The following is a 55,036-nucleotide window of genomic DNA, read 5'->3' on the forward strand; positions in this document are numbered from 1 at the left end:
GACGACGCCGATCCGGTGCAGCTGTCGATGATCACGGTCAATCCGCCGACCGCGCGCCTGCTGCTGTCGGAATTCGTCGACCTGGAGCCGGGCGAGTGGGTGATCCAGAACGCGGCCAATTCCGCGGTCGGCGGCTATCTGGTGCAACTGGCCGCCTTGCGCGGACTGAAGACGCTCAACGTGGTGCGCCGCGAGTCGGCGCGCGAGGACGTGCTCGCGCTCGGCGCCGACGCGGTGCTGGTCGACGGCGACGATCTGGCCAAGCGCGTGCGCGAGGCGACCAGCGGCGCGAAGATCCGGCTCGGCGTGGACGCGGTCGGCGGTCTGGCGACCGAGCGTCTGGCGCAATGCCTGGGCGAAGGCGGAGTGGTGGTCAATTACGGCGCCATGAGCGGCGAGCCCTGCGCCATGTCGCCGGCGTCGCTGGTGTTCCGCGATGTGGCCCTGCGCGGGTTCTGGCTGGCGCGCTGGTACCGCAACGCGCCGTCGGAGCAACGGGCGGCCTTGTTCGGCGAGCTGGCCGGCTTGATCGCGCAGGGCAAGTTGCATGCGCGGGTGCAGGCGACGTACGGGATCGATCAGATCAAGCAAGCGGTCGCGGCCGCCGCTGCCGGCGAGCGAGCCGGGAAGATCGTGCTGATCCCGAACGCCGGCGCCTAGAGGCAACCTCGGCTGGGGCCAAGCGCATCGCCGCCGGCCTCTCTCGGCCGCCGGATCTCCTCCGCTTAGCCATGGGGTAGGAGCGGCGTAAGCCGCGACCGCGAACTCCGCCCGCCCAGCGGAGGTTTCGCTCCGCCTCAGCCTTCTGGCCTCTGCGTTCTGTGGGAGCGGCGTGAGCCGCGATAGCGAACTCCGCGTGCCGGCGGCGGTTTCGCTCCGCCTCTATCTTCTGCTTTCTGTGGGAGCGGCGTAAGCCGCGATCGCGAATTCCGCCGCTTCTGCGATGGTTTCGTTACTCAAGCCCGAAGGCTTCCGCCCGCTGCGCCTGCAGGCCCCTTTCCCTGGCTGACCCAAGGGTCCGCCCGAGTCGAGGTTTTGCTCCCGCTCAGCCTTCGGTTCAGCCCGACGGCGGCCGAGCCCCCGCCCCCAAGGCCCATTTCCGCTCCGGACTGAGCCGCTTGATCGCATATTCCGCGCGCAAGGCCGCCGATCGGTCCGGGTATTCGAAGCTGACCAGGAGCCGCAGCGGCGGATGCGAGCGGGTGTAGCGGGCGCCTTTGCCGGCCGTGTGCTGGGCGTAACGGCGCGCCACATCGACCGCGACCCCGGTGTAGAGGCTGCCGTCGCGGCATTCGATCAGGTAGACGTGCCAGGCGGCCATGCCGATAGGGTAGCGGCGATGGCGCCGGCGCTGCGAATCTGAATGACGATCACAACCATACGCCAGCGAACGTCATTGCTAGGACATCAGCCGACGCCGACAATGGGGCTTCATCTGGAGAATCCCGCTTGAGCGCCGCAGACGATACGCAAGCTTCCGTACCCAACCTGCGCCAGCTGTGCGCGCGCTTCGCCAAGCCGCACCTGGGACGAGCGGTCTGGCAACTGATCAACACCCTGATTCCTTTCGCCGCGATCTGGACCTTGATGGCCTGGAGCGTGGTCGCGCAGTGGGGCTACGGCTGGACGCTGCTGCTGTCGCTGCCCGCGGCAGGCCTGTACGTGCGCATCTTCATCATCCAGCACGATTGCGGACACGGTTCGTTCTTCGCCAGCAGCCGCGCCAACGACATCGTCGGCCGCTGCCTGGGCCTGGTGACCCTGTTCCCTTACGGCTACTGGAAGAAGACCCACGCCGTCCACCACGGCACCTCGGGCAACCTCGACCGCCGCGAGATGGGCGACATCGAGACCCTGACCGTCGCCGAGTACCGCGCGCGTTCCTGGCTCGGCCGCATGAGCTACCGTTTCTACCGCAGCACGCCGGTACTGCTGGGCATCGGCCCGATGTACCAGTTCGTGCTCAAGCACCGCTTCCCGTTCGACCTGCCCTTCACCTGGAAGAAGGAATGGGCGAGCGTGCTGCTCAATAACCTCATGCTGATCGTCGCCTTCGTCGCGATGGGCTTTACGATCGGCTGGCACACCGTGCTGATGGTGCATCTGCCGATCGTGCTGCTGGCCGGCGCGATGGGCGTGTGGCTGTTCTACGTCCAGCACACCTTCGAAGACGCTTACTGGACGCGCAAGGACGATTGGAACTCGCATGAGGCCGCGATCGCCGGCAGCTCGTTCTACGACCTGCCGCGGGTGATGCATTGGTTCACCGGCAACATCGGTTACCACCACATCCACCATCTCGCCAGCCGCATCCCGAACTACCGTCTGCGCGAGGCTTACGAGTCCAGCCCGCTGCTGCAGGCCGCGCCCAAGCTGACCCTGTGGTCCAGCCTCAAGTGCGCGCGACTGAAGCTGTGGGACGAAGACCTCAAGCGCATGGTCGGTTTTCCGAAGCGCGCGCGCGCCTGATCCGCGCCGCAGCAATGCGGGGCAGGGCGTTGCGGTTTGCATCGTCCTGCCCGGCTTGGCGAGCGGTGGTGTAGCGCCGCCGCCTGGGCCTAGAGGCCCTGTACATCCCCGACTTAGCGCCATGGCCGCTCCCGGCGGCCTACTCACGCTGCGATCCCTGGTCCGCCCAGCCGCGGCCTCGCCTGCCCCTAACGCCGGCGTTCGACCCTCCCATCCTCATCCTGCCCCGCGTCGCCCGACGAACGGCGCTTGACTTCGTCCGGCATTGATTTAGCATTTTAGTTAAATAAGCAAATGACTAAACCATAGAGGCGGACGACCATGATCAACGAACAACTGCTGACCCAGCTCAGCCTGTTGGCCTACCTGGCCATCTCCATCGCCATGACCATCTGGGTGGCCCGGACCCTGTCGCGCAACGGCGAGGTGTTCCTGGTGATGTGCTTCGGCCAGAACGAAATCCTGGCCAAATCGACCAATCACCTGCTCGTGGTCGGCTTCTACCTCATCAACGTCGGCTTCATCGCGGTCCGCCTGGACGGCTGGAGCGCCGACGCCCTGATCAGCAACCCGATCGCCCATATCGGCAGCAAGATCGGCGTCTCGGTGCTGATGCTCGGCGCCATGCACTTCTTCAACATGATGATGATCTCGCGCTACGGCCGGGTGGTCTCGGGCTGGATGAAGGACCTGCGCTACGAGCAGGAAATCGCCGCCGCGGCCGGCCACGGCGCGCCGCCGCCGCTGCCGGCGCATCTGCGCTGAGGCCGCCTTGCGACGCCGCAAGACGCCGCAGCGCCGGGCCGCGACGGGTTCATGCAACCCCCCCCGCGGCTCGCCTGCCTACGGATTCCGGTCGCCGCGCGCGGCCGGTTTCGCCCGCGCTCATACCGGCGCGACGCGGAGGGCTATGATGTTCTCGCGCGGCGCGATACCTGCACCCTGGCCCTCGCGGGCCGTCGTCGTTCCGATCACGTAAGCCCAGCCATGAGCGCTCAGTTATGAAACAGGACAAGATCTTCGAAGCGCTGGCGTCCACGCCGCGGCGGCAGATTCTGGCCTATCTGTCCGAGCAGGAACTGCCGGCCGGCGACATCGCCGCGCGTTTCAACATGAGCGCACCCGCGGTCTCCCGCCATTTGTCGGTGCTGGTCAACGCCGGCCTGATCGACAGCGAGCGGCGCGGGCAGTTCGTGGTCTACAAGCTGGTGCCCGACAACCTGGTCAACACCCTGACCCAGTTCGCGTTCGAGATCTGCCCGGTCGGCGGTCCGCTCAAGCGCGAAAGCCGGCGCGCGAAAAAAGCGGCCGGTTGAGCCGGCCGCGGGGGAAAGCGCCGCGATCGCATCGGCGCGTATTGCCTTCGATCCAACTCTGAGTGCCTGCCGCGCCTTCGCGCGGCTCAGTCGCGCTCGAAGCGCGCGATCTCGTCGGCCAGGGCCTGGGCGCGACGCAGGCTGCGGCCGGTGACGCTGTCTTCCATCGCTTTGGCCAGGCGCGGGCGGCTGGGCTGGCGCGACCAGCGGTGGAACCACCAGGTCGCGAGCAGGCCGGCGACACCGACCGCGGCGCCGATCGCGAACACCGACGGCGCGTTGAGGTACAGGTCCGCGCCGAACAGGATCATGAAGACCGCCGCCATGACCGGCATCCAGATCAGCCACCAGGCCAGGCCCACGACCATGCCGGTGCGCACGTAGAACTTGCGCAAGCGCGCCAAGCGCTTCTGGATATCCAGCACCGGCGCCGAGTAGTCCACCGCTGCGATCATCGCCTGCACCATGCCGCCGCAGGCGATCAGGGCCACGCCGTAGACGTGCACGATCAGGCCGCATACCAACAGGTGCGGGACATCGTGGTGGCTGGTCCACAGCTCGACGCCGAACAGCAGCATCGCGAGGCCGAACAGCATCTGCAGGGCCTGGCCGAGGACCAGCGGCCACAGACCGGACTTCAGGCGCCTGCCGCGTTCCTCGCGGAAGCGCAGCAGGTCCATGGCGTGCTGGCGCTCGAGCTTGCGGTCGAGGTCCTGCCAGGCTTGTTTGAGATCGTCGAGTTCCATCGTGAGTGCGCCCATCGTGTCGTGTGCCGCGGGGTGGGAAGAGTTCGCGCGCGCCGTGGTCAGCCCGGCAGTTCGCTGCGGATGCGTTGTTTGAGCCGGCTAATCTTGGTGGCGACATTGGTTTCGCTGATGCCGAGCACATCCGCGATCTCGCGGTAGCTGCGGTCTTCCAGGTACAGCAGCAACAAGGCGCGATTGAGCGGTTCGAGCTGGCCGATGAAGCGGTGCAGATCGCGCACGCGTTGCGCGGCTTCGTGGTCGCCGGCGCGTTCGTCGGGCAGTTCGTGCAGGTCCTGGTCCAGCGGCACGGCGTTGCGTCGGCGCGGACCGTCGCTACGCACGAACGAGATCGCCACGTTCAGCGCGATCCGGTACATCCAGGTCGAGAACGACCGCGCCGGGTCGTAGCTCGGGTACGCGCGCCACAGCTGGGTCGCGATCTCCTGGGTCAGGTCGGCGCGATCGTCGGGGTGCCGGCAATAGGTGTTGCCGACCTTGAAGACGATCTTGCGATGCGCCTCCAGCAGCTCGCCGAAGCGTTGCCGCGCGTTGTCCATGCCGACCGTCCCCTCCAACCTCAACCGTTCCATGCCGATGCCGCCGGTTCCGCCTTAGTCCAACACATGATTCGCGGCGCAGGGGGAAACATCACAGCCGGTTTGGGCAACGCAGCGGGGGGGCGGGCGGCCGGACGTCGGGGGCGCGGCCGGCCGGTGGCGGGCCTCGGCGCGGCGTCGGTAGAACGACAGCAGGGTCTCGCTCTGGCCGCCCAGCAGCCAGCGTCCCAGCGGCGCGGCGTACCAGTCGAAGGCGGTGCTGACGCGGTAGTCCAGGGTCATCGCCAGCTCGGTGCCGCCGGCGCGCGGGGTCAGGGTGTAGGCGGTGTCGAGCAGTTCGAAGTACTCGCCGCCGATGCGCACGTGGTCGTCGAGGGCGCCGGCCGGCACCGAATCTTCATCGAAGTGGTAGCGCCAGTTCACGTAGCGCTGCGGCCTCCAGTCGGTCGACATCTGCTGGAAGTGGATGCCCTTGCCCATGCGCACCTCGCGCACCAGTCCGGTCGGCGTCTGCCGCACGATCCCGGCCAGCGGCTTGGGCACGCCGATGCGGTAGGTCCAGGCGGCATCGACTTCGTCCGGGCGGATCGCGTCGGCGGTCATCAGCTGGCGCCAGACTTCCGCGGGCGGCGCGGCGATCAGGATGCGGCGCTCGATGCGTTCGACCCGGCCTTCGGGGTGCGGGTTCTCGATCGCCCCCAATACCAGCGGCAGCAGCATGAAGCCGTACAGCGTCTGGCGCGGGCGCTTCAGATAGCGGTAGATCGCGCCCATCAGCAAGCCGCCGAAACTGCCGATGACGACGAACACCGGCAGCGCCAAGAACACGCAGATCGCGCCCTCCAGGCTGGTGAGCAAGGTGCCGGCGACGAAGATCAGGTTCGCCATCGCGCCGACGCCCGCATAGGTGCCCCAACTGCGGCGCACGTGACGTTCGGCTACGTAGACGGCGACCATGCCGACCAGCAGCGGCGCCAGCAGAACGAACGACAGCATCATGGTTTCGTAGCGGCCGTCGAGCCGGCCGTCGAACACCAGTCGCAAGGTGATGCCGGCGACCAGTCCCGCCAGCAATGGCCACAACCAGGTTCGGCGCGCAGGTGCGGTAGCTGGCGATCGAGGGGCGGGCGCGCTCACGACAGCACCCGCGCGCGCAGGCCTTGGCAGAACGCGCAGGGTGCCGGCTCAGGTTCCGGCAAGCGCTGCAGTTCGGGTCGTCGCGGGAGGTCTGCGGGTTCGCGCAATCGACTCGCCCATCCGATCCGCTCCAGCGCGCGCAGCGTCCACCAGCCCGGATCCCATTCGCCCGGATATAGCCCCAGCCGCGCCGAGCCCGGAAACGCGTGGTGGTTGTTGTGCCAGCTCTCGCCCATGGTCAGCAGCGAAGCGAAGCGCACGTTGCGCCCCTGCACTGCGGCGCCGCGTACTTCGTGATGCATGCCGCCGTGGTTGTGGGCGAAGTAGCCGACCAGCCAATGCCCGAACACGCCCGCCGTCACGCGTGCGCACACGCCCCAGAACACCCAGCCCCAACCGCCGATAGCGAAGAACAGCAGTGCCCAGGGCAGGTGCTGGGCCATCCAGCTGCGTTGCAGGAAGCGATAGACGCGGTCGTCGGCGATGCGCGCTTCGATCGCGATCGGCGGCGGATCGGCCAGCCGCAGTTCGCAGTGCAACTGCCACCAGGCGTCGACCAGGAACGGCTGGCGATGGGCGAGGTAGTCGTGGCAATCGGGCAGGCGCTGGGCGTAGTCGCGCAGGTCGTGGCTGCGGACCAAACCGAGCGGACCGGCCAGGCCGACCTGCACGCCGCAGTAGACCAGCAGGTACTCCAGCCACTTGGGGCAGTCGAAACTGTCGTGGATCAGCTTGCGGTGCATGCCCAGCGAATGCCCCAGCAGCAACACGGTCGCGGTGCCGAGTACGAACACCAGCAGCGCGCCCCAGCTGAAGGTCAGCGCTCCACCCACGACCGCGCCCGCGGCCATCGCCGTGAACCACAGGGAGCGCACCGGTTCCCAGACCACGTGGCCTTCGCTGACGGCGCGCACCGCGGCGGCGGCATCGGGCTGGGCGCGCACGCGGTGCGAGTTCAGGCTGTCGGGCAGTGCATGCATGGCGGACTCCGGCTAAGCCTTTGGCGGCTCCGCACCGAGGTTCGATGCGGGCTTGATTTCATGATTTAACTAATTTGCTAAATATTTATTTCCAGCCGATGCCGTTGTCAAGCGGCCGCCGACGGGCGGCGGCGCGGCCGTGCGGTCCGTTGCGCGAGCTCGCTAAGCCCGCTTCGGCGGTCCGGAGCGTTCCGAGGCCAGATCCGGCGCGACCCAGGCGTCCACGCCCCAGGATCGGGCCAGCGATGCGCGACAGGCGGCCGCAAGCTCCAGTGCGCGATGACGCAGTTCCGAGCGATCCTCGGGCATGTACTGCAGCGCCTGCCCGAACTGGACCATCTTGGCTTCGACCTCGCGGTTCTCCACCAGCGCCAGTTCGCCCCAGTACAACTCCCAGAAGCGGGCGACGGCGTCGGCGCCGTCGTGCGCGGATGCGATGCGCGCACACACCCGCGCCGCCTCGGCGTACAGCTCCAGCTGCTTCTCCAGGAAGGGCCGGGTCGCCTCGATGCGCCGCGCCTCCGCCAGCCGCTCGCCTTCCTGGCTCTGCGCCTGCAATTGATCGCGCCGCGCGGTGCGCCAGGTCCACAGGCCCCAACAGAAAGTGGCGGTCGCGCCGACTATCGTGATCAGGAACCTCAGGGTTTCAGCATCCATGCCTTGCGCTCCGGTGCTCAGTCGACGAAGTCGTACAGACGGTAGATCCAGGACAGCTCGTAGAGGATGGCCGCGACCACGAACACGCGGTGGAACCGCTCCGAGCGCGTGCGCATCGCGATCAGGCACATCAGCACGAAGGCGAGGTTGCGCAAGGGGTACTCGGGGCCGCGGCTGTGGAAATACACGCTGCCCTTGATCGCGGTGTCGATGAAGTCGATCAGATAGCTCAGCGCCATGATCCCGAAGAACCATTTGCGCCGGGACTGGAAATAATCCTGCCAGCCGCTGTAGTCGCCGATGTCGTCGGGGAACAGCAGGGTGCACAGCAGGAACAGCACCACCACGTAGAAGATCAGGAAGGCGTAGGCGGTGATGGTCCAGGCTTGGACGTGGATCAGGCGGAACTCCCACCACCAGAAATGGATGAGCGCGATGAACATCGACACCGCCCAGCCCAGGTGCACCCAATAGATGCGGTCCCGGCCGGGGTGCTGGACGAAGCGCGCCATGCCCTTGAGCAGGGTGGTGATCGCCAGGCCCAGGATGATGCCGAGCAGCACCCGGATGTGGAGGAATTGCGGTTCCATGCACGCGCTCCGTCTAGCGTCCGATCTGGCCGCGGCGGCCGTCCCTGGGCCGCGCCTGCGTGGGCAGCATACGGCGCGGCGGGCCCGCGCGGCGACGTTGGAGCGCAGGCTCGGGCCAATGCTGCGATCATGGCGCATGAGCCAGACCAACGATTTCGCCTCCCTCCCGCTATCGCCCGCCCTGTTGCAGGGCGTGGCCGCGCTCGGCTACGAGCGCATGACCCCCATCCAGGCCCAGGGCCTGCCGGCCCTGCTGGAAGGCCGCGACCTGATCGCGCAGGCCCCGACCGGCAGCGGCAAGACCGCCGCATTCGGCTTGGGCCTGCTGCATCGGCTGGACCCGGCCGACGGCCGGACCCAGGCCCTGGTGCTGTGCCCGACCCGCGAACTGGCCGATCAGGTCGGGCGTCAGCTGCGCAAGCTCGCCTTCGCGATTCCCAATCTGAAGATCTCGGTACTCTGCGGCGGCATGCCGCTGGGGCCGCAGCTGGCCTCGCTGGAGCATGCCCCGCACGTCGTGGTCGGCACGCCCGGGCGCCTGCAGGAACTGGTGCGCAAGCAGGCGCTGCGCCTGGACGCGGTCTCGGTGCTGGTGCTGGACGAGGCCGACCGCATGCTCGACATGGGCTTCGAGGAGCCGATCCGCGAACTGGTCGGCAAGACCCCGCGCAAGCGCCAGACCCTGTTGTTCTCGGCCACCTTCCCGGACGCGATCCGCACCCTGGCCGCGAAGATGATGCGCGAGCCGGTTGAGGTCACGGTCGAGGGCGCCGCCGATCAGCCCGCGGTCGAACAACATTTCTACGAAGTCGAGCCGGCCAAGAAGACGCCGCTGCTGGCCGCGCTGCTGCTGGAGTTCCGCCCCGACTCCTGCGTGGTGTTCTGCAACATGCGCCGCGACACCGAGGAAGTGGTCGGCTCGCTGAGCCACTACGGCTTCACCGCGCTGGCCCTGCATGGCGACATGGAGCAGCGCGACCGCGACGAAGTGCTGGTGCGCTTCGCCAACCGCAGCTGCAACGTGCTGGTCGCCAGCGACGTCGCCGCGCGCGGCCTGGACGTGCACGAGCTGTCGGCGGTGGTGAACTATGAGCTGCCGACCGATCCGGACGTCTATATCCATCGCATCGGCCGCACCGGTCGCGCCGGCCGCGGCGGCGTCGCGCTGAGCCTGTGCAGCCCGCGCGAAGTCGCGCGCGCCCAACCGATCGAGGAGCGCCAGGGCCGGCCGCTGCGCTGGGAACGCGCCGCGCCGCTGGCCGGCAAGGCCAGCAACGTGCCGGTCGCGCCGATGACGACCCTGCGCATCGACGCCGGCCGCACCGACAAACTGCGTCCCGGCGACGTGCTCGGCGCCCTCACCGGCGATGCCGGACTCAAGGCCGACCAGGTCGGCAAGATCGACGTGTTCCCGACCCGCTCCTACGTCGCGGTCGCGCGCGCGCAGGCCGCACAGGCGCTGGCGCGTCTGCGCGAAGGCAAGATCAAGGGGCGCAAGTTCCGCGTGCACAGGCTGTAAGCGGCTCGGGCCGGCGGGCTGCGCGCGTTGCGCGTGGTTGCGCCGGTGGCCGCGCTACGGCCGCCGCGGCGCCGCTTTCGATGAGCCTGGGCGGGCCATTGCCCACTTGCGCCGATCGGTCCCTGTACCCGGCCAAGCGCGAGGGACGCGACCGCGTGGTCGCGTCTGGGGAATGGGCCGCGCTTACTTGCCGTTGGCGCTGAAGCTGCCCGGACCGAGCAGGGCCAGGGCCACGCCCGAGACCAGGAACATGGCCTGCAACTCCAAGGCCCATCCTCCCTGGTCGTTGAGATTGTTGAGCTGGCCCAGGTGGACCAGGATGATCGCGAACAGCATGTTGATCGCGATCAGCGCGCCGCCGACGCGCGCATGCCAGCCGATGATCAGCAGGATCGGCGCCAACACCTCGCCCAGCAGCACGCCATAGCCCAGGAAACCCGGCAGGCCATGCGACTCGACCAGCCCGACGATGCCGCCCATACCGCCTTTGAGCTTGGCGATGCCGTGCAGCAGGATCAGCGCGCCCAGGACGATGCGCATGAACAGTCGGGCGAGGTCCTGTTGGGTGTTCGGGTTCATCGGGGTTCCTGGCTGGGTTGGGGCGCTTGGACGAACCGCAGGATAAATCGACCCGGGTGGTCGTGTCTGCCGGGGAGGGCCCGCGGCATCGATGTTCCGTTTTCAAGAATAGGCTTCCCTTGCGTCAAATCTTTCCGAATCGCCTGGGCTTGTCGGCCAGGCCGACTATGCCTACGACTGAAGAGAACTTGGTATTGGCATGAGACCGTCGCCCTGTCGTGATGTTTATAGAGATGCAGCCATCGCCCTCGGGCCCTGAAGGAAGCGCTCAATTGACTGCCCTAGGAGGGCATGCCCACAATCTGTACTGCGCCCAATTTGCGGCGTCACATCGCAGTTGGGCAGTCGCGTTATGCCGTTCTATCGTTTTGAAATCCGATCCCCGCTGCCCGCAGCAACGGTTGCAGATCGGCTTCGCTCAATGGTTGGGCCGCCGCTCACTTTTCGCCAAGCGTTGGAGCGCGCTTTTGGTTCCGACCGCAGGGGATACCCGCCATTCATTGGTTCGATCAATGGCTTGTCTTTCCATATGCGCAGGGACATCCCCTATCGGAATTCGTTTTTGCCGAGAATAGTGGGAAAAATAATTCCTCTCGCCCATGGCTCCACTACGCGAGTCACACTGTTCATGCACCCATTGACCATTGTGTTCATGGCGATTTGGTTATTCCTGGTCGCTATGACGGCTGTAGACGGGCCTCGGCCATTTTTGAGTCCGCAAGGGCGGCTCATACCCTCCGGAATGTTCGTATTCGGTCTTGCGTTACCCCTCGTAGGATTTATTCCAGAGGTTATCAAGGCAAGGCGGCTGCTTTGGAGCGGCATTGCAAAGAGTGATGCTTGATAATTCATTCAAGCCGAAGCCGCTTCGCGGCTCGGCTTAATTCAGGCGTTAGGCCTCATGACGACAGATCGGTCGATTGAATTGCTTCAAAAGCACTCACACCTGCTTTCACCTGACAAACAGGCCGTGGCTCGCTACATTTGTGACAATTGGCCGCTAGAGCGGAGGCTGCCAAAAGGTGTCGCGGAGCATGCAAGCCGAGCATATGGGCGATCGGTAACTAGCCTTTCGGACGCTCAAGCTATTGCTCGTGATCAGTTCTTGGAGGCTGCCGGCCTTGTGCACTTATCGGGCAAGGTTGAGGCCTAACAATTCATTCAAGCCGAAACCGCTTCGCGGCTCGGCTTAATTCAGGCGTTAGGTGCCGCAACATGGGCCGCACAGTCGGTGAAGGCAAAAGCGAGCAAAAGGTCATTGACGACATTGCCCAGTACGGGTGGCACTGCGTCAACATCATGGCCGAGGGTGAGCACGTCGAGTATTCCTTTACTGTCGGCCTGTTCCAAAGCTACGGACACCCCGAGCTCATCATCTTCGGCTTGCCTTCTAACGTCTCGCACCAGATTTTGGCTATCGCCGCTGATGCCGCAAAAGCCAGGTCACCGCTTGATCTGGCACGGCCAACCGATGCTCTACTCAACAACTATTCTTGCTGCTTTGTCGAGGTTCCGTTCTCTGAGTACCGCGATCACGTTGGCTACGCTCGCTGGTACTACCAAGGCGACAACTTCCCGCTCTACCAGATTGTTTGGCCCTCTCGTTCTGGCCTGTTTCCCTGGCATCATCAGGCCACTGCGGAGTTTCGTGATGCCCAGCCGGTGCTCGGACAGGCTGCGGGCGGCACCTAACAATTCATTCAAGTCGAAACCGCTTCGCGGCTCGGTTTGATTCAGGCGTTATGCGGCGTGGAGAGTTTCAAGGTGACCGAAGTAGCGATGACCAGTGCCCCAACTCCACTCGAGCTCGATCTACTGGCCCATTTCCATGCGCGATACAGTCAACTGGGCTTCCCTCCACCTGAGGCAATACGCTTCAAATCGAGGCAGACCTCGAGTGCCGGCCGCTTCACCTACTTCGAACATGAGGGTTGCGTCCAGCTAGCGGATGGCCAACTTGGCCTAGGATTCTTCAGCCAGTTCGACATGGCCGGGATTGAAGCTGGGGCCTCGTTTTGGGTTCAATTGGCGCACGGCAAGGTGCTGTATTTAGAGATCATCGTAAACGGCGAAGAAGAGTGGGACGGGTCTGAGTCAAATTGGGTCGTTCTTGATCCCGATAGTGGAGATCGCCCCAAGAAGTGACGGGCAGGACACAAGCAGTTGCGGTCCGGCGCCGCCTAACAATTCATTCAAGCCGAAGCCGCTTCGCGGCTCGGCTTAACTCAGGCGTTAGCGCTCATGGTGAAGTTGTTCCGCTTTTCGATCTTCTTAGCCGTCGCGTTAGTCGCGATCGCGGCCATCCAGCCTTTTGGGCGCCCATTGAGCATAGATCTTCCGCTCGGCGGCCCTCCTCCGGCTTGGGTGTTAGGCATTCTCGCCATGATCATCGCGGCTGTCGCCGGCCTTCCAGCTGCACTCGGGCTAATGAGACTCCGCAAGTGGGGCCGCCCTCTTGGAGTCTGCTCGGCCATTGTCTCCGTCCTAGGCATCACGCTCGCGTTCGGGTCGCCGATCGCTTCGGCGGCTGGCCCCGTAGTTGGAGCGACCGTCGTCGCAAGCGTTCTGGCTTGGTCATTCAGTGTCGGCCTAGCATTCCACCCGTCCATCGCCGTCCGCTTCCGGTCTTGAGCGCTAACAATTCATTCAAGCCGAAGCCGCTTCGCGGCTCGGCTTAACTCAGGCGTTAGGCCACTCACAAAATGTCTCGCAATCTGCAAGTTCTTTTTTTCGGCCTCGCGCTAGCTCTCAACGTTGAGCCAGCACTTGCCCACGGCGACATGTCGGTTTTTCTTGTTCCCGCGGGCTGGGTCCTTCTCAGCGTAGTGTTCCTGCTTTTCCTTCACAGATGGCCAAATTGGCGCCACAAACTGATTCTGGCCACCTGCTTCTTCGGCGGTATGGTCGTAGATATGCTCGCGACCTCCCACGTTCCCTACGCAGCTAACCGTTATTGGCTTGTACCAACGTCGCTAGCACTACCGGTCTTAGCATGGGCGGTCGGCGCTTGGCTCCTCAGGCGCCGATTCCGCTAGAGTGGCCTAACAATTCATTCAAGCCGAAACCGCTTCGCGGCTCGGCTTAATTCAGGCGTTAGGCAGAGTGTTCAGATCTGTAATGACCGTCCGAAAAATCACAGCAGAAGAGGCTGCCGTCGTGGAGCGTGCACTTTCCGTGGCGGCAACTGACGGCTCCTCTCATGCCCTGGCTTCGTCAGTTCATTCTCTTCAGGTCGTCGGCCGCTGTGACTGCGGATGCGCATCAATTGATTTCTGTATGCCTGCAGGGGGCCAGATTGCCCGCATAGTTGCTGACGCAGTGGCCAAAGCCCCTAACGGCGAGGATTTGGGTTTAATCGTTTGGGCGCTTGACGGTCAGCTTTCTGGGCTAGAGGTGTATAGCTACTCAGATAGTCCAGCGCCGTTGCCGGTGGTACCGTCCATTTCAGGCTATGGCAGCACGGGTAACTCAGATGCTGCCTAACAATTCATTCAAGCCGAAGCCGCTTCGCGGCTCGGCTTAATTCAGGTGTTAGGCACTATGGAAGCAATTACGCACGCCTTTCAATCGATCAGTTGCTTGATCGAGGTCTTCAGTCTCCTGATCGCGGTGGCAGGGTTCTACATCGCCTTCCGAGGGTACAAGGCGGCCGGAGCAATGATTGGAGTGGGTTCTGGACTTCATGCTCTCGGATATTTCTTGCTTATGCATGGCAGCCCGCAAACTCAGCTCACCCCGATCAAGTCCTTTGTGATTAGCGCCATGCATCCCGGCCTTCTCCTGCTCACCGTCGGTGTTTGTTACTTGGCACTCACGCTTCAAAGGAGGCGGGGCGGTACCTAGCCTATACGTATGTCAACGATCCGGAAGAGATGGCAAGCAAGGTCAGGCGTTAGAGCCCACGGCGGGCATCCTTCAGGTGGAGAGAAAAATGCGCTGGAGCAACGTCGGGCTATTCGTCGCCATTGCTGGCGTTACCGGGGTGTTTGGGCTCGCTTATCGAACGTTCTCCGCGCCGAGCCTTCAATCTCCCGCGGCCCCAGCAGTCGTAATGGTGGCTGAGCCGTTCAACGGATTGCTTTTTACGCAGACTCGCCAACGTGTCGGCGTCTGGGCTAAGGAGGCGGCGGACAATTACCAGCGCCTGCTCAAAGATCAGCTTCCCATCGGGACCTGTCGCGATGCAGGTGCATTTTCTGACGGTGGAACTCGCTTATGGGAGTGCACGGGCTATTCACTTCGCCTCCAAAAATCGATTGCATCCGTCGCCGGTCAAGAGGGTTACCTTTATGGCCCCGCTCTCACTATTGGCCCTAATGCAGAGGTGTCACACGTGGAGTTCTACACCCAAGAGGCACTAGCCAAGCGGCTTGGCATCAAGGGTGGGCTCTAACAATCCATTCAAGCCGAAGCCGCTTCGCGGCTCGGCTTAGTTCAGGCGTTAGGCGCCACAGGAAGGTTTCATGTTCACTGAAAGAGCAGCCACGCGGCAGATCTTTTACGTTGGGGGTCAACAAATTCCAACGCGGGAGATTGCTCATGGCGATTCGGTGAGACTCAAGGCAAACGGCACGCTCGTGCTTGTCCGCAACGTCCAACTTCTTCAGCCATATGGATTCACAGGCGAGATCTACGGGTTTGAGCCAGCGCTTCCGGAGAATCCCTCCGGGCTTAGCGTCGGACAGCGCGTAGAGTTCTCAGAGCGACACGTCTACAGCTGTGGGCGTGGCGCCTAACAATTCATTCAAACCGAAGCCGCTTCGCGGCTTGGTTCAATTCAGGCGTTAGTCCCCATGGAAAGAAAGTTGATAGCCCCCGATCTCGAAAAGCGGATTCTCCTCTGGGTGCTTGCCTCCATGGACGCTCCGTCCCCAGCCCCCGGAAAGCACGTTTGGCTTATCACCGTTCTTTTGTGGCTGGCGGTGGGCACTAGCGCCTTGGTTTTGTTTCAGGCGTTTGGGCAATCCAAATGGCTCGGCTATGCCATCCCGGTCACATGTTTTGCGGTTGGCGCATTCGGCACGGCCTCAGCAGCAAAAGCCCTGGTCAGTGGCTTATGGCCCGTCGTGGGCCAGCACATCGATAGGTCCAAGGTCGAGGCCCGGCTGCGTGAGCTTGGGGTCTAACAATTCATTCAAGCCGAAGCCGCTTCGCGGTTCGGCTTAATTCAGGTGTTAGGCCGCCATGAAAGTTACGATTCGCGCCCATATGCCAGATTCCTCTATAGCGGAGATATCGCACGAGGAAATGTTGCGAATTGCGGATGCGCTTGGCTTAGTGGCAGCAGTATCAGATCGATTTAGTTCGGTTCTGGTAATGGACTTGCTCAATCTTGAAAGGCAGGGCGTGTCATCGCGCCATGTACTAGATGAAATACGAGCACTTGAGCTCCAGAAGGCAACAACTACGAAACCACCCTCCGACTTCAAGAATCCACGACTCTCTTCTTTAAGGCATAAGCACTTTTTCGCCCCCACTTTCAATATTATCGCGACGAATATGCAGGTCGAGCTAGGGAAAAAGGGGTTGGACCGCACCATCCGTGAAATTTGTGACCCAAAGAAGAGCGAAATTCTCACGGATGAGATGATCAGCAAACTGTCTCACGCAATTACAACTGCGCCGTTCGAGAGACGCTTGGAGCGGAAGCATTTGACGGGAGAATGGCTGGTATACAGCCCCCAGCCAACCGGCAATGTTTATTTGGGAGCTTGCACTCACTCCATTGGTGACGAGAAGTTGATTGCTAGGTTAAAGATATGGGAGTTGGAGTTCCCATGCTTGGCAGCCTAACAATTCATTCAAGCCGAAGCCGCTTCGCGGCTCGGCTTAATTCAGGTGTTAGGCGGCCATGAAAGTACTCTTCGCGCTTGTAGCAACAGCTCTCCTAGCCAGCGGCTGCTCTACCACGCCCCTGGCTGCCGAGACCGTGCCGGCACCCGAAAGCGTCCTTGGCACTTGGGAGTTCACCGTCACTGGCAAGGACGGGACACGCATTCCCGTCATTCAACTCACTGACACGCCATCGGACACATGCATATCTGGCGAGTGGTTCCGTGCAAAGGTAGTCTCAGCTGGCGGCCTCAAGCTCTCGGACCCTGCCTACACCTACTCAGGTGGCCGCCTTGAGGTCCTTCTCACAAATGGACTTTGCGACGCATACACTTCTCTCACCGGCACTGTGTCCGGCGCTCAGTTCAACGGTGAACATGTTTCCTATGGGCTATTTGGCAGCACAGAGCATGGCAAAGTCGTTGGCGTCCGGCGCCCCTAGTCGCTGGCCGCCTAACAATTCATTGAAGCCGAAGTCGCTTCGCGGCTTGGCTTAATTCAGGCGTTAGGCGCCGAATCAAGCATGACCGAGTTTTCAATTCCTCAGCACACACAGTTCCTTGCGGGATACCTCGATGCCGTAGCTAGGTCTGCTACTACGGACGCGGAGCTGTTCTGCCTCTCAGCCAACTATGTTGAGCCGGGTCTTGCTTCAGAACTCCCAAGTGACACAATGACCGTGGCCGGTTGGAGCTCCGAGTTCGGCTCTCTCGTTGAGGACTTCCTTGGCATCGACCAGCGCTCACCACTAGGCTTCTATCTCGTGGATTACATATGTTGGCTACGCGACTTCACGGTGGGTGCCAATTGTGCAAAGTTTGGTGGTGACTCGTCTGAGGTGACCTATCTTGTTTGGTGGCGAGACGGCGCAAGGGTAATTCTTACCGCCAGCAGGCACGCTCGGTCGGCACCTAACAATTCATTCAAGCCGAAGCCGCTTCGTGGCTCGGCTTAATTCAGGCGTTAGACCCCTAGACAGATGACTGCGTTTTCCAACAACTCAAAATCCCTCATTCCGCATGTACTTGTTACTGCGCTACTTCTGTGGGCGCTTGTTCCTTCCAACCCATACGGTTACTACTCCGTTATGCGCTGGATCGTCTGTGCTACTTTCATCTACTTGGCGGTCAGGTCGTACGAACAGAAGCAACAGAATTGGACGTGGGTATGGGGAGTCGCCGCTGGTATCTACAATCCAATCTTTCCAGTTCATGCCACTAGAGAATTTTGGTCGCTCGTTAACATAGCCACGCTCGGCGTCGTGGCCTTTGTGGCCTTCACAAGTCGCAAAAGAGTTGAGTAGCTCTCGGGCAAGCGTTCAAGACAGGGGGAGTTCCATGAACGTAAAAGAAACTTTAGGGGCAATCGGCGGCCTCGCTCTCATGCTCGCCATTGCCGTCGTTGGCATCGCCATTGTCACCGCCTTTATCCTTGGTGGCGTCTGGGTTAGTAAGCATCTTCTACCTTGGCTTACTGTCATCTCATTCGTAGTGTTCGCTATCGTCATATTCGTCCTTTTGCCCCTTTCAATACCTCGGGCAACACGTGGATTTTCCAGCATTTCAATACTCATCGCGTCTTACGTCTTCGGTGCCACGCTGTGGATGTTTGGTCTTTTGCTCACGTACTTCACGTGGGGTGTCGTCGCTGTGATTATTGGCCTAGTTTTTTTTGGTGTTGGCGTTGTGCCAATCGCTCTACTTGCCACCCTCTTCAAGGGCATGTGGGGGCCGTTTTTTACCCTCGTTCTATTGGTCATCGCTACCTACGGCTGTCGCATCGGCGCAATGTCGCTAGCCGAGAGCCTAGACAGGTAACGGGGTCTAACAATTCATTCAAGCCGAGGCCGCTTCGCGGCCCGGCTTAATTCAGGTGTTGGAGGGCAATGGAAATGTCACAGCAAGTCACTTCTTTCAAAGCGTACCGCGTCGATTCTAATGTTCTCGGCTATCCCGCGTTCGCAATTTGTACTGCTTATCACGCTGGGGCTTACATCAAAGCCGAGGTGTTCGGCATCATCCAAACAACGGACACAGAGACGACTTCCTTCGGTCGCAAGCTGTCTTATTCCAACAACGGCGGACCTGAGAGCCCAGTCGTTTTTGATGAGGAATTCGCTCTAGAGGATGCGCTCCAGCAGGCCGAGGCCGCTTTCTCATCTTATATTCACAGCCATAATCTTGAGTCTTCTACGCCGCACTCTTGGCCAAGGGCACAGTTCGTAGAGATTGCCCCGCATCGACTAATCAGCGTCTGGGCTCTCTCACCATTGAAAGAACAACTTGCCACAGTACGCGACAAAACTCAGTGTGAGCCTCTTGGTTCATACCTTGCTTCCTTCGCTTCTCTCCCGACAATCAAGCTGTCACCGCTTGCCCTCTAGCAATTCATTCAAGCCGAAGCCGCTTCGCGGCTCGGCTTAATTCAGGTGTTTGGCGCGCTTCGGAGGGTGCATGGACGGTCAACTATTGGGAGTACTAATCGGCGCAGCAGCGGCCAGCGTTGTACCTCTACTGACATTGCGTACAACCCAGGCCCAATGGCGCCTCGAAAAACGGATTGAGCTGCTCCGTCGCAAGAAGGAAGATCTTGAGCGACTCTACGCAGATATCTTCCAGAAGCTCCCGGCCGCTCTTCAAGAGCGCAGCTATCCCATCAGCATGATGGGCGCCATTAGCGTTCATGCCTCACCAGAGGTCCGTAAGCTTTACTACGACTACATGAATAGCAAAGATCGTGATGAAGTATTGATGAAGCACTTGCACTTGGAAATGACAGTGGCTGCTAACAAACACGTCGCGAGCGTGGAGAAAGAGATTGATCAGCTTCTCGAGTAGCGCCTCTAACAATTCATTCAAGCCGAAGGCGCTTCGCGGCTCGGCTTAATTCAGGTGTTAGGCGTGCATGAAAGATTGGCTCAAAATTTTGGGTTTTCTTCTTTTAGCCATTGCCATTTTCTATGGCCTACATGCCATGGATGAAAGGCGACGGCAGCGTCTAGAAGCGAAATGTGCCCTTTCGGAGAGTTGCCTGAACGAGCGAGCTGCATCACAGTCCATGGCAACTTCGAGCCCGGTAACTTCATCAAGCGGAAAGCGCTATTTCCATGGCATCAAGTGCTCCGCCAACTGCGATGAGATTGCTCAAGGGTACAGCTGGGCCGATAGGGTCGGCTTGACCAATGAGGAGGGGTGCGATGAGCTCAACGATGATCGTAGAGACGGGTGCCTTGCCTACTACGAAGAGTTGCTCGAATCTCAGCGCGACCCAGGCGATTCCTATGATCCAGAGTAACCACTTGGGCGTTGACGGTCCTGGCTGCGCGCCTAGCAATTCATTCAAGCCGAAGCCGCTTTGCGGCTCGGCTTATTTCAGGCGTTAGGCGTTTGAGCTATGGGTACCGCAGCTTGGGTTTGCTTTGATTGCCGCACCTCTGTCCGGCGTTCCACCGGCTACTCGGGCGAGGTGCCCTGTCCAAACTGCGGCAAGCTCTGCGCATATCTCGGTTACAAGATTCCCGTCCCACCCAAGGGCAAGGCTCGGGATTGGTCAACGCTTCGTGAGCGCCTCTCGCGCGAGCGGATGCAACAAGACCTGGCTTCTGACATTGCGGCCGTCCGGAATAGACACGACTTGGAGCAGGAGATAGCCCGTCTTGAGGCCATGCCCGCCAATGAGGGCCGCGCGCAAGCCATCCGGTTGCTTCGTCGCCGCCTTTCCGGGTCAAATGCCTAACAATTCATTCAAGCCGAAGCCGCTTCGCGGCTCGACTTAATTCAGGCGTCAGCTGTGCGAGGCAGCCTCATGGCAACTGAGACAAAGACAAACCCGACGGCACGAGCCCGGGAGATCTATAACGACCTGATCGAGGATTGGGGCGAGCCGACCTACCTCTTTACATTTGACTCTCTTGAAATGGCTAAGCCCGGGCGACTGCCTCGCTTAGACGTGGCAATTTGGTCCGCTGACGATGAGTGTGACGTCACATCGTGCGTAACAATCGGTCTTTCTAACGTCGCGCTCGGGTTGGAGTGCACTACCCGATACATTGAGCTCCACTGGGCTCTTCGTAGACATCTTGACGAGCGTCAGGCGTACGCTGTCGCTGCGTTCTTGGCAAATGTGGCCGAGTATCCGTTTGACTATGGGCAATGCCTCGATTGGTGGCATCGCCTTACCAATCCTGGACACGTCCCACATTTTCCCAGCGCCAGCACCATCCTGTTCCGCCCGCCGTTCTCTTCCGAGTCCAAAGGTGAGCTCATAGCTGATGGCGAGACAGTGAGGTTCCTCTATATGGTTCCACTGGCTGACCCTGAGAGCCACTTGATTAAGCGAGAGGGTGTGTCTGGCTATCTGGACCATCTTGAGGCCAATGAACTTGATCCTCTTGGCACTGCGTAGGCGCGCAGCTAACAATTCATTCAAGCCGAAGCCGCTTCGCGACTCGGCCTAATTCAGGCGTTAGGCCCCGGAGGGCACCAGGAGGCAACGTGAGCGTCCCAACAACGAAAGGCGTCTCGGTTCAATTGCTTTCCGCGATGGACCTCGGTCCTGAGATCGAGGGGATGGCGGGGCGCCAGCTACGGATGCGCATGGTCACTATCGAGCCGGGTGGTGTTTTCGGTCCGGTTCACGACCACAAGGACAGGCCGGGCATCGTCTACGTGCTGCAAGGAACGATCACCGACCATCGGGATGGAGTTGCTACGGACTACGGTCCCGGAGTTGGCTGGCCTGAGGACAGGAACACCACACACTGGCTCGAGAATCGTGGAGCGGTTCCAGCGGTGGAGATCTCAGTTGATATCGTCCGAAAGGACTAGGTTCCGGCGGCAAATGGCTGGGGCCTAACAATTCTTTCAAGCCGAAGTCGCTTCGCGGCGCGGCTTAATTCAGGTGTTAGGCCGCTTGTTCAACCTCAACGTCACGACGGAGGAACAAAACGATGCGCATAGCCAAGCAAGATATACCCGTCAGAATTGATGTGCCGGGCGCTGTGGCCCGCCAAAAGCTTAATTTTGGCGACGCCGCCGGATATGGCAAGATCAGCGGCGAGTATTTTTCGCTCGGCGCCGGTACCGATATCGCGCCGTTACTTCAGGGGTTGGAGAACGATCTTTGCCAATCTCCGCATTGGGGCTACGTGTTACAGGGTGAACTGACTGTCACCTATGCAGACGGCACAAGGGAAGAGATCAACGGCGGCGACTTGTTCTACTGGCCGCCCGGGCACACAGTCAAAGTCGGCCAAGACGCCGAGGTCATCTTGTTCAGTCCACAGCACGAGCACAGCGAGGTCATAGATCACATGCTGGGCAAGATGGCTGGCTAACGGCCGCGGCCTAACAATTCATTCAAGCCGAAGCCGCATCGCGGCTCGGCTTGATTCAGGCGTTAGACGTCATCCAATGTGTCGCGAGTCTGTGACTTTTAGATCGCAGGAGACTCAAATGGCTGCATCGGTACTATTCATGTCCATGTCACTCGACGGATACATCGCGGGCCCGAACGACGAACCAAGCAACCCAGGCGGCGACGGTTTTATGCGGCTGCACGAGTGGTTCGGGGACTTCTCCCGGCCAGCCGGGGCGGTCGGAGAAATGTGGGACGAATGGAACCCGCCGGGTGCAATCGTAGCGGGTCGGCGCACCGTGGAGCAGGTCGATCACTGGGGCGGGGACAATCAAGGTGTCCCGATTTTCGTGCCCAGTCACCGCCCACCGGGCCCTTCGGTGGCGAACTATCCACTGGTGACGTACGTGCTTGACGGAATCGAGAGTGCCATGTCGCAGGCCAAGGCAGCCGCTGGGGACCGCATCGTACTCATGCATGGCGCATATACGGCTCAGAGAGCGCTTGAAGCCGGCGTACTGGACGAGTTACAGATACACCAGATCCCAGTGCTGTTCGGTGGTGGTCGTCGGATGTTTGATGTGCTGCCGTCGCGAGTCGAGTTGGAGATCATTCGGGTAATCGATACGCCAGAGGCCACACATATCCGCTATCGCGTTCGTCGGTGAGTGGGGTGACGCCTAACAATTCATTCAGGCCGAAGCCGCTTCGCGGCTCGGCGTAATTCAGGCGTTAGGTGCCATATGGAATATTTCGCAGCTCTAGCAATTGCAATCGGCAGCTGGCTCGCCGTCCCGGGCGGCTCATGGGAACCGAGTGCTTTGGACGTGGCCGCGGCTAAGTCACAACTTGAGCCTTATGTGTCACGGGAGGCCCGAGAGGACAAAAGGAACCTCCCAAATTGGGACAGCTATACCTTCCAGTATCAGGGGCGAGAGCTCCGTGGCAGACGAGTCGTTCTCGTCAATGCTTTCTGCAGCCCACCCCCTCCATATGCAACGTCACAGATGGTGATGGTTTTTGACGGCGGCCCGTGCTACTTCCAGGCTTACTGGGACCCCAATGACCAGATATACATCAGCGTCGTGTTCAACGGAGGTGCGTGATGGCACCTAACAAATCATTCAATTCGAAGCCGGTTCGCGGCTCGGCTTAATTCAGGCGTTAGGCCCCCCAAGGTAGGTTGCTATGCGGTTAGAACAAGTTGAGATCTACTCGGACGCACCCAACTCGCCGGTCATGCGGCATCCTGGTCGGCAATATCCTGGCGTGCTCGTGCAGGGCGACACAATCTCAAATCTAGCTTCATGGCTCTCGCGCGCCGTGGCCGAGATCGAGACCTCCAACCTGTCCGACGAGGCACAAGAGGGCCTGCTCTACGTCCATCAGTCCCTATCTGATATGGCGGACTACTATGCTTCTGTGGTGAGTCAACATGGCATTCGCCCTCCGTGGCGAGGGGCCTAACAATTCATTCAAGCCGAAAACCAATCGCTACGCGATTGTTTTCGGCTCAATTCAGGCGTTAGGCGGCATGAAACTTCTACACATCCTTCTTCTTACAATCCCTTCGCTAGCGTTTGCCGGAGAGGGCGTTATCCCCGAGCGCGAGATTTCGCTCGGCGGAGTGGCGATCGGCGAGACCCCTAGCGCAGTTGCGTCCAGGCTCGGCCAGCCTATGCGCAAAGTGGAGGCATCAGACTTTCTCAACCTTCACTACTACTATCCACACGTAACCGTCTCGTTCAGCGACGGAGTGGTGGCTGGGCTTTTCTCGGACAAGCCTGACGGGTGCACTCCAAAGCATCTGTGCCCCGGAGATCGCCTGGACAAGATGCGCTCCTTGTACGGGGCGCCACTTGCTGCGGACCGAGAGACAGGACGCTTCTATGAGTACTATCCGCCGGACGCAACCTGTTGGCTTCAAATCCCAGCCAAGGGCGAGGAAGTAGTATCTATCACGGTGGCATGCCAGCCTTGATGCTGCCGCCTAACAGTCCATTCAAGCCGAACCCGCTTCGCGGCTCGGCTTAATTCAGGCGTTGGGTCTTGCCGGGAGCATCCCGTGAAAGTCAAAGATCTCTTTCTACCTCTCGCCTTGGCTGGCGCTGGCCTATTTGCCTACAATCAGTTCAAGGCAAAAAATGCAGGCCCGGCGGACCTGCAAGCTGTTGCAAAAACGCTTGGTCATGTCGCACCTGCTCAAGAGGATCAGTCTTGGCGCTCCAATCGTGCGGAGAATGCTGCAACCGGACCAGCTACTGCGCAGTTCAAATGCGATGGCCGCACTCACTGCGCTCAAATGACATCCTGTGCGGAGGCAACATTCTTTCTTCAGCATTGCCCAAACACGCAAATGGACGGCAATAATGACGGTGAGCCATGCGAGCAGCAGTGGTGCAACTAAACAGGGCAATGCCTAACAATTCATTCAAACCGAAGCCGCGTCGCAGCTCGGCTTAATTCAGGCGTTAAAGCCCTTGGCAACTGATCCGCGAACCCTAGCTTGGATCCTGTACTCCGTTGCTATTGCAGCGAGCAGGGTTCCCGCATCCCGCGCGGATATCTCTACAGCTGCCGATGCGATCAACCATGCTGTTCCAACGCAGCAAGAGCTCAGTGGGGCGCTGCAGCAACTTGTAGCTTGCCGCCTAGTTGAAGCTCAAGGAAAGTTCTATACCCTCAGCCCGTCGGGGCTGGCGTTGTTTCAAGCGGCTCAGGTGGGCCGGTCCACTGTCACGGCAGTCTGGGGTGCACTTAGTGGCGAGCTTGCCGGCGTCTTGGCGGGCTCTAAAAATTCATTCAAGCCGAAGCCGCTTCGCGGCTCGGCTCAATTCAGGCGCTAGGCCGCATGGACGGTTATCACTTCACGTCAACCTTATTCGAGGTCGAGCCCGGCGAGGATGAGGAGATCAACCCTCGGATGTATGGCCGTCAGCTCGCCCAATGGCTCAAATCGCAACTTGAGAAGCGTGGCTACGACATTGAGCCAATCATCGCTGAGGACTGGGGCCGTTGCCTCATGTGCTCCCGCGATCCATTCATGCTCTGGGTCGGCTGCGGCAGCATGGTGGACTATGGCACCGCGCAGCCTGGTGACCCGCCACCTCCCAATGAGAACCTCATCTGGTGCTGCTTCCCAATGGCAGAGGTTCCTTTCTGGAAACGCATCTTCAAAAATCCAGACACTGCTGCTTCAGTAGCAAAGCTCGACGCCGACTTGCGCGCTATCCTCAGTGACGAGCCTGGCATCACACTGGTCGCACCGCCCTAGCGATGCGGCCTAACAATTCATTCAAGCCGAAGCGGTTTCGCGGCTCGGCTTAATTCAGGCGTTAGCCACCGTTATGAGCACTTCCACCAATCGAGGAAACACCGAGCTACTTGAGTGCGTATTGCTAGCGCGTCAAGTACAGGATGGCTCCCTCCCTCTGATCCAAGGCTGTGCGGAGATCGCCCGCCGCACTATTGCGGGCCGGGTCAACCCTAATGACGCCTGCACCTTGCTTGTCGAGGTAAATGACTCCCTGAACTACCCGGATGAGCTTTCCGCATTCTCAGCATTAGCCCACGAGCAATACGGGCACGAGTATCTAGGCTTTACTGCTGAATCCTGCGCGGTCGAGATCATCAAAGAGTGCCATCGTCTCGTTGCGCTGGACGGTGGCTAACAATTCATTCAAGCCGAGAACCAATCGCCACGCGATTTTTTCGGCTTAATTCAGGCGTTAGGCACCGCACGATGATCCTCGCAAAAGCAACGCTGGTTTCTGGGCCTCGTCATGCTAAGTACGCACCTGGCACGTCCTTGCCGGCACTTCTTTTCGTTGATGTGCTTAGCTCCGATGAGCTGGAGGCTGTCGCCTCGCGCGAACTTACCGCTCTTGGTTGGGCTTCAATGGCTATTGAGCGGTACAAGGACGTCACGGATCATGAGCAGTTCCGTGGCAAAGACACGCCAGAGGCAGGGGCATTCCGAGATGCGCTGGAGAAAGGCTTTGGTGTCGTCGTCTACCCGTAGACAGGCGGCGCCTGACAATTCATTCAAGCCGAAGCCGCTTCGCGGCTTTGCTTAGTTCAATTCGATCGGCCGTAATCTACAAAAGCTCGCGCCCGTTCCCGACGAGGCGCTCTGAAGGCCAGCGATTTATCGCTCGGCCTAGTTCGCAATGCCGGAGGTGTAACGCCATGCAGATCCAGTATCTCGAAGTCGTGACCAAGGACGTGGATGCGGTGTGCGCCGCATACGAAGCGGCTAACGGACTGAAATTCGGCGCGCCCGACGCCGGCTTGGGCCACGCGCGTACCGCGTTGCTGGCCGGAGGCGGACGGGTAGGGGTGCGTGCGCCCTTGCGTACGACCGAGGAACCGGTGGTGCGACCGTATTGGCTGGTGAAGGACATCGAGGCGGCCGTCGCTGCCGTGGTGCAGGCGGGCGGTTTCATCGCGATGGAGCCCACGCCGATTCCTGGGCACGGGACCTTCGCCATCTATCTCCAAGGCGGAAACGATCACGGCCTGTGGCAGCTTTAGCGGTTAGTCCGTTGCTCCATGCTGGGGGGCTAGGTGGTTAGGCTCGGGTGCTAGGCTGGCCTCGGTCTCAAACCACGTGGAGCGTGACTTATGGAACTCGGCGCGTTTTCCGTCAGCCTCGCAGTGAAAGACGTTGAGGCGTCCAAATCGTTCTAGGAGAAGCTCGGCTTCTCTGCCTTCGGCGGCGATCAATCGCAGGGTTGGTTGATCCTCAAGAACGGATCGACCGTCATCGGTTTGTTCCAGGGCATGTTCGACAAGAACATCCTGACGTTCAATCCGGGCTGGGACCAGAGTGCGAGTCCGCTGGCGTCTTTTGCGGATGTTCGCGATGTGCAGAAGTCGCTGGATGAGCAAGGCGTCGGGATCACCACTCGCGCAGACCCGGACACCGTCGGACCGGCGCACATCATTCTTTCGGACCCCGACGGCAACGTGATCATGCTCGATCAGCACGTCTAGGCTTGAGGGGCGTTAACCGGAATCCTCGTTCCGGGTTCGACGGCTCGTACGAACGGCAATGACAGCACGTCCAGTGGTATCAGCGATTCCTACTCGGACACGCTCTTGGCTTCCGCCGTCCCCAGCAGCTCCGGCTGCGTCACCGCGCGCGGGCGGCTGATCAGCGGATGCACGAACACCGCCGACAGGATGATCGCCACGCCGACGTAGAACAGGCCGGTGAGCTGGCGCTGCTCGCCCAGCAGGGCGATCGCGAGCACGATCGCGTAGACCGGTTCCAGGTTGATCGCGAGCTGGGCCGCGAACGCGGTCATGTGTCGCAGCGCGACCAGCGACAGCGCGAACGGCAGCAGGGTGCAGACCAGCGACAGGATCACCAGCAGTACGGCGTCGCGCAGGCCCGGCAGCACCAGCAGTTCGCCGGCGAAGGCCGGGAACAGCAGCGGCATGACCGGGGCGAGCGCGGTCAGGGCGAGGGTGCCGGCGCCGAGTTCCAGCGCGGTCACGGTCAGCGGATCGCCGTGTTCGACCAGGCGCTTGTTGAGCGAGGAGAACAGCGCCACCAGCAGCGCCGACAGCGCGCCGACCGCGATCCCCGCGCGCATCTCGTGCGGCACCCCGCCGACCACCAGGGCGACGCCGGGTAGCACCGCCACGCCCAGGGCCAGTTCGCGCTTGGAGAACGGGCGCTTGGCCAGCTTGGGTTCGATCAGGGCGGTGAACACCGTCGCCAGGGCGATGCAGGTCGCGGCGACCGAAGCGTTGGCGAGCTTGATCGCGCCGTAGAAGGTCAGCCAGTGCAGCGCCACCAGCACGCCGATGCCGGCGTAGGACCACAGCAGGCGCGCCGACATCGCCCGCAGCCCGCGCCAGACCTTGGGCAACAGGGCCAGCGCGACCACCACGATCAGCATGCGCGACCACACCAGCGGCAGTGCCGGCAGCGAGATCAGTTTGCCCAGGATCGCGGTGAAGCCCCACAACAGCACGCAGAAGTGGATCTGGACTTGCGCCTTCGTGGTCGGGGTCATCGGTTCGGCGGTCGCGGGTGGAGCCGCATTATCGCCCGTGGTCGCGATGCGCCGTGTGCCGGCGCGTGCGAAGCTGCGCCGCAAGCACAAGGAGAGCGCACGGCCATGCCAGTCAGCGATGCCCCTTCCGCATTCGGATCCGCCACAGCGAACCCTGTCGGTCCGCTCGGCCGCGCCTTCGCCGCCCTGGTCGCCGCGGTCTCGCTGGCGGCCCTGATCGGCCAGTACTGGCTGCTGGTGCGTTTGACCCTGGACACGATCGGGCCGGCGCTGGCGACGGTGCGGTATCTGAGCTACTTCACCATCCTCAGCAACCTGCTGGTCGCCGCGACCTGCGCCGTGGCGGTGTCCGGCGGCGGCTCGCGCCTGGCGCGCTGGCTGGCGAGCGCGCGCTTGCGCGGCGGGATCGCGCTGGCGATCGGCGTCACCGGCACGGTCTACGTCACCGTCCTGCGCCACCTCTGGCAGCCGCAGGGCGCGCAGTGGTGGGTGGATTCGGGCCTGCATTACGCGGTGCCGGCGCTGTACCTGGCCTGGTGGCTGCTGGCGGTGCCGCACGGCGCGCTGGGCCGGCGCGACCTGTGGCGCTGGCTGCTGTTTCCGGCCTTGTACGTGGTCTGGGTGTTTTTGCGCGGGGCGATCGCGCACGAATACCCGTATCCGTTCCTGGACGTGGGCGTGCTGGGCTGGCTGGCCGTGCTGCGCAACGCGGTCGGGGTGTTGGTTCTGTTCCTGGCGTTCGGTGCCGGCCTGCTCGGGATCGACCGCCTGCTGGGGCGGGGCCGGCGGGCGGGCTGAGACGGGCGGGCTAAGATCGGGCCGGCTGAAAGCGGGCCGGCTGAAAGCGGACCGGCTGAGAGCGGACCGGCCCGCTTATACCGGAACTACTTTGCAGATTTTTAGCGAAACCTTCACGAAATTTGGCCATTCGGGGGCGAGTCGGCTTAGGCTAGGCGCCAATTCCGGTCCCTGGGGTTAGGCCAATGACGCAGCACCGCACCCGTTTGTTCCGCGCCGTCCACTACGCACTCTGCCTGGCCGGCGGCCTCGCCGTCAGCGCTCCGGTCCTCGCTCAGGACCAAGCGCCGGCCGAGCCGGCCAGCGAGGCCAAGACCCTGGACACCGTGTCGGTGCTGGGCTCGCGCCGCAGCCAGCGATCGTCCGATACCGCCTCGATCTCGCCGGTGGACGTGCTGCCGATGGCGCAGGCCACCGAGGAAGGCGCCCAGTTCGATCTGGCGCAGTCGCTGCAATACGCCGCGCCCTCGTTCAATTCCACCCGCCAGACCGGCGCCGACGGCGCCGACCTGATCGACTCGGCCGCGCTGCGCGGCCTGGGTTCGGACCAGACCCTGGTGCTGGTCAACGGCAAGCGCCACCACACCACGGCGCTGGTCAACCTGTTCGGCGCGCGCAACCGCGGCAACACCGGCACCGACCTCAACACCCTGCCGCTGATGGCGATCGACAGCGTCGAGATCCTGCGCGATGGCGCCGCCGCCCAGTACGGCTCGGACGCGATCGCCGGCGTGATGAACATCAGCCTGAAGAAGCGCAAGGGCTGCGAAGCGGTCGCCGGCTGGGGCCAGTACTCGCGCGGCGACGGCGAGAACTGGCTGGCCTCGGGTTACTGCGGCGTCGGCCTGGGCAGCGACGGCGTGCTCGGCATCACCCTGGAGTACCAGGACCGCGGCCGCTCCGACCGCTCCGAACCCAAGGGCAGCCCGCGCATCATCGGCGACTCCAAGATCCGCAATCAGACCCTGTTCCTCAATGGCGAGAAGCCGTTGACCGAGAACGCGACCTTGTACTTCACCGCCGGCCTCCAGAACCGCGATGCGTCTTCGGCTGCGTTCGCGCGCGAGGGCATCGGTTCGGAAGACATCCCGTCGCGCAACTCCGAAGCCATGTACCCCAACGGCTTCGTGCCCTTCATCGACGGCGATCTCGAGGACCGCTTCGGCACCCTCGGCCTGCGCTGGGACATCGGCGAGTGGCAGGCCGACCTGTCGGCGACCTACGGCTACAACGAGCTGCGCTACGACATCAACCACACCCTCAACGCTTCGATCGCCAACCTCGACCTGCTCAACGGCGGCCGCGGCGTCAGCGCCAGCAGCTTCGACGCCGGCGGCTTCTCGTTCCGCCAGAACACCTACAACTTCGACGTCAGCCGCTACTTCGACAGCGTCTTCCACGGTTTCAACGTCGCCTTCGGCGCCGAGCGCCGCGACGAGCGCTACCGCATCTTCGCCGGCGAACCGGGCTCCTACATCGATGCCGACGGCGTCGGCAACGGCGGCAACGCCGGCAGCCAGGGCTTCCCGGGCTTCCAGCCCAGCGACGCCGGCAGCCACGAGCGCGACAGCTGGGCGGCCTACGTCGACCTCGAAGCCGACTTCACCGATCGCCTGACCACCGCCTTCGCGCTGCGCTACGAGGACTACAGCGATTTCGGCGACACCCTCACCGGCAAGCTCGCCGCCGGTTTCCGCGCCACCGATACGCTGATGCTGCGTGCTTCGGCCAGCACCGGCTTCCGCGCGCCGTCGCTGCAGCAGAAATTCTTCTCCTCGACCATCACCGACTTCATCAACGGCGAACCGGTCGACGTGGTGATCGCGCCCAACGGCGGCACCATCGCCAACGCCGCGGGCCTGCCGCTGCTGAAGGACGAGACCTCGAAGAACTACACCCTCGGCCTGACCTGGTCGCCGACCGCCAACACCTCGTTCACCCTCGATGCCTACCGCATCAACATCGACGACCGCATCGTGCTCAGCGGCCGCTTCGATACCACCGATCCGACCATCGGACCGATCCTGGATTCGCTGGGCGTGGGCCAGGCGCAGTTCTTCGTCAACTCGGTCGACACCAAGACCGAGGGCCTGGACCTGACCTTCAACCACGAGGCCGAGTGGGGCGGCGGCAAGCTCGGCACCTTCGTCGCGCTCAACCTCAACCGCACCAAGGTCACCGGCATCCATGCGCCGCCGGCCCTGGTCGGCCGCGAGGACGTGCTGTTGTCCGAACGCGAGCGGCTGTTCATCGAGCAGGGCGCGCCCAAGTCCAAGGCCGTGGTCGGCTTCGACTACTCGCGCGGCGCCTGGGAAGGCGACCTGAAGGTGATCTACTTCGGTCCGCAGACCCTGGGCACCTTCTCCGGCACCGCCACGGGCGTGCCCAACGCGCGCTACGACGCCAAGACCTCGGCCGACATCAGCGTGACCTACGCCTTCGGCGAGAACACCAAGCTCACCGTCGGCGGCGCCAACGTGTTCGACGTCAAGCCGACCCGTCAGGACCCAAACGAAACCGACAACGGCCACGTCTTCGACAGCGTCCAGTTCGGCCTCAACGGCGCGGCCTACTTCGTCAGGCTGTGGCATCGCTTCTAAGAGGCGCGGCCTGATCGGTACGGTCCGATCGCAATGGATGCGCGTATCCTTCCGGCGTCCGCGCCGGAAGGAGCAGCAGGCATGAGCAACGACTACCTCGACTACCTGCGCGATCTGATGACCGGCATCGGCACGGTCACGGTACGGCGCATGTTCGGCTGTCACGGCCTGTACCGCGACGGCGTGTTCTTCGCCCTGGTCGACGACGACGCGCTGTATCTCAAGGTCGACGAGGTCAGCCGCGCGCAGTTCGAAGCCGCGGGCTGCGCGCCGTTCGTCTACCTCAAACAGAAAGAGCCGATCGCGTTGAGCTATTGGTCGGTGCCGGAATCGGCGCTGGACTCCGCCGAAGACCTGCGGCCATGGCTGGACCTGGCCTACGCGGCGGCTTTGCGCAAGGCGAATGCGCCGGCGAAGAAGAAGACGCGACGCAAGCAAGGGTAGGAGCGGCGTAAGCCGCGACCCGGAACCATGCCGGCCGCCGTTGGTTTCGTCGCATGCGAGGATTCGCGGTCGCGGCTTACGCCGCTCCTACCCCGAAGCGGGGTGGTTCAGTAAGAGACAGCGCTCTTGAGGCCCGCATCGATCTGGGCTGACAAGTCCGGTCGCACTTCGATCGCGACCTTGTACATCCCGCCGCCTTCGAAATAGCCGGCCTCGCCGAGCGCGACGACACGGTCGCCGACCTTGCGCAGGGATAGCCCGGATTCTCCATGCGGCCGGACATCGGCTTCGACGCGGGCCTCTGGTCCGATGCGCTCGAAAAATGGGTGAAGCCATCGGAGTGCCGGGTAGCACGTCGATTCTCCTCAACCGGCCGCCCGCGATTCAGAAATTACGATGCCGACCGGGTTCATGGTGGGAGCGACGTAAGTCGCGATCGATCCCGCTGGTCGCCGCGTTGGCATGCAATCGCGACTTACGTCGCTCCCACAGAAAGCGCAGCGTGTGGATGCCATGCCTTGTGGAGGCTGGGGAAGGAGCGGCGTAAGCCGCGACCGCGAATCCTCGCGTGCGACGAAACCAACGATGGCAGGCAGGGTTCCGGGTCGCGGCTTACGCCGCTCCTGCCCCGAAGCGCAGGCGTTGCTTCAGTCTTTCTCCACCGCCAGCAACCAATCCAGAAACAGTCGCGCCGAAGCGCGCAGGCGGCGGTGCGCGGGGTACACGGCGTAGTAGCCCCAGCGCGCCTTGACCGAGGGGCCGGGCAGGCGCACCAGATGGCCCGAGCGCAGGTAGGGTACGGCGACCTGTTCGCGCGCCAGCGCCGCGCCCAGGCCGTACACCGCGGCTTGTAGCGCATCGGTGGTATCGCTGAAGCTGTAGCGTTCGTTGAGCTTGACCCCATGCACTTCGGCGGCGCGGAACCAGTCGTGCCAGCCCTGGCGGGCGTGGTCGGAGATGAGCGGCAGGCGCGCGACGTGCGCGGCTTCGCCGAGTTCGGACACGCCCGGCAAATTGGGCGAGGCGACCGGGAACAGGTAGTCGTCCATCAGGTGGTGCGCGGTCAGACCCGGCCAGTGGCCGGGGCCGTGGCGGATGCCCAGGTCGGGACCGCCCTCGTCGAAACGGGTCAGGGCGATCTCGGTGTCCACGCTCAAGCACAGCTGCGGATGCGCGGCGACGAAGCCGGGCATGCGCGGCAGCAGCCAGGTGTAGGCCAGCGAGTGCAGGGTGGTGATGCGGATACGGTCGTGCTCGGCGCCCGCCGCCCGCAGGCTGCGCAGCACGCCTTCCATGTCCGCCATCGCCGAGCCCGCGGCGTCGGCGAGCTGGCGGCCTTCGGTGGTCAGCGACACGCCGCGCGCGTGGCGCTGGAACAGGCTGACTTCCAGCCGCGCTTCCAGCTTGCGCACGTGGTGGCTGACCGCGCTCGCGGTCAGGTGCAGCTCCTCGGCGGCATGGGCGAAATTCTGGTGACGGGCGGCGGCTTCGAATGCCGCCAGCGCCGGTAACAGGTCGGAACGCAGGGCCATGGCTAGCCTCAAATCCAGTTTGTGCCTGACCTCCAAAGTATGCGCTTGTGATGCCGGCTAGGGTGAGGACAATGGTCTCAGCCAGAAATCTGGCTGTTGCCAAAGCCGGCTCGTAATGCGACCGCGGCCTGCCGATCCGGGTCCATGCTCGCGCAACGAAACCGGCAGCACCCGATCGGCCTCCACCTGCAGCGCATCGCAGCGCAAGACCGCACCACCCCCACCGCCCCCATGCGAGTCCCGTCATGCCGTCGATCGATACCGCCGTACCCCTGGAGACGCCTGCGACGCAGGCCTGGATGACGCCGTTGGAACTGGGCGTGCTGGGCGCGATCTGGGGCGCATCGTTCCTGTTCATGCGCATCGCTGTCCACGACTTCGGCGCGATGCCGCTGGTCGAAGTGCGTCTGGCGCTGGGCTCGCTGGTGCTGCTGCCTTTCCTGTGGCGCGCGCGCGCACAGTTCCCGGCCAAGCTGTGGCCGAAGATCGCCCTGATCGGCGCGATCAATTCGGCGGTGCCCTTCATGCTGTTCGCCTGGGCCGCGCAACGCGCGCCGGCCGGCATCGGCGCGATCGCCAATGCGATGACGGTGCTGTTCACGGCGCTGGTCGGGTTCCTGTTCTTCGGCGAGAAGATCGGCGCGCGCCGCGGCGTGGCCTTGCTGGTCGGCTTCCTCGGCGTGGTGGTGCTGGCCAGCGGCAAGACCGCCGGCGCCAGCATCAGCTGGGCGGTGGCGGCGGGCGCGGGTGCGGCCTTCCTCTACGGCATCGGCATCAATCTGGTGCGCCGTCACCTGACCGGCCTGCCGCCGGCCGCGGTCGCCTCGGCCACGCTCGGCGTCTCGGCGCTGCTGACTCTGCCGTTCGCGCTCAGCCAATGGCCCACGCAGGCGATTCCGGTGAAGTCGTGGCTATCGGCGGCGATGCTGGGCGTGCTCTGCACCGGTGCGGCCTTCGTCATGTACTACCGCCTGATCGCGCGCATCGGCGCCAACCGCGCTTCGACCGTGACCTATCTGATCCCGGTGTTCGGCGTGGCCTGGGCCTGGTTGCTGCTGGACGAACCGCTGACCCTGACCATGGGCATCGCCGGCGCGATGATCCTGGGCAGCGTCGCGCTGAGCCAGCGCAGCGGTCGCTGAAAGAGCACGGACCCATGAACGATACCCATCGCGATCCCGTGCAGCACCGCGTCCGCTTCGACTTCGAAATCGAGTTCACCAACGGCGGCGGCATCCAGGGCCAGGACTTCCGCCTCGATATCGACGGCGACGACATCGCCGATTCCGCCTTGGTCGACTACATCGTCCGCGATCTGCGCCTGCTGATGGTCGGGCAGGCGCGCATCCTCAACAAGGCGGTCATCGTCGAGGCGCACAAGCGCAAGGCCGATGCGGCCGAGCCGGGGCGGCGGATCTACGTCGATCTCAGCCACACCATCGAGGACGGCCTGGTCACCTACCCGGGCCTGCCGGCGGCGCGCGTGTGCGACTACCTCAGCCGCGAGGCCTCGCGCGAGGTCTACGAGGCCGGCACCGAGTTCCACATCGCGCGCATCGAGATGGTCGCCAACACCGGCACCTATCTCGACTGCCCGTTCCACCGCTACGAGCACGGCCACGACCTGGCCCAGATCGAAGCCGAAGCCTTCGCCGATCTCGACGGCATCGTGGTGCGCGCCGACCACCGCGAGGTCAAGGCCATCGACGCGTCCTGGTTCCGCGATAAGGAAATTCGCGGCCGCGCGGTGCTGGTGCACACCGGTTGGGACGCGCACTGGGCCGATCCCAGCTATGCGGTCGGGCATCCGTTCCTGACCGAAGACGCGGCGGTCTATCTGCGCGACTGCGGCGTCAAGCTGGTCGGCATCGACTCGATGAACATCGACGACACCCGCGGCCGCGCGCGGCCGGTGCACAGCACCTTGCTCGGCGCCGACATTCTGATCGTCGAGCATCTGCGCAACCTCGCCGCGCTGCCGGACGAAGGTTTCGCGTTCAGCGCGATCCCGCCCAAGGTGCGCGGCGCCGGCACCTTCCCGGTGCGCGCACTGGCGCGATTGGGCTGATTCGGTGGGCATGCCTCAGTGGGCATGACCCAGGGGCCATGACCCAGTGGGCATGACCCAGTGGGCGTGACTCAGTGGGCGTGACTCAGTGGGCGTGACTCAGTCGGCCAGGTAGGCCTGCAGCGCGGCGATCGCCAGCCGCACCTTGGCCGGTTGCGACTCGCGTTGGGCGGTGACCGCATACACGCCCAGCGGCGCCATCGACCAGTCCGGCAGGACGCGCACCGCACGGCCGTCGGCTAGCAGCGGCGCCGCGTCGGGACCGGGCAAACGCATGATGCCCAGGCCCTGCAGCATCATCTGCTTGAGCGCCTCGGCGCTGTTGCCGACGATGCGGCCGCCCACGCGCACGCGCCGCATCGGTTCGCCCGGGCGGTGCAGTTCGACGTACTCGGGCTGATTGATCACGCTCAGCATCAGCATCGGATGCTGGCCCAGCTCCTCCGGCGTGCGCGGCAGCCCGTGCGCCTGGGCGTAGGCGGACGTGGTCGCGAGCAGGTAGTTCCACTCGGCCAGACGGCGCGCGACCAGGTTGGAATCGACCAGCCGGCCCACCCGCACCGCCAGGTCGATGCGTTCGCCGATCAGGTCGATTTGGCGGTCCTCGGCGAACAGGCGCAGCGACAGCGCCGGATGCGCGTGCAGCAGCGGCGCCAGCGCGCCGGCCAGGTGGCTGGCGAAACCCACCGGCACCGCGATCCGCAATTCGCCGCGCGGCTCGTCGCGCAGGTCGCCGAGCCGGCGCTCGGCCGCGCGCGCGGCGTGCAGCATCGCCGCGCAGTCCTCGTAGTAGGCCTGCCCGGCTTCGGTGGTGGTGAGCTTGCGGGTGGAGCGGTGGAGCAGGGCCACGCCGATCTCCTCCTCCAGCCGGCGCAGCTGCTGGCTGACCGCCGACGGGGTCATGGCCTGCTCGCGCGCGGCCGCGCTCATCGAGCCCAGTTCGACCACGCGGGCGTACAGGGCCATGCGCTTGAGGCGGTCTATCGTGAAGTCCAGCTTCATAGTGATAGCGAAATCCGAGGGATTATCGGGCGGTCTTGTATTCGGAATACTAAACCCACTCAACCCACCCGGAGCAATCCCATGAACATCGCCCTGATCGGCGCCAGCGGCTTCATCGGCTCGGCGCTGCGTAACGAAGCCCTGTCGCGCGGCCACCGCGTCACCGCCCTGGTCGGCCGCCCGGAGCGGCTGGAGCCCGCCGCGGGCCTGACCGTGCTCGGCACCGACGTGCTCGATGTCGAGCGCCTGGCCCCTCAGCTGGCCGGCCACGACGCCGTGATCAGCGCCTTCAGCGGCCACGCTCAGGACGACGTGCGCGGCTACCACAATCGCGGCACCGCCGCGATCGTCGCCGCGACCAAGCAGGCCGGGGTGCCGCGTTTGCTGGTGGTCGGCGGAGCCGGCAGCCTGGAGGTCGCGCCCGGCCTGCAATTGGTCGATACCCCGGAATTTCCGGCGCAATGGAAGGACACCGCACTGGCCGGACGCGACGTGCTCGAATCCCTGCGCGCGGAGCCGTCGCTGGACTGGACCTTCTTCAGCCCGGCCGCGCTGATCGCCCCCGGCGAACGCACCGGCCGTTTCCGCATCGGTGGCGAGCAACTGCTGGTCGACGAACGGGGCGACAGCAAGATCTCGGTCGAGGACTACGCGGTGGCGATGATCGACGAGCTGGAGAACTCGGCGCACAGCCGCCGTCGTTTCAGCATCGCCTACTGAGCCGGGGCGGCGCGCGGTGACAGCCACCGCGCGTCGTCGCCCGGGCCAGCGCCGGAACGGCTCGCCTTGCGCCGGAACGCGCTACCGCCCGTGGCGGTTCGGTTAACCTGCCCGCATCTGGGTAGGACCGGCGCGATGCGCCGGCAGGGGACGGCATGCGCGGCAAGCTTGTCGGGGCGAGCATCGCCCTGAGTCTGGTTATGGGGTTCAGCCCAACGGCGTACGCGGACGCCGAAGTCGATTGCGAGCACCTCGGCGCGCTGGCCGTCGCCGCGGAGCGCGCGCGTAAGCCCTTCCTGTTCCGGACCTACGATCAGCGCCGGCTGGTCGCGTTGACCCTGGCCGAATGCGCCTACCGCAAGGAGGCGGATCGGGCGCTCAGCGCGGCCATCGAAGATCCCCGCTTCGCCCGCCTGTCCGTGGACGATCAGCGCCGTACCTTGTCGGCGGCCGGCTCCAACGCCTGGCGCCTGGATCAGACCCAGCGCGCACTCGAGCTGTATCGGCGCGCCATCGCCACCGATCCCGGCGATCCAGACGACTGGTACATGCTGTCCAACCTGGAACGCATGCGGGAAGACCATGAGGCGGCTACCAGATCGCTGATCCACTTGATCGAGCATTGGCCGGAGCTGTTGGACAATCTCGACGATAGCCACATCTTTCAGCTGATCTATCGGCTCGAGCCGCGCTCGCAGCTGCGTCTGGATCTGTTGCAAGCGCTGCTGGATGCGAATTGGTGGCGCAAAGGGCAGGGCGTGAGCGCGATCTGGTACGAGCTGGCGCTGATGCGCATGGATCGCGGCGAAACCGACGCCGCGCGCGTGGCGATCCGCCGCATCTCCACGCCCATGGAACTGGTCAAGCTGCGCGCCGACAAACGTTTCGATGCGATCGTCGACTGCAGTGCCTCCGACTACGACGTCGAGAATGCCGCCACGCGTGAGGTGGACCTTTACCGTTCATTGGTGGACACGCGGCCCGACTCGCTGGAGCTGAGCATGTACCTCAGCTATGCCCTGTTGACCGCAGGCCGCTTCGAAGAGGCTCTGGCCTATTCCAATCGAGTGTTGGCGAGCATCGCCGAAGCGCCCGCCGATCGAGCGCCCTACAGGGACATGGGCTACGAGGTCTGGTTGATGAACAACCGCGCCATCGCCCTGCGCCGGCTCGGCCGTTTCGACGAGGCGCTGCTGGAGCTCCAACGCGCCAGCCGATACAAGGAAGGCGGCGCCGGCAATGTCAGTCAGGCCCTGAATCTGGGGAGCTATTACACCTCCCTGGGGCGCGCCGATGAAGCCTTGGCCGCCGCCGCGCGCGCGGGCGACGACATGACCGGCTACGGACGGATGACCCAGACCTTCGTACAACTGCGCGGCGCCTTGCTGAAGGACGACGCCGATGGCACCGGGCGCGCATTGGCTTATCTGCGCGAGCACCGCAAGGATGCACAGGAAATCTATCTGGACGCGCTGCTGGTGTCCGCACGCCTGGACGAAGCCGAGTCGGCGCTGCTGGAGCTGTTGGCATCGCCGACGGAGCGCAGCGGCGTACTGGAGTGGCTGCAGATCTTCCGCGTCGCCGAGCCTTTGCCGGAGGACCGGGCCTGGCGCGCGCGCAAGGCCGAACTGATCGCGCGCAAGCCGGTGCAGGACGCGGTCGCGCGCGTCGGACGCATCGGGCGCTACGACATCTACGGCGTCAACGAAATGCAGTGAATCCGGTGCGGCGCGGGCGGCTGGCATACTTGCGGCTCGTCACGCACGCAGGAGCCCGCATGCACGGCCCCGATCCCAACGACCCGCATCCGATGCGCGGCTTTCCGCAGATCTGCTACATCCGCAACACGATCGACAACCCGCAGATCCAGGTCGGCGAATACAGCTACTACGACGATCCCGAGGATTCCGAGGGCTTCGCCCGCAACGTGCTGTACCTGTTCCCGTTCATCGGCGACCGCCTGATCATCGGTCGCTATTGCGCGATCGCGCGCGGCGCCACTTTCGTCATGAACGGCGCCAACCACCGCATGTCGGGGTTTTCGACCTATCCCTTCCACATCTTCGGCAACGGTTGGGAAGGCAGCACGCCCCTGCCGCAGGAACTGCCGTACAAGGGCGACACCGTGGTCGGCAACGACGTCTGGATCGGCTACGAGGCCATGCTGATGCCCGGCGTGCGGGTCGGCGACGGCGCCATCGTGGCCGCGCGTTCGGTGGTGAGTTCGGACGTGCCGGCCTATGCGATCGTCGCCGGCAATCCGGCGCGGGTGGTGCGCATGCGCTACGACGAGATCCAAGTGCAGCGGCTGCTGCGCATCGCCTGGTGGGATTGGGATGCGGACAAGGTCAGCCGCAACCTGGAACTGATCGTCGGCGCCGACCTGGACGCGCTGGAGGCGGCGCTGTGAGCGCAAGCTAGCTCGCGCGCGCAGCGGCTTCGCCGATCGGGGACTCTTGTGCGGCGGCCTGCCGCGCGTGCGAGCGCGCGAGCCCCGCGCCGGTGCAGGCCCAGGCCAGCGACAGCGCCGCGCCGATCAGCGCGGCCAGGGCCGGCTGCTGGGCGACGGCGTCGGTCAAGGCCTTGGCCCAACCGCTGACCGCGTCGCCGCCGCGATAGACCACCGAATCGATGAAGTTCTTGGCCTTGTACTTGGCCTGCGGCGACACCGCGGTGAACAGCATCTCGCGGCCGGGCCGCACCAGTCCGTACTCGCCCGCGCGGCGCACCACCATCACCACCGCCAGCACCGCGAAGGTCGGCGCCAGCGCCAGCCAGAAGAAGCCGAACACGATCGCCAGCGGCACCGCGACCAGCAGCACGCCGACGCCCAGGCGCTGCGCCAGGCGCCCGGTCAGGAACAGCTGCGACCCGATCGCCAGGCTCTGCACGACGACGTCGATGGTGCCGAACACGCGGGTCTGGTCGGTGCGGTCGGGAAAGGTCAATTCGACCAGCCGCGCCTGTTCGAAATACAGGAAGGTGTTGACGCTGGCCAGCAGCAGCACGAACAGCGCGACGCCGAGCAGGAACGGCGAGCGCAGCACGTCGGTGAAGCCCGCGAACGGGCTGCCGCCCAGCGGCCGTGCCCGCGCCGCGGCGCTGGAGTCGGCATGGAAGGGATGCGCGTCGCGCCACCCTTGCAGCTGTCGCGCAACCTCGATCGCGGCGATCAGCAGCGCCGCCGACAGCCACAGCAATCCGGCATGGCCGATCCGGCCGACCAGGATCACGCCCAGCAGCGGGCCGACCAATCCGCCCAGGCTGGCGCCGGAGGCCATCAGGGCGAACACGCGCTTGGCCTGCGAGGTCGGGAACAGATCGGCGAGCACGCTCCAGGCCAAGGAGATCGCGATCAGGTTGAACACCGACAGCCAGATGTAGAAGCTGCGCGCGAACCATAGATTGTCCGGCGCCCAATGGAAGCCGATCGCGAAACCGATCAGGTTCAGGGCGAAGAAGCCGAAGGTCCAGGGCAGCACGTGTCGGCGCCGCACGCGCGTGGCCAGCCAGCCGAACAGCGGCATGGCCGCGAGCGTGGCGACGAAGGTGCCGGTGAACAGCCACTGCAGGTTGTCGACGCCGCCGGCGATGCCCATGGTCTCGCGCACCGGGCGCAGCATGAAATAGCCGGCGAACAGCAGGAAGAACAGCGCGGCGCCGGCCAGCGCCGGTGCGGTCTCGCGCTCGTCGACGCCGAACACGCGGGCGAGGTGGCGCAGCGTCGCGGCGCGGCTCATGCGCGGCTCAGCCGATCGCCGCGATCAGGGCTGTGCTTTGTTTTGCGTCCAGCAGGGCGCCGACGCCGGCCTTGAGATTGTCGGTCTGGTTCTTGGGCTTGGAGGTGGCCGGGATCACCACCGTCACCGCCGGCTCGCTGAGCACGAACTTCAGGAACAGCTGCGCCCAGGAATCGGCGCCGACCTCGGCGGCCCAATCCGGCACCGGCTTGTCGCGAACTTGCGCGAACAGGCGGCCGTCCTCGAATGCGCGGTTGACCATCACCGCGATGCCGAGCTCGCGCGCGAGCGGGAAGATGGTCCGTTCGGCGCCGCGCGATACCGGCGAGTAGTTGATCTGGACGAAGTCCGGCTTGCGCGCGCGCATCTCGGCCGCGAGTTGGGCCTGGGCGTCGTCGCGGTAATGGGTCAGGCCGACGTAACGCACCTTGCCCTGCTGTTTGAGCTCGCGCGCCAGCGCCAGCTGGGTGGCGGTGTCGCGCAGGTTGTGGACCTGCAGCAGGTCGATCTTGTCGGTCTTCAGCCTGCGCAGCGACTCGCCGAACTGAGCGAGGCCTTCGTCGCGCCCGCTCACGCCGGAGAGCTTGGTGGCCAGGAACAGCTTGGGGCGCGCCTGCGCCTGCGCGACCAGATCGCCGAGCACGTCCTCGGCGCTGGAATAGGTCGGCGCGGTGTCGATCACGCTGGCGCCGGCATCGACGAAGCGCTTGAGCACTTCGCGCAGCGGCTCGCGTGCATCCGCGCCGGCGCCTACTTCGAAGCTGCCCGAGGTGCCCATGCCGATGACCGGCAGCTGTTCGCCGCTGGAGGGAATCGCCCGTTTGAGCAGGGTGCCGCGGAACGGTTGCTCCGCGGTGAGCGCACCGGCCGGCTTTTTCGGGTCGACGCTCAGCGGACGCGGCGTATCCTGGCTGCAGGCCGCCAGCGGCGCGAGCGCCAGTCCGGTGGCGGTGAGGGTGGCGGTGGCGAGGAAATCCCGACGGCTGGCCATGGCGCGTTCTCGCGTTGCGGGGAAGACGTGGAGTGCCGCAGCCTCGCCCGCGCGGCGGGCGAGGGACAGTGCCGTTAGCCATGCCCGCTGTGCGGACGGTCGCGCCTGGCCGCAGCGGCGGACTCAGCGCGCGCCCAGACGCCGCATCAGCGCCATCGCCGCGGCCGGATTGCGGGCCTTGGCGGCGCTGATGAAATACAGATAGACCTGGCGCGGCCGCGCGCCGGCTTCGCCGGCAGCGGCGACATGCGGCAATTCGGCGGGATCGCCGCCGCTGGCCCATTCGCGCGCGCGGCGCGCCCAGTCGTCGAGTTCGGCATCGGAATAGCCGGTGGCTATGTCGGCACGCGAGCGCATCAGCCGCGCGTAGACGAAATCGCCGGTGATATCGGCCAGCGACGGGTATTCGGTCGAATCGGTGAATACGGTGGCGACGCTGCGCTCGCGCGCGAGCTGCAGGTAGGCCGGATCGCGGAAACTGTCGTGGCGCACTTCCAGCACGTGGCGCAGCGCACGTCCTTCCAGTTCGCGCGGCAGGCCGTCGAGGAAGGCGGCGACATCGTCGCGGTCGAAGCTGCGGCTGGGCGCGAGCTGCCACAGGATCGGTCCCAGGCGTTCGCCGAACTCGGCCAGGCCGCCGTCGACGAAGGCCTGCGCCGCCTTGGTGTTGCGCGCCAGTGCGCCGGACTGGGTGATCCGTCCCGGCGCCTTGAGCGAAAACGCGAACGCGGGCGGCGTTTCCGCCGCCCATTTGGCATAGGTCGCCGGCTTCTGCGCGCTATAGAAGGTGCCGTTGATCTCGATGCTGCTGAGCTGACGGCTGGCGTATTCCAGCTCGCGCCGCTGCACCAGTCCGGCTGGGTAGAAGTTGTTGCGCCACGGCGCATAGGTCCAGCCGCCGATGCCGATGCGGATGCCGTGCACGGAAGGAACGCCGGCGCTGTCGTCCGGGGCGGGCGTGGCGAACAGGTCCGCGGGCGCGGAACCGGTACTGCGGCGTGCGGGGCTCATTGGGTCTTGGCCATCCATGGGTTGTAGGTGCCGAACCACCAGATCCGGCCTTCGAGATCGCGGCAAGTGTAGGCGCGACCGCCGTAGTCCTGATCGGCGGGTTCGACTTCGATGCGGGCACCGGCCGCCTTGGCGCGAGCGTAGTGGGCGTCGGCGTCGGCCACGATCACCGAGCAGGCCTGGGTTTCGCGGCCGCCGATCTCGTCGGGTTGGACGATGCGCCGGCCCCATTCGCTGTGGTCGTCGACCGAGCCGAGCATGATCATGCCGCGGCCGTAGCTCAGTTCGGCGTGATGCACGGTCGCGCCGTCGGCGTAGACCGCGTGTTTCTCGAAACCGAACGCTGCGCACAGCCACTCGATCGCCGCGGCGGCGTCGCGGTAGCGCAGGGACGGGATCACGGTGCTGCCTTCGACGGCCATGGCCTGCTCCAGCGGTGCTGCTTCAGCGGGTATGAAGGCAAAGCATAGCCTTGCGAGGTGAAGCATCCGTGGACTCGAATTGCGCGCCCGCAACGCGACACGGTCAGCGTTCGCTATTGCCCTGTGTCAGGCGTTCGCGCCCGCGCTCGGTCAGGATGGCCACCAGGCTTTCGCCCTGTGTTTCCACCCGCACCCAGCCGGGGCCGGCCTGGCCGCCGATCGCGTCTTCGCCGATCCAGGCCAGTTCGCGCAGCAGCACGCTCATGCGCACACGCAGGCGTTTGCACAGGCGCGGCAGCGAGATCCCGGCCGGCTCGCCGGCCAGCGCTGTCAGCAGAGGCTCAGTCAGCTCGGACAAAGCCGATGTCCCGCGCCGATTGCAGGCCTTGCGCCGGCTGCGGCTGATGCGCGTACACGATCACCGGGATCGACTTGGACGTCGGCGTGCGCGCTTCGTCGGCGAAACTCGACAGCGGCACCAGCGCGTTGGTCTCGGGGTAGTAGGCGGCCAGGCAGCCGCGCGGGATGTCGTATTCGACCAGCAGGAAGCGCCGCGCGATGCGCCGCACCTGGTCCTCGCACAGGCTTTCCAGATCGACCCAGTCGCCGGCCTGCAGGCCCAGTTCGGCGATGTCGTCGCGATGGATGAACAGCACCCGGCGCTCGCCGAACACTCCGCGGTAGCGGTCGTCGCTGCCGTAGATCGTGGTGTTGTACTGGTCGTGCGAGCGCGTGGTGGCCAGGTTGAATACCGGTTGCTCGCGGCTGGCGCGGGCGCGGTGCAGCGGCAGGTCGGTCGGCACCGCGTGGGCCTTGAACAGGGCCTTGCCCTCGGGGTTGGTCCAGTGCAGTTCGGCGGCCGGATTGGGCAGATGGAAGCCGCCGGGCACGCGCACGCGCTCGTTGAAATCGTGGAAGTCGTCGAACACCGCGGCGATGCGGTCGCGGATGCGGTCGTAGTCGCCGATCAGCCACAGCCACGGCACCTTGCTGCGCGCGCCCAGAGTCGCCGCGGCCAGGTGCGCGACGATCGCCGGCTCCGACAGCAGGCTGTCCGAGGCCGGTGCGTTGATGCCGGCCGAGAGGTGGACCATGCTCATCGAGTCCTCGACCGTGATCGCTTGCGGTGCGCCGTCCTGGATGTCGATCTCGGTGCGGCCCAGACAGGGCAGGATGTAGGCGTCGCGTCCGTGCACCAGATGGCTGCGATTGAGCTTGGTGGTCACGTGCACGGTCAGGTCGCAGCCACGCAACGCGCGATGGGTGGCCTCGGTGTCGGGGGTGGCGGTGGCGAAATTGCCGCCCAGGCCGAAGAAGGTCTTGCAGCGGCCGTCGAGCATGGCCTCGATCGCGCCGACGGTGTCGTGGCCGTGTTCGCGCGGCGGCTCGAAGCCGAACACCTCGCGCAGCCGGTCGAGGAAGGCCGGCGCCGGCTTCTCGTAGATGCCCATGGTGCGATCGCCCTGCACGTTGCTGTGGCCGCGCACCGGGCAGGGGCCGGCGCCGGGCCGGCCGATATTGCCGCGCAACAGCAGCAGGTTGCAGAGCATCTGGATGGTCGCGACCGAATGCTTGTGCTGGGTGATGCCCATGCCCCAGCAGCAGATCACGCTCTTGGCCTGCAGATAGATATCTCCGGCGCGTTCGAGTTGGGCACGGCTCAGGCCGGATTCGGTTTCGATGGTCTCCCAGGATTCGCCGGCGACTTCGGCTGCGAACGCTTCGAAGCCCTGGGTGTGCTCGGCGATGAAGTCGAGATCGAGGACCCGCTCGCGGCCCTCGCGTTGCGCCTGCGCGTCGACTTCGAGGGTGCGCTTGATCATGCCCTTGACCGCGGCCAGGTCGCCGCCGATGCGCAGTTGGAAATAATCCGACGAGATCCGGGTCGAACCGTTGTGCAGCATCTCCAGCTTGTCCTGCGGGTCGGCGAATCGCTCCAGCCCGCGCTCGCGCAACGGGTTGAACGACACGATCGCGGCGCCGCGCTTGGCGGCCTTGCGCAGCTCGCCGAGCATGCGCGGGTGGTTGGTGCCCGGGTTCTGGCCGAAGATCAGGATCGCCTCGGCGATTTCGAAATCGCGCAGTTGCACGGTGCCCTTGCCGGTCCCGAGCTGGGCCTTCATGGCCGTGCCCGAGGGCTCGTGGCACATGTTCGAGCAGTCGGGGAAGTTGTTGGTGCCGTACTCGCGCACGAACAGCTGATACAGGAACGCGGCTTCGTTGCTGCAGCGTCCGGAGGTGTAGAACAGCGCGCGGTCGGGCGAGTCGAGCGCGTTGAGGTGCGCGCCGATGCGGGCGAAGGCTTCGTCCCAGCTGATCGGCAGGTAGCGGTCGCTGGCCGCGTCCCAGCGCATGGGATGGGTCAGGCGGCCCAGGTTTTCCAGCCATTGATCGCTGTAGCCGGCCAGCTCGGCCACGGTGTACCCGCCCAGCAGTTCCGGTGTGGCGCGATGGCGCGTGGCTTCGGCGGCGACGGCCTTGGCGCCGTTCTCGCAGAACTCGAAGGTGGAGGTGTGGTCGCGGTCGGGCCAGGCGCAGCCGGGGCAGTCGAAGCCATCGGGCTGGTTGGCCGACAGCAGGGTGCGCGCGCCGTGCACCGGCACGTCCTGTTCCAGCAGGTGCTTGGCGACGCTGCGCAAGGCGCCCCAGCCGCCGGCCGGGCCGTCGTAGGGGCGGATGGTTTTCTTGCTCATGACTTCGATTCCATGGCCTTGCGTGCGTGTGGGCGCGCGGCCTGCGATGGCTGCGCCTCGCCTTCGATCAGACGCTGCGCATGGGTGTAGACGGCATGCCCGTCGTCGCGGGCGAAGCCGATCAGGGTCAGGCCGGCCGATTCCGCCAGCGCGATCGCCAACGCGGTCGGCGCGGAGATCGCGGCCAGCAGCGGAATGCCGGCCTGTGCGGCTTTCATCGCCATTTCGTAGCTGGCGCGGCTGGTGACCACGGCGAAACCCTGCAGCGGATCGTGTCCGGTCGCGACCAGTGCGCCGATCAGCTTGTCGAGCGCGTTGTGGCGGCCGACATCCTCGCGCACGAGCGCCACGCGGCCGTCGCCGTCGGCCCAGGCCGCGGCATGGGTGGCGCCGGTCAGGGCGTTGAGCGGCTGGCGTCCCTGCAATTCGCGCAGGGCGCGGTGCAGGGCGTCGACCCTGATCGGTGCGCTGCCGCCGACTCGCGGCGGCGGCCGCAGCACGGCTTCGATGCTCTCGGTGCCGCATACGCCGCAACCGCTGCGCCCTTGCAGATTGCGCCGGCGTTGTTCGAGCGCGGCGGCGCGCGGCTCGGGTATCGTCAGTTGCAGGCTGATGCCTTCCAGCGATGCGGCGATCTCATCGATGCGCAGTTCGTCCGCGCTCGCGACGATGCCCTCGCTGAGCGAGAAGCCCAGGGCGAAGTCGCTCAGGTCCTCGGGCGTGGCCATCATCACCGCGAACGAGATGCCGTTGTAGACCAAGGCGATCGGCACTTCGGCGGCGATCGCATCCAGGCCCTCGCTCACGCGCGCGCCGCGGCGGCGACGCACGCGGCGCTGCACGGCGGTGGCGGACTCGGGCTTGGGGGGCAGCTGACTCATGGGGATTCGCTCGTACCGGCCAGTATGTACTTCGGAGCCTATGAACAGGGCATCCGGGAGTGCCGGCAAGGCCGATCTTTCGTGGCGGGGCCAATGGCTCCGGTCCATCCGATAGTCGGCTACTCCCCGCCTATTGTGGGTGAAGTTCCTCGTTACGATTATGGCCATAGCGCCTGCCGGCAGTGGAGGCGCCGACGTTCCGCGAAAGCGGCCGCACGTCGCCGCTACTCGCCGGCGCCACCGCCGCGCTAAGCTCCGCTCGCGCCGATCGCGGCGCGCCGACACCAACGAGGCTGAGGATGACGACGCATACCGGTAGTTGCCACTGCGGCAAGGTCGCCTACGAAGTCGACGGCGAGATCGATCAGGCCCTGGATTGCAATTGTTCGATGTGCCGCAGGCGCGGCGGCCTGCTGTGGTTCGTGCCGCGCGCGGCGCTGCGCCTGACCACGGACGAGGCGGACCTGGGCACCTACCGTTTCAATACCGGCGTGATCGCCCACCACTTCTGCCCGAACTGCGGAATTTCGCCTTTCAGCGAAGGCACCGGGCCGGACGGCTCGCCGATGGGCTGCATCAATGTGCGCTGCCTGGACGGTGTCGATCTGGCGGCGCTGAAGATCGTGCCCTGGAATGGGCGCGATCATTGATCGACCGATTCCGGCGTGCGTTCCCAGTATGTAATCCCGGTCTGCGGTCCTGGTTTGCGATCCGCGCCAAAAAAAAGACCGGCGCGTGATGCGCCGGTCCGGGTCTAGCTGGCGACGCGGAAGCCGCCTTATTTGATCGGCTCGTTCAGCATCATCTGGCGCACGAAACGCACCGGCGGCGCGCCGTAGGACAGCACCTGGTCGTGGTAGGCCTTGGCGTTGAACTGGGCGCCGAGCTTGCTCTCCACCGCCTTGCGCATGTCGAAGTGCTCCTGTGCGCCGACGAAGTAGGTCGGCAACTGCGCCGAGGTCAGCTGCGCGCGCACCCACTTGCCTTCGGCCTCGCTGGCCTGCTGGAAGGCCTGCTTGGTCATCAGCTCCATCGCCTGTTCCTTGGTCCAGTTGTCGACCTGCACGCCCTGGTCGAGGATCGCGTTGGCGATGGTGCGCAGGTAGAACTTCAGCTGGACCAGGCGGAACAGCGGGTCGTTATCCAGATAGCCGGCGTCGGCCATCATGTCCTCGGTGTAGACCGCCCAGCCTTCGGCGAACAGGCCCGAACGCAGCACCGCGCGCAGGGTCGACGGCGACTTGGCCGAATGCGCGCCTTCCAGGTAGTGGCCCGGCATCGCTTCGTGGATCGACAGCAGGTGGATCATGCGGTTGTTGTATTCGCGCAGGAAGGAGTCGACCTGCTTGTCGCTCCAGTCGTCCGGAATCGGCGAGATCGCGTAGTAGGTATCCAGGCCGCGATCGAGCGGGCCGGGCGAATCGCAGTAGGCGACCGCGACACCGCGCTGGAATTCCGGCATCAGGATGATCTTGACCGGATCGTTGGGCACCGTGACCAGGTCCTTGGCGCGGGTGAACGCGGTCGCGTCGGCCAGGGTCTGCTTGGCGAAGTCGACCACCTTGTCGCGCGCGGGCTTCTCGGCGTAGGCCAGTTCCAGCGCGGCTTCGATCGCCTTCTGCTGTTCCTCGGCGCTGGGCTTGTCCGGCAAGGCGGGTGCGTTGGGCTTGTCCTTCAGCACCTTCTGCGCGATCGCGTACATGTCGCCGCGCACGCGGCCCAGCTCGGCCTCGGCGCGCTGCTTGATTTCGGCGCGCGACAGCGACGAGTTCAGCGAGTACTGCAGCTTTTCGTCGTACAGGGTCTGGCCGATGCGGAAGTTGCCCTTGGCGTTGGGCACCAGGGTTTCGTCCAGCCACTTCTGCTGCTCGGCCACGGCCTTGCGCAGGCCGGCGACGGCGGCGTCCAGGCGCTTGCGGTCCGCGCCATGAAGCTGGCCGGCGTTGGGCAGGATGAAGGTGTCGACCAGGCTGAGCACGCCGGCGTTCTGCTTGGCGACGGTCTCGGCGTGGATCTTCGGCACCCGGGTCGGGTCGAGGTTGGCGCGGGCCTGGGCGAAGATCTGCGGGATCTTCTCCATGCGCACGGTCGCCGACTTCAGGCGCTGCGGCATCGGCGCGAACTCGCGCGCCATCAGGTTGTAGATCGCGCCGCCGGCCAGGCCGCTGTAGACCTGCGGATCCCAGGCCCAGCTCTGCAGGGTGTCGATGCCCCAGATGTCCGAACGCAGCTGGTTGCGCAGGATCGCTGCGTCGATCTGGTTCTCGCGCGAGAGCTTGCTCAGGTCGACCGTGTCTAGCTCGGCCAGCAGCTTCTTGGCGAAATCGACCTGGGCCTTGCGGCCGCTTTCGCTGAGGTCGTCGACTTCGCTGTCGTAGCGGTGTTCGCCGATCTGGGTCGCCGAGACCGGGTTGAGCTTGAGCCAGCCGTCCAGCCACTGCTTGGACAGTTCGGCGAAGCGGGCGTCGGTGGCGGCGTCGGAAGCCGGCACCGCGGCGCTGGCGGTCGCCGCGGGCGCCTGCGGCGCGTCGGCCGCCTTGGGCTGGCAGGCGGCGAGGGTGACGGTCAGCAGGGCCAGGGCTAGCGGCGACTTTCGCGACAGGCGCATAACGAATCTCATGGGGGCGGCGGACGCCGCGACCCGCGGAGGATATCGCGCGCCGGGGGCGGGCCGCATAGGCCGTTGGTCGCGGGCGCTCTGCCGATTCGTTCGTCGACCTCAATGCGCTGCCGCTCGGCGCGGGCCTGCACTTGGGGTGCGGGCTCGCAACGGATGCGACGAGAGAGAGGGTCGGTCCAATGGCAGGACCGGCTTGCGCCGCGCTGAACGCGCGACGGCGTCCCCGCTGGTGGACGCCGTCGCGGCGGTGTCATAGTCCGCCCAGCCCACAGGGGGCTCGGGGAGAATCGCGATGCGCAGGGTTTGGACCACGGCCGCGTTGGCCTTGACCTTGGCGGCCGTGGCCGCCTGCAGCAAACAGACCGCGCACGACGAAGCCGCTGCTGCACCAGCGGAAAGCACGGCTGCCGCGCCTGGGCGCGCGCAGGGCGCCGCCGCGGACCTCGGCGTCAAGCTGGCCTACGAACACGAAGTCGACCTCAAGGTCGAGGCGGCCGAGATTCCCAAGCGCCTGCGCGCGGCGCAGGACGCCTGCAACGGCGGCAAGTTCGGTCCCTGCGCGGTGTTGGGTTTGCAGCAGCAGGGCGGCGACTTCCCCAGCGCCAGGCTGCAGGTGCGGGTGGTGCCCGCCGGTGTGGATCCGCTGATCGCGCTGGCCGGCAAGGGCGACGAGATCGCCAGCCGCAACACCCACGCCGAGGACCTGGCGGTGGTGATGCGCGACAACGGCCTGCTGCAGGACCGCCTGCGCCGCGAGCACGAGCGGCTGCTGGAATTCCAGGCCCGTCGCGATCTGAAGATCCAGGACATGATGATCCTGTCGGCCCAGATCGCCCAGATCGAGGCGCAGTTGCAGGGCGCGCAGCAGGAGGGCGCGCAGCACCAGCGCCGGGTCGACACTCAATTGCTGACCCTGAGCTTCAACGCGCCGCAGTCGCAGGCCAACCGCAGCGAGATCGGTCAGGCGCTGGGCGATTTCGGCAGCATCGTCACCGGCGTGATCGCCTGGCTGATCCGTGCGTTCGCAGTGCTGCTGCCGCTGGGCGTGGTGGTGCTGGCCGGCCTGTGGTTGGTGCGCCTGCTGCGCCGGCGCCGTAAGGCCGGCTGATGCGCGCCGCGCCGATGCCACCGGCGACGCGCGCATGCGCGCGCTGCTGCCGGGCGTGGCCGCGGCGCTGAAGGCGATTCCCCGAATGAACGTGGGGGCGCCTGAATGCGGCGCCCACCCCGGCCGGGTTTCAGCGTTCCTCTTCGTTCTCGAATTCGACCAGCACGTCCAGATCGAAGGCCAGCGCTTCCACCGCCTCGCGCACCTTCTCCGCGCTGGCGCGGTTGGGCGCTTCGATCTCGATTTCGTGGGTGCCCGGACCGCGATCGTCGGGCAGCCCGGCCGAGCTGGAATCGTCGTCGTCCATGCGCGGCATCAGGTCGGCGACTTCCTCGACGTGTTCGATGCCGTCCAGGCTCACCAGGAGGTTGCCGATGGCGCGGGCATCGTCTTCGCTACCGGTCACGCGCAGTCGCAGCAGGGGCATGGGTTTGGGCCTATCGCGGGGGAACGCAGCGAGGCTAGGCGGGCCGGAGCTAAGGCGATGTGACGGCGCCGGGCTACGTCATCCGGCGTCCACGACCATGGAGTAGGGTGCGCGCATGAACGCGAAAGAATCCGCCGCCGCGCCGACCGTGACCCTGCGTCCGCTGGAACGCAGCGACCTGCATTTCGTCCATCAGCTCAACAACAACCGCAGCGTGATGGGCTATTGGTTCGAGGAGCCGTACGAGTCCTTCGTCGAGCTGGAAGAACTGTTCCGTAAGCACATCCACGACCAGTCCGAACGACGCTTCATCGTCGAGGATATGCACGGCGAACGGGTCGGCCTGGTCGAGCTGGTCGAGATCGACCACATGCACCGGCGCGCCGAATTCCTGATCATGATTTCGCCCGAAAAGCAGCGCCGCGGCTATGCGCGCGCGGCGACGCGGCTGGCGATCAACTACGCGTTCCGGGTGTTGAACCTGTACAAGCTCTATCTGCTGGTCGACGTCGACAACGATCGCGCGATCGCGATCTACGAAGGCGCGGGCTTCGAGCGCGAGGGCGTGCTGCGGGACGAGTTCTTCAGCGACGGCCGCTACCACAGCGTGGTGCGGATGTGCCTGTTCCAGCATCAGGTGCTGGCTCAGCGCCGCGACGCCTGAGCGTCGCGGCGGCAGGCGCGTCGCTTACTTGGACTTGGGTTTGCCGGGCTTGCTCGGCTTGGCCGGCGCCTTCTCGCTGACTTCGCGCGTGGGCAGCGGCACGTTGCACAGGTCGATATGGCCGGCCGGCTGCTTGTACCACTCGTCGCGGCGGTTGCGGCGAGATTCGATGATCTCGTCGAAGGCGGCGCTGTCGGTGCGCAGTACTTCGATCGCGACCCGGTCCTTCTTCGGCACGTCGGCGGCCAGGCGGATCGAGGCGATCGGCACGCGCTGGGCCGGGTTCTCGTAGAAGCCCAGGGCGCCGGTGCCGCGCGGCAGCACCGACAGCAGTTCCATGCCCTGGACCACACGGCCGACCACGGTGATGTTGCGGTCGAGCTGGCGCGGCGACTGGCCGATCACGACGTAGAGTTCGGTGCCGTTGCTGGAATCGGCGGCGACGTCGCGGCCGGCGCCGACCATGCCGTAGCAGTGCGCGAGCCAGGCCGACTTGGCGCCGGTGTCGCGCGCGGCCGGGAAGCCGTCGGCGAAGCCGACTTGCTGCGCCCAGCCGTCGGGATCGGGCAGGACGTGGAACGGCAACTTGTCGCTGCTGCGCGTGAATTCGGCGGGAAGCTTGGCCTTGGTGCCCTTGCCCAGCGGCTTGCGGCTCTTGTCGTCCTCGGCCGGGTCGCCCCACTGGACCACGAAATTGTCCTGCGAGCGGTTGATGCTGAGCCCGTTCCAGTAGCCGTTGCGGGCCAGGGCGCGGATGTTGGCGACGTGCGCGGGCGCGAAGTCGGGCGCCAGTTCGATTACCACCCGGCCGCGCGGCAGGCTGAGGTAGAGGGTGTCGCGCGGGTCGAGCGCGCGCCAGTCGCCGGGCTTGGTCGCGTCGAGGATTTCCTGCATCGAGCGCGGCTTGGCCGCGTCGGCGGCCGCGGCGGCCAGCGGTAGCGACAACAAGGTCGCGGCGATCAGCAGCGGCGACAGCCATGCTGCCGGCTTGGACGAGGACGGCTTCGAACGCATCGGTGGATCTCCCCTTCAGGTCGAGCGAGTGTAGTCGCCACGCATGAACTCGGTGTAGTCGTCCTGGCCCGGGAACCGGTTCTCGATCACGAAGCGATAGCGGTCGCCGTCGAATTCGTAGCGATAACGCGCTTCGCCGCGCGGGGTGACCTTCTCGAAGCTGAGCACCTCGCCCTGCCAACGGCCGCGCGCGGGTTCGGGCGGGAATCCGAGGCTGTCGAACCACCACCACAGCACGGTGTCGCTGCCGGGCTCGATCAGGAACACGCCGTGGCCGTGGAACACAACCTGGCCGTCGCGCTCCTCCTCGTACTCCTGGATCAGGGCCATGCCGTCCAATGAGGGCCGGCATACGGTGCGGCCGATCGCCGCGCCGCCGGGGCCCCAGGGCGAAGGCGAAAGCCATTCGTCGCCTTGCCAGCGGCCGGCGAAACGCATCAACCGCGCATGCGCGGGACCGGGGTGGGGCAGATCCATGGCGAGTTCCGGCTGCGGTGGGACCGGCAGCGTAGCGTGGCCCCTGGGACGGGCGCGTGCAGGCCGCAGCCTCGTCGTCGGGACCCGGTAGTACGGCCTAGTTACTAATGGCATGCGCGGTATAGCGAACTTAATACTACTGTGGTCTCCAAGCTAGCGGGACCGGGCCATGACCGACATCGAAAGCCACCTCAGAAAGTTCCAGAAAGAGCTCAGCGCAGGCACCGTGTCGCTGGCCCTGTTGGCCGTACTCGGCGCCGCTGCCGAGCCGATGTACGGCTACCAGATCGCCAAGCGCCTGGAGCGCGAAGGCGAGGGCGTGCTCAGCGGCAAGCAGAGCGCGCTCTACCCGGTGCTGCGCAACCTCGGCGCCGCGGGCCTGCTCGACAGCCATGTCGAGCCTTCGGTGACCGGGCCGCCGCGCCGCTACTACCGCATCACCGACACCGGCCGCGAAGTCCTGCAGCAATGGACTTCGGCCTGGCGGGCCACCCGAGATTCCGTCGATTCCGTCCTTGAAGGGCCGACCGCATGAACGCCACCACCGACAAACCGCTGCCGCATTCGATCCCCGAGTACCTCGACCGCCTGCGCGCCGCGCTGGCCGGCGCCGATCCGGCGCTGGTCCAGGACGCGCTCTACGACGCCGAGGAGTACCTGCGCTCGGAACTGGCCGAGAACCCCGGCAGGAGCGAGGCCGAAGTGATCGCCGCCGTCGCCGGCAGCTACGGCGCGCCCGACGAGGTCGCCGAGATCTACCGCGATACCGAGGTCACCGTGCAGACCGCGTTGCGCGCGCCGCCGCCGCGGCCGCGCAAGTCGGTGCTGGGGCAGTTCTTCGGCGTCGCCGCCGAGCCGCGCACCTACGCCGCGCTGTTCTACATGCTGCTGTCGCTGGCCACCGGCATCTTCTACTTCACCTGGGTGGTCACCGGCGCTTCGCTGTCGGCCGGCCTGGCGGTGCTGATCATCGGCATCCCGTTCGTGATCCTGTTCCTGGGTTCGGTGCGGGTGCTGTCGCTGGTCGAAGGGCGCCTGATCGAGGTGATGCTGGGCGAGCGCATGCCGCGCCGGCCCTTGTACAGCGGCCGCGGCAAGCCGCTGTTCGACCGCATTAAGGACATGTTCGTCGACCCGCGCACCTGGGGCACTCTGCTGTACATGGTGCTGATGATGCCGCTGGGCATCCTCTACTTCACGATCGCGGTGACCGGGCTGAGCGTGTCGCTGTCGCTGATCCTGGCGCCGATCGCGATGTTGTTCGGCAGTTTCGGCGCCGGCTTCTGGATCGACGACGTCAACCTGATGTCGGCGCCCTGGACCTGGCCGCTGGCGGTGGCGCTGGGCATCGTGCTGCTGTTCGTGACCCTGCACATCGCACGCGGCGTCGGCATCTTGCACGGCGCGCTGGCCAAGCATCTGCTGGTGAAGTCGTCGCAGTACAGCTGAGCGGGATGCCATGCAGACGCGGAGGCCCGGCGGATCGCTCCGCCGGGCCTTCGTCGTTCAGCCCCTCGCGCGCCTGCGCGAGAGGGCTGGGGTAAGGCTGCTTAAGCCGCGTACTTGGCGATGAAGTCGCGCACCTGCGGATAGACCTGCTCGCGCCAGCGGCGGCCGCTGAAGATGCCGTAGTGGCCGGCGCCCTTGACCTCGATGTGCTGGCGGTCGGCTTCGGCGATGCCGGTGCACAGGCGGTGCGCGGCGCGGGTCTGGCCCTGGCCGGAGATGTCGTCGAGTTCGCCTTCGATGGTCAGCAGCGCGGTCTTGCCGATCGCGGCCGGGTTCACGCGCTCGCCGGCGACGTCCCACAGGCCGCGCGGCAGCAGGTGTTCCTGGAACACCACGCGGATCGTGTCGAGGTAATACTCGGCCGGCATGTCGAGCACGGCGTTGTACTCGTCGTAGAAGCGCCGATGCGAGGCCGCGTCTTCGAGGTCGCCCTTGAGCAGGTCCTGGTAGAAATCCCAGTGCGACTGGAAATGCCGCTCGGGGTTCATGGCGACGAAGCCGCCATGCTGGAGGAAGCCCGGGTACACGCGGCGGCCGCCGCCGGGGTAGTTG

Annotated in this window: 60 protein-coding genes (2 of these 60 running past the window's edge); 37 read left to right on the forward strand and 23 right to left on the reverse strand. The window is 64.8% G+C overall.

Annotated features, from left to right (window positions below):
* Positions 1–660 carry the 3' portion of a zinc-dependent alcohol dehydrogenase family protein gene (locus ASD78_RS15600; RefSeq protein ID WP_056103071.1) on the forward strand. The gene continues 333 nt to the left of window position 1, outside the view, so 660 of the gene's 993 nt are visible here — the last part of the coding sequence; the start codon falls outside the window, past its left edge; it ends in the stop codon at positions 658–660.
* Between the two features lie 397 nt (positions 661–1,057).
* Here ASD78_RS15600 and ASD78_RS15605 read toward each other — a convergent pair whose 3' ends face one another.
* A complete protein-coding gene (locus ASD78_RS15605; RefSeq protein WP_055901386.1) occupies positions 1,058–1,321 on the reverse strand; it encodes a GIY-YIG nuclease family protein in 264 nt (87 codons plus the stop codon).
* A 128-nt stretch (positions 1,322–1,449) separates the two neighbouring features.
* On the opposite strand from ASD78_RS15605, the gene ASD78_RS15610 reads away from it, so the two are divergent.
* From ASD78_RS15610 to ASD78_RS15620, 3 genes are all read left to right on the forward strand, one after another.
* A complete protein-coding gene (locus ASD78_RS15610; protein WP_056103073.1) occupies positions 1,450–2,469 on the forward strand; it encodes a fatty acid desaturase in 1,020 nt (339 codons plus the stop codon).
* Between the two features lie 321 nt (positions 2,470–2,790).
* Entirely contained in the window at positions 2,791–3,234 is a 444-nt protein-coding gene (locus ASD78_RS15615; protein WP_082559579.1) for a hypothetical protein, read from the forward strand.
* A 236-nt stretch (positions 3,235–3,470) separates the two neighbouring features.
* Entirely contained in the window at positions 3,471–3,785 is a 315-nt protein-coding gene (locus ASD78_RS15620; RefSeq protein ID WP_055901378.1) for a metalloregulator ArsR/SmtB family transcription factor, read from the forward strand.
* 86 nt (positions 3,786–3,871) lie between these two features.
* On the opposite strand, the gene ASD78_RS15625 is transcribed toward ASD78_RS15620, so the two are convergent.
* The 6 genes from ASD78_RS15625 to ASD78_RS15650 all read right to left on the reverse strand — a co-directional run bounded on the left by ASD78_RS15625 (position 3,872) and on the right by ASD78_RS15650 (position 8,452).
* Positions 3,872–4,546 carry a hypothetical protein gene (locus tag ASD78_RS15625; RefSeq protein WP_056103076.1) on the reverse strand — a complete coding sequence of 225 codons (675 nt, stop codon included), beginning with the start codon at positions 4,544–4,546 and terminating at the stop codon, positions 3,872–3,874.
* Positions 4,547–4,590: 44 nt separating this feature from the next.
* Positions 4,591–5,088 (reverse strand): sigma-70 family RNA polymerase sigma factor, encoded by a 498-nt coding sequence (locus ASD78_RS15630; protein WP_056103079.1) that lies wholly within the window; start codon positions 5,086–5,088, stop codon positions 4,591–4,593.
* A 54-nt stretch (positions 5,089–5,142) separates the two neighbouring features.
* Positions 5,143–6,171 carry an SRPBCC domain-containing protein gene (locus ASD78_RS15635; protein WP_156087813.1) on the reverse strand — a complete coding sequence of 343 codons (1,029 nt, stop codon included), beginning with the start codon at positions 6,169–6,171 and terminating at the stop codon, positions 5,143–5,145.
* Positions 6,172–6,221: 50 nt separating this feature from the next.
* On the reverse strand, positions 6,222–7,205 hold the full coding sequence (locus ASD78_RS15640) for an acyl-CoA desaturase (protein ID WP_156087814.1): 984 nt from the start codon (positions 7,203–7,205) through the stop codon (positions 6,222–6,224).
* Between the two features lie 162 nt (positions 7,206–7,367).
* Positions 7,368–7,862: a hypothetical protein gene (locus ASD78_RS15645; protein ID WP_056103085.1), complete on the reverse strand. Its 495-nt coding sequence runs from the start codon at positions 7,860–7,862 to the stop codon at positions 7,368–7,370.
* A 17-nt stretch (positions 7,863–7,879) separates the two neighbouring features.
* Positions 7,880–8,452 carry a hypothetical protein gene (locus tag ASD78_RS15650; RefSeq protein ID WP_056103088.1) on the reverse strand — a complete coding sequence of 191 codons (573 nt, stop codon included), beginning with the start codon at positions 8,450–8,452 and terminating at the stop codon, positions 7,880–7,882.
* Between the two features lie 136 nt (positions 8,453–8,588).
* Between ASD78_RS15650 and dbpA the strand changes: the two genes are divergently transcribed.
* Positions 8,589–9,971: an ATP-dependent RNA helicase DbpA gene (dbpA, locus tag ASD78_RS15655; protein WP_056103090.1), complete on the forward strand. Its 1,383-nt coding sequence runs from the start codon at positions 8,589–8,591 to the stop codon at positions 9,969–9,971.
* Positions 9,972–10,154: 183 nt separating this feature from the next.
* On the opposite strand, the gene ASD78_RS15660 is transcribed toward dbpA, so the two are convergent.
* A complete protein-coding gene (locus tag ASD78_RS15660) occupies positions 10,155–10,550 on the reverse strand; it encodes a DoxX family protein (protein ID WP_056103093.1) in 396 nt (131 codons plus the stop codon).
* A 1,215-nt stretch (positions 10,551–11,765) separates the two neighbouring features.
* Between ASD78_RS15660 and ASD78_RS15665 the strand changes: the two genes are divergently transcribed.
* From ASD78_RS15665 to ASD78_RS15730, 19 genes are all read left to right on the forward strand, one after another.
* On the forward strand, positions 11,766–12,242 hold the full coding sequence (locus tag ASD78_RS15665; RefSeq protein WP_056103097.1) for a DUF4262 domain-containing protein: 477 nt from the start codon (positions 11,766–11,768) through the stop codon (positions 12,240–12,242).
* Between the two features lie 72 nt (positions 12,243–12,314).
* Entirely contained in the window at positions 12,315–12,695 is a 381-nt protein-coding gene (locus ASD78_RS15670; RefSeq protein WP_156087815.1) for a hypothetical protein, read from the forward strand.
* A gap of 1,786 nt (positions 12,696–14,481) precedes the next feature.
* A complete protein-coding gene (locus ASD78_RS20870) occupies positions 14,482–14,943 on the forward strand; it encodes a hypothetical protein (protein ID WP_156087816.1) in 462 nt (153 codons plus the stop codon).
* A gap of 400 nt (positions 14,944–15,343) precedes the next feature.
* Positions 15,344–15,676, forward strand: coding sequence for a hypothetical protein (locus ASD78_RS15685; RefSeq protein WP_056103110.1), 333 nt, complete (start codon positions 15,344–15,346; stop codon positions 15,674–15,676).
* Positions 15,677–15,734: 58 nt separating this feature from the next.
* Complete coding sequence (locus tag ASD78_RS20875) at positions 15,735–16,343, forward strand: hypothetical protein (protein WP_156087817.1); 609 nt, start codon at positions 15,735–15,737, stop codon at positions 16,341–16,343.
* 1,376 nt (positions 16,344–17,719) lie between these two features.
* Entirely contained in the window at positions 17,720–18,199 is a 480-nt protein-coding gene (locus ASD78_RS15695) for a hypothetical protein (RefSeq protein ID WP_156087818.1), read from the forward strand.
* A 68-nt stretch (positions 18,200–18,267) separates the two neighbouring features.
* Positions 18,268–18,765 carry a hypothetical protein gene (locus ASD78_RS20880; protein ID WP_156087819.1) on the forward strand — a complete coding sequence of 166 codons (498 nt, stop codon included), beginning with the start codon at positions 18,268–18,270 and terminating at the stop codon, positions 18,763–18,765.
* Between the two features lie 70 nt (positions 18,766–18,835).
* Positions 18,836–19,219 (forward strand): hypothetical protein, encoded by a 384-nt coding sequence (locus ASD78_RS15700; protein WP_156087820.1) that lies wholly within the window; start codon positions 18,836–18,838, stop codon positions 19,217–19,219.
* A 67-nt stretch (positions 19,220–19,286) separates the two neighbouring features.
* On the forward strand, positions 19,287–19,676 hold the full coding sequence (locus ASD78_RS20885; RefSeq protein WP_156087821.1) for a hypothetical protein: 390 nt from the start codon (positions 19,287–19,289) through the stop codon (positions 19,674–19,676).
* Positions 19,677–20,875: 1,199 nt separating this feature from the next.
* Entirely contained in the window at positions 20,876–21,208 is a 333-nt protein-coding gene (locus tag ASD78_RS15705) for a cupin domain-containing protein (RefSeq protein WP_235566518.1), read from the forward strand.
* Positions 21,209–21,330: 122 nt separating this feature from the next.
* Entirely contained in the window at positions 21,331–21,717 is a 387-nt protein-coding gene (locus ASD78_RS15710) for a cupin domain-containing protein (protein WP_056103126.1), read from the forward strand.
* A 139-nt stretch (positions 21,718–21,856) separates the two neighbouring features.
* Positions 21,857–22,405, forward strand: coding sequence for a dihydrofolate reductase family protein (locus ASD78_RS15715; protein ID WP_235565784.1), 549 nt, complete (start codon positions 21,857–21,859; stop codon positions 22,403–22,405).
* A 767-nt stretch (positions 22,406–23,172) separates the two neighbouring features.
* On the forward strand, positions 23,173–23,718 hold the full coding sequence (locus ASD78_RS20890; protein ID WP_156087822.1) for a hypothetical protein: 546 nt from the start codon (positions 23,173–23,175) through the stop codon (positions 23,716–23,718).
* Between the two features lie 84 nt (positions 23,719–23,802).
* Positions 23,803–24,144: an excalibur calcium-binding domain-containing protein gene (locus ASD78_RS20215; protein WP_200944236.1), complete on the forward strand. Its 342-nt coding sequence runs from the start codon at positions 23,803–23,805 to the stop codon at positions 24,142–24,144.
* A gap of 444 nt (positions 24,145–24,588) precedes the next feature.
* Positions 24,589–25,011, forward strand: a complete 423-nt coding sequence (locus tag ASD78_RS15720) for a hypothetical protein (protein WP_056103132.1) — start codon at positions 24,589–24,591, stop codon at positions 25,009–25,011.
* A 73-nt stretch (positions 25,012–25,084) separates the two neighbouring features.
* Positions 25,085–25,408 (forward strand): hypothetical protein, encoded by a 324-nt coding sequence (locus tag ASD78_RS20895; protein ID WP_156087823.1) that lies wholly within the window; start codon positions 25,085–25,087, stop codon positions 25,406–25,408.
* Positions 25,409–25,479: 71 nt separating this feature from the next.
* The gene (locus ASD78_RS20900) at positions 25,480–25,758 is read left to right on the forward strand and encodes a hypothetical protein (protein WP_156087824.1); all 279 of its coding nucleotides are present in this window, start codon (positions 25,480–25,482) and stop codon (positions 25,756–25,758) included.
* 167 nt (positions 25,759–25,925) lie between these two features.
* Positions 25,926–26,270, forward strand: coding sequence for a hypothetical protein (locus tag ASD78_RS15725; RefSeq protein ID WP_056103134.1), 345 nt, complete (start codon positions 25,926–25,928; stop codon positions 26,268–26,270).
* A 204-nt stretch (positions 26,271–26,474) separates the two neighbouring features.
* On the forward strand, positions 26,475–26,732 hold the full coding sequence (locus ASD78_RS15730) for a hypothetical protein (protein ID WP_235566519.1): 258 nt from the start codon (positions 26,475–26,477) through the stop codon (positions 26,730–26,732).
* Between the two features lie 89 nt (positions 26,733–26,821).
* Here the strand turns inward: ASD78_RS15730 and ASD78_RS15735 are convergent, their stop codons facing one another.
* Complete coding sequence (locus ASD78_RS15735) at positions 26,822–27,763, reverse strand: DMT family transporter (protein WP_056103821.1); 942 nt, start codon at positions 27,761–27,763, stop codon at positions 26,822–26,824.
* Positions 27,764–27,868: 105 nt separating this feature from the next.
* On the opposite strand from ASD78_RS15735, the gene ASD78_RS15740 reads away from it, so the two are divergent.
* The 3 genes from ASD78_RS15740 (at position 27,869) to ASD78_RS15750 (ending at position 31,605) form a co-directional block, all read left to right on the forward strand.
* Complete coding sequence (locus ASD78_RS15740; protein WP_200944237.1) at positions 27,869–28,561, forward strand: Pr6Pr family membrane protein; 693 nt, start codon at positions 27,869–27,871, stop codon at positions 28,559–28,561.
* Between the two features lie 185 nt (positions 28,562–28,746).
* Positions 28,747–31,161 carry a TonB-dependent receptor gene (locus ASD78_RS15745; RefSeq protein ID WP_082575668.1) on the forward strand — a complete coding sequence of 805 codons (2,415 nt, stop codon included), beginning with the start codon at positions 28,747–28,749 and terminating at the stop codon, positions 31,159–31,161.
* Between the two features lie 81 nt (positions 31,162–31,242).
* Positions 31,243–31,605, forward strand: a complete 363-nt coding sequence (locus ASD78_RS15750) for a TfoX/Sxy family protein (protein ID WP_056103138.1) — start codon at positions 31,243–31,245, stop codon at positions 31,603–31,605.
* A gap of 647 nt (positions 31,606–32,252) precedes the next feature.
* Here ASD78_RS15750 and ASD78_RS15755 read toward each other — a convergent pair.
* Positions 32,253–33,137 (reverse strand): LysR substrate-binding domain-containing protein, encoded by an 885-nt coding sequence (locus tag ASD78_RS15755; protein ID WP_055901308.1) that lies wholly within the window; start codon positions 33,135–33,137, stop codon positions 32,253–32,255.
* 245 nt (positions 33,138–33,382) lie between these two features.
* On the opposite strand from ASD78_RS15755, the gene ASD78_RS15760 reads away from it, so the two are divergent.
* Together ASD78_RS15760 and ASD78_RS15765 are read left to right on the forward strand one after the other, a co-directional pair.
* The gene (locus tag ASD78_RS15760; protein ID WP_055901305.1) at positions 33,383–34,279 is read left to right on the forward strand and encodes a DMT family transporter; all 897 of its coding nucleotides are present in this window, start codon (positions 33,383–33,385) and stop codon (positions 34,277–34,279) included.
* Between the two features lie 14 nt (positions 34,280–34,293).
* Positions 34,294–35,205 (forward strand): cyclase family protein, encoded by a 912-nt coding sequence (locus ASD78_RS15765; protein WP_056103140.1) that lies wholly within the window; start codon positions 34,294–34,296, stop codon positions 35,203–35,205.
* Positions 35,206–35,304: 99 nt separating this feature from the next.
* On the opposite strand, the gene ASD78_RS15770 is transcribed toward ASD78_RS15765, so the two are convergent.
* Positions 35,305–36,207, reverse strand: a complete 903-nt coding sequence (locus tag ASD78_RS15770; RefSeq protein WP_200944239.1) for a LysR family transcriptional regulator — start codon at positions 36,205–36,207, stop codon at positions 35,305–35,307.
* An 81-nt stretch (positions 36,208–36,288) separates the two neighbouring features.
* On the opposite strand from ASD78_RS15770, the gene ASD78_RS15775 reads away from it, so the two are divergent.
* From ASD78_RS15775 to ASD78_RS15785, 3 genes are all read left to right on the forward strand, one after another.
* The gene (locus tag ASD78_RS15775; RefSeq protein ID WP_056103143.1) at positions 36,289–36,927 is read left to right on the forward strand and encodes an NAD(P)-dependent oxidoreductase; all 639 of its coding nucleotides are present in this window, start codon (positions 36,289–36,291) and stop codon (positions 36,925–36,927) included.
* A 155-nt stretch (positions 36,928–37,082) separates the two neighbouring features.
* Positions 37,083–38,645: a tetratricopeptide repeat protein gene (locus tag ASD78_RS15780; protein ID WP_156087825.1), complete on the forward strand. Its 1,563-nt coding sequence runs from the start codon at positions 37,083–37,085 to the stop codon at positions 38,643–38,645.
* Between the two features lie 59 nt (positions 38,646–38,704).
* Complete coding sequence (locus ASD78_RS15785; RefSeq protein ID WP_056103149.1) at positions 38,705–39,337, forward strand: CatB-related O-acetyltransferase; 633 nt, start codon at positions 38,705–38,707, stop codon at positions 39,335–39,337.
* Positions 39,338–39,344: 7 nt separating this feature from the next.
* On the opposite strand, the gene ASD78_RS15790 is transcribed toward ASD78_RS15785, so the two are convergent.
* The 7 genes from ASD78_RS15790 to fdhD form a co-directional block, all read right to left on the reverse strand.
* On the reverse strand, positions 39,345–40,667 hold the full coding sequence (locus tag ASD78_RS15790) for an MFS transporter (protein ID WP_056103154.1): 1,323 nt from the start codon (positions 40,665–40,667) through the stop codon (positions 39,345–39,347).
* A 7-nt stretch (positions 40,668–40,674) separates the two neighbouring features.
* On the reverse strand, positions 40,675–41,658 hold the full coding sequence (locus ASD78_RS15795) for an aldo/keto reductase (RefSeq protein WP_056103157.1): 984 nt from the start codon (positions 41,656–41,658) through the stop codon (positions 40,675–40,677).
* A 123-nt stretch (positions 41,659–41,781) separates the two neighbouring features.
* A complete protein-coding gene (locus ASD78_RS15800) occupies positions 41,782–42,669 on the reverse strand; it encodes a DUF72 domain-containing protein (RefSeq protein WP_082575669.1) in 888 nt (295 codons plus the stop codon).
* Positions 42,666–43,091, reverse strand: coding sequence for a VOC family protein (locus ASD78_RS15805; protein WP_056103161.1), 426 nt, complete (start codon positions 43,089–43,091; stop codon positions 42,666–42,668). Before ASD78_RS15805 ends, ASD78_RS15800 begins: the two co-directional genes overlap by 4 nt.
* Positions 43,092–43,194: 103 nt before the next feature.
* Positions 43,195–43,449 carry a hypothetical protein gene (locus ASD78_RS15810; RefSeq protein ID WP_235566520.1) on the reverse strand — a complete coding sequence of 85 codons (255 nt, stop codon included), beginning with the start codon at positions 43,447–43,449 and terminating at the stop codon, positions 43,195–43,197.
* Complete coding sequence (locus tag ASD78_RS15815; RefSeq protein WP_056103167.1) at positions 43,433–45,784, reverse strand: FdhF/YdeP family oxidoreductase; 2,352 nt, start codon at positions 45,782–45,784, stop codon at positions 43,433–43,435. Before ASD78_RS15815 ends, ASD78_RS15810 begins: the two co-directional genes overlap by 17 nt.
* The gene (fdhD, locus tag ASD78_RS15820) at positions 45,781–46,665 is read right to left on the reverse strand and encodes a formate dehydrogenase accessory sulfurtransferase FdhD (RefSeq protein WP_056103170.1); all 885 of its coding nucleotides are present in this window, start codon (positions 46,663–46,665) and stop codon (positions 45,781–45,783) included. Before fdhD ends, ASD78_RS15815 begins: the two co-directional genes overlap by 4 nt.
* A 299-nt stretch (positions 46,666–46,964) precedes the next feature.
* Here fdhD and ASD78_RS15825 point away from each other — a divergent pair, with 299 nt between their 5' ends.
* On the forward strand, positions 46,965–47,315 hold the full coding sequence (locus ASD78_RS15825) for a GFA family protein (protein WP_056103173.1): 351 nt from the start codon (positions 46,965–46,967) through the stop codon (positions 47,313–47,315).
* Between the two features lie 128 nt (positions 47,316–47,443).
* On the opposite strand, the gene ASD78_RS15830 is transcribed toward ASD78_RS15825, so the two are convergent.
* The gene (locus tag ASD78_RS15830; RefSeq protein WP_056103175.1) at positions 47,444–49,273 is read right to left on the reverse strand and encodes a DUF885 domain-containing protein; all 1,830 of its coding nucleotides are present in this window, start codon (positions 49,271–49,273) and stop codon (positions 47,444–47,446) included.
* Between the two features lie 304 nt (positions 49,274–49,577).
* Here ASD78_RS15830 and ASD78_RS15835 point away from each other — a divergent pair, with 304 nt between their 5' ends.
* Positions 49,578–50,393 (forward strand): DUF4349 domain-containing protein, encoded by an 816-nt coding sequence (locus ASD78_RS15835; RefSeq protein WP_082575670.1) that lies wholly within the window; start codon positions 49,578–49,580, stop codon positions 50,391–50,393.
* 130 nt (positions 50,394–50,523) lie between these two features.
* Here the strand turns inward: ASD78_RS15835 and ASD78_RS15840 are convergent, their stop codons facing one another.
* Entirely contained in the window at positions 50,524–50,820 is a 297-nt protein-coding gene (locus tag ASD78_RS15840; RefSeq protein ID WP_055901266.1) for a hypothetical protein, read from the reverse strand.
* A gap of 115 nt (positions 50,821–50,935) precedes the next feature.
* Between ASD78_RS15840 and speG the strand changes: the two genes are divergently transcribed.
* The gene (speG, locus tag ASD78_RS15845) at positions 50,936–51,484 is read left to right on the forward strand and encodes a spermidine N1-acetyltransferase (protein WP_055901263.1); all 549 of its coding nucleotides are present in this window, start codon (positions 50,936–50,938) and stop codon (positions 51,482–51,484) included.
* 24 nt (positions 51,485–51,508) lie between these two features.
* Here speG and ASD78_RS15850 read toward each other — a convergent pair whose 3' ends face one another.
* Together ASD78_RS15850 and ASD78_RS15855 are read right to left on the reverse strand one after the other, a co-directional pair.
* Entirely contained in the window at positions 51,509–52,378 is an 870-nt protein-coding gene (locus ASD78_RS15850) for a peptidylprolyl isomerase (RefSeq protein ID WP_235566532.1), read from the reverse strand.
* Positions 52,379–52,513: 135 nt separating this feature from the next.
* Entirely contained in the window at positions 52,514–52,975 is a 462-nt protein-coding gene (locus ASD78_RS15855; protein ID WP_056103185.1) for a DUF1579 family protein, read from the reverse strand.
* A 169-nt stretch (positions 52,976–53,144) separates the two neighbouring features.
* On the opposite strand from ASD78_RS15855, the gene ASD78_RS15860 reads away from it, so the two are divergent.
* Positions 53,145–53,510, forward strand: coding sequence for a PadR family transcriptional regulator (locus ASD78_RS15860; protein WP_055901253.1), 366 nt, complete (start codon positions 53,145–53,147; stop codon positions 53,508–53,510).
* A complete protein-coding gene (locus ASD78_RS15865; RefSeq protein WP_055901250.1) occupies positions 53,507–54,424 on the forward strand; it encodes a sensor domain-containing protein in 918 nt (305 codons plus the stop codon). The genes ASD78_RS15860 and ASD78_RS15865 overlap by 4 nt, the downstream gene beginning before the upstream one ends.
* A gap of 101 nt (positions 54,425–54,525) precedes the next feature.
* On the opposite strand, the gene phaZ is transcribed toward ASD78_RS15865, so the two are convergent.
* Positions 54,526–55,036, reverse strand: partial view of a polyhydroxyalkanoate depolymerase gene (gene phaZ, locus ASD78_RS15870; protein ID WP_055901554.1) — the final stretch only. 734 nt of this gene lie beyond the right edge of the window; only the last 511 of its 1,245 coding nucleotides appear in the window; the start codon falls outside the window, past its right edge; its stop codon occupies positions 54,526–54,528.

The organism is Lysobacter sp. Root667 (assembly GCF_001427715.1).
Taxonomy (GTDB): Bacteria; Pseudomonadota; Gammaproteobacteria; order Xanthomonadales; family Xanthomonadaceae; genus Lysobacter.

Coding starts and splice junctions, on each gene's coding strand:
- ASD78_RS15605 (WP_055901386.1), bottom strand. CDS start 1,321: ATGGCCGCCTGGCACGTCTACCTGATCGAATGCCGCGACGGCAGCCTC.
- ASD78_RS15615 (WP_082559579.1), top strand. CDS start 2,791: ATGATCAACGAACAACTGCTGACCCAGCTCAGCCTGTTGGCCTACCTG.
- ASD78_RS15620 (WP_055901378.1), top strand. CDS start 3,471: ATGAAACAGGACAAGATCTTCGAAGCGCTGGCGTCCACGCCGCGGCGG.
- ASD78_RS15625 (WP_056103076.1), bottom strand. CDS start 4,546: ATGGGCGCACTCACGATGGAACTCGACGATCTCAAACAAGCCTGGCAG.
- ASD78_RS15630 (WP_056103079.1), bottom strand. CDS start 5,088: ATGGACAACGCGCGGCAACGCTTCGGCGAGCTGCTGGAGGCGCATCGC.
- ASD78_RS15640 (WP_156087814.1), bottom strand. CDS start 7,205: ATGCATGCACTGCCCGACAGCCTGAACTCGCACCGCGTGCGCGCCCAG.
- ASD78_RS15645 (WP_056103085.1), bottom strand. CDS start 7,862: ATGGATGCTGAAACCCTGAGGTTCCTGATCACGATAGTCGGCGCGACC.
- ASD78_RS15650 (WP_056103088.1), bottom strand. CDS start 8,452: ATGGAACCGCAATTCCTCCACATCCGGGTGCTGCTCGGCATCATCCTG.
- dbpA (WP_056103090.1), top strand. CDS start 8,589: ATGAGCCAGACCAACGATTTCGCCTCCCTCCCGCTATCGCCCGCCCTG.
- ASD78_RS15660 (WP_056103093.1), bottom strand. CDS start 10,550: ATGAACCCGAACACCCAACAGGACCTCGCCCGACTGTTCATGCGCATC.
- ASD78_RS15665 (WP_056103097.1), top strand. CDS start 11,766: ATGGGCCGCACAGTCGGTGAAGGCAAAAGCGAGCAAAAGGTCATTGAC.
- ASD78_RS20870 (WP_156087816.1), top strand. CDS start 14,482: ATGCGCTGGAGCAACGTCGGGCTATTCGTCGCCATTGCTGGCGTTACC.
- ASD78_RS15685 (WP_056103110.1), top strand. CDS start 15,344: ATGGAAAGAAAGTTGATAGCCCCCGATCTCGAAAAGCGGATTCTCCTC.
- ASD78_RS20875 (WP_156087817.1), top strand. CDS start 15,735: ATGAAAGTTACGATTCGCGCCCATATGCCAGATTCCTCTATAGCGGAG.
- ASD78_RS15695 (WP_156087818.1), top strand. CDS start 17,720: ATGAACGTAAAAGAAACTTTAGGGGCAATCGGCGGCCTCGCTCTCATG.
- ASD78_RS20880 (WP_156087819.1), top strand. CDS start 18,268: ATGGAAATGTCACAGCAAGTCACTTCTTTCAAAGCGTACCGCGTCGAT.
- ASD78_RS15700 (WP_156087820.1), top strand. CDS start 18,836: ATGGACGGTCAACTATTGGGAGTACTAATCGGCGCAGCAGCGGCCAGC.
- ASD78_RS20885 (WP_156087821.1), top strand. CDS start 19,287: ATGAAAGATTGGCTCAAAATTTTGGGTTTTCTTCTTTTAGCCATTGCC.
- ASD78_RS15710 (WP_056103126.1), top strand. CDS start 21,331: ATGCGCATAGCCAAGCAAGATATACCCGTCAGAATTGATGTGCCGGGC.
- ASD78_RS15715 (WP_235565784.1), top strand. CDS start 21,857: ATGTCCATGTCACTCGACGGATACATCGCGGGCCCGAACGACGAACCA.
- ASD78_RS20890 (WP_156087822.1), top strand. CDS start 23,173: ATGGCATTCGCCCTCCGTGGCGAGGGGCCTAACAATTCATTCAAGCCG.
- ASD78_RS15720 (WP_056103132.1), top strand. CDS start 24,589: ATGGACGGTTATCACTTCACGTCAACCTTATTCGAGGTCGAGCCCGGC.
- ASD78_RS20895 (WP_156087823.1), top strand. CDS start 25,085: ATGAGCACTTCCACCAATCGAGGAAACACCGAGCTACTTGAGTGCGTA.
- ASD78_RS20900 (WP_156087824.1), top strand. CDS start 25,480: ATGATCCTCGCAAAAGCAACGCTGGTTTCTGGGCCTCGTCATGCTAAG.
- ASD78_RS15725 (WP_056103134.1), top strand. CDS start 25,926: ATGCAGATCCAGTATCTCGAAGTCGTGACCAAGGACGTGGATGCGGTG.
- ASD78_RS15735 (WP_056103821.1), bottom strand. CDS start 27,763: ATGACCCCGACCACGAAGGCGCAAGTCCAGATCCACTTCTGCGTGCTG.
- ASD78_RS15740 (WP_200944237.1), top strand. CDS start 27,869: ATGCCAGTCAGCGATGCCCCTTCCGCATTCGGATCCGCCACAGCGAAC.
- ASD78_RS15745 (WP_082575668.1), top strand. CDS start 28,747: ATGACGCAGCACCGCACCCGTTTGTTCCGCGCCGTCCACTACGCACTC.
- ASD78_RS15750 (WP_056103138.1), top strand. CDS start 31,243: ATGAGCAACGACTACCTCGACTACCTGCGCGATCTGATGACCGGCATC.
- ASD78_RS15755 (WP_055901308.1), bottom strand. CDS start 33,137: ATGGCCCTGCGTTCCGACCTGTTACCGGCGCTGGCGGCATTCGAAGCC.
- ASD78_RS15760 (WP_055901305.1), top strand. CDS start 33,383: ATGCCGTCGATCGATACCGCCGTACCCCTGGAGACGCCTGCGACGCAG.
- ASD78_RS15765 (WP_056103140.1), top strand. CDS start 34,294: ATGAACGATACCCATCGCGATCCCGTGCAGCACCGCGTCCGCTTCGAC.
- ASD78_RS15770 (WP_200944239.1), bottom strand. CDS start 36,207: ATGAAGCTGGACTTCACGATAGACCGCCTCAAGCGCATGGCCCTGTAC.
- ASD78_RS15775 (WP_056103143.1), top strand. CDS start 36,289: ATGAACATCGCCCTGATCGGCGCCAGCGGCTTCATCGGCTCGGCGCTG.
- ASD78_RS15780 (WP_156087825.1), top strand. CDS start 37,083: ATGCGCGGCAAGCTTGTCGGGGCGAGCATCGCCCTGAGTCTGGTTATG.
- ASD78_RS15785 (WP_056103149.1), top strand. CDS start 38,705: ATGCACGGCCCCGATCCCAACGACCCGCATCCGATGCGCGGCTTTCCG.
- ASD78_RS15790 (WP_056103154.1), bottom strand. CDS start 40,667: ATGAGCCGCGCCGCGACGCTGCGCCACCTCGCCCGCGTGTTCGGCGTC.
- ASD78_RS15795 (WP_056103157.1), bottom strand. CDS start 41,658: ATGGCCAGCCGTCGGGATTTCCTCGCCACCGCCACCCTCACCGCCACC.
- ASD78_RS15800 (WP_082575669.1), bottom strand. CDS start 42,669: ATGAGCCCCGCACGCCGCAGTACCGGTTCCGCGCCCGCGGACCTGTTC.
- ASD78_RS15805 (WP_056103161.1), bottom strand. CDS start 43,091: ATGGCCGTCGAAGGCAGCACCGTGATCCCGTCCCTGCGCTACCGCGAC.
- ASD78_RS15815 (WP_056103167.1), bottom strand. CDS start 45,784: ATGAGCAAGAAAACCATCCGCCCCTACGACGGCCCGGCCGGCGGCTGG.
- fdhD (WP_056103170.1), bottom strand. CDS start 46,665: ATGAGTCAGCTGCCCCCCAAGCCCGAGTCCGCCACCGCCGTGCAGCGC.
- ASD78_RS15825 (WP_056103173.1), top strand. CDS start 46,965: ATGACGACGCATACCGGTAGTTGCCACTGCGGCAAGGTCGCCTACGAA.
- ASD78_RS15830 (WP_056103175.1), bottom strand. CDS start 49,273: ATGCGCCTGTCGCGAAAGTCGCCGCTAGCCCTGGCCCTGCTGACCGTC.
- ASD78_RS15835 (WP_082575670.1), top strand. CDS start 49,578: ATGCGCAGGGTTTGGACCACGGCCGCGTTGGCCTTGACCTTGGCGGCC.
- ASD78_RS15840 (WP_055901266.1), bottom strand. CDS start 50,820: ATGCCCCTGCTGCGACTGCGCGTGACCGGTAGCGAAGACGATGCCCGC.
- speG (WP_055901263.1), top strand. CDS start 50,936: ATGAACGCGAAAGAATCCGCCGCCGCGCCGACCGTGACCCTGCGTCCG.
- ASD78_RS15850 (WP_235566532.1), bottom strand. CDS start 52,378: ATGCAGGAAATCCTCGACGCGACCAAGCCCGGCGACTGGCGCGCGCTC.
- ASD78_RS15855 (WP_056103185.1), bottom strand. CDS start 52,975: ATGGATCTGCCCCACCCCGGTCCCGCGCATGCGCGGTTGATGCGTTTC.
- ASD78_RS15860 (WP_055901253.1), top strand. CDS start 53,145: ATGACCGACATCGAAAGCCACCTCAGAAAGTTCCAGAAAGAGCTCAGC.
- ASD78_RS15865 (WP_055901250.1), top strand. CDS start 53,507: ATGAACGCCACCACCGACAAACCGCTGCCGCATTCGATCCCCGAGTAC.